We start from the raw sequence: 57,671 nt of genomic DNA on the forward strand, positions 1-57,671 counted from the left end.
GCCAGGTGCCCTGGGGATGGAGTACATATCCGTTGGCGGTGGGGTGGCTTGCTTATGGTTCCGCCCTTACGGCGGGTCACTTTTTTCAAACGCCAAAAAAGTAACCAAAAACGCTTGCCCCCACGTCCGGCCGCTCGCTGCGCTCGGGTTCCCTCGTTCCGGTACTTCTCAGGGGGCATCGCTTCCAGCGATGTCCTCGACTGCGTCGAGGGGCGCTGCGCGCCATTCCCCTGATAAGCACCTGCACTCGGCCTTCCCAGGGGGCGGGTGGGTCAAGATCACCAGCACCACGGCGCGCCCTACCGGGCGGCGCATCGCTGGGTCTTGAATCCGTTGAAGGTCCTTCGGCCCTTGTCGCAGCCTCGCCTTGGCTCGACAGCGGTTACAGGCCCCTGCTTCGTGTAGCCGCTGCCGCAGGCTGCGCACGGGCGCGCAGCGGCCGCTGGATCTTGAATCCGTCGAAGATTTAGTGACCTTTTCATAGCCTTCGACAGGCTCAAAACCCATCCAAATCTCTTTCTTTTGTAAGGGGTTTCCGAGAGACTCCGGTGCGCTTGTGCCTGAAGAATCTGCTGGCTAGTCTCCGGTCGTCACTGATCATCAGTGACCGGGTTTAGCAGCCCGACCAAACTCAGGCACGCCAAGCTCCATCTCCATCCGACCAGCATGCGAATGCTGGTCAATGCGTTATGGCAGCTGTACGCGGGGCACCTTTGGGTGCGCTGGGCTTGCCTGACTGCCTGGTCTGCTAACCCGCGTCCAGCTGCCACCCTCCGTTTAGCAGCGATGGGTGAAAGCTCCATAGTCAGGAGTGCCACCATGAAAAAGCTCGTCCCCGATCCCCCCGTTTTCTCTTCTGTTTCACGTCGCAACCCGGAGCATGACCGGGCCAGCGAGGTGATTCTCCATGCACTGGTGAACACCCGTACCGGCTCGCTGATCCGGACTCTGAAACCCACGGTCGCCGCAGCGGTGGGGCGCGATTCATTGTTCGACGTCCGCTCCGGCATCAGTGCCGAGGAGGCGCTGGTCCATGTGTCCATGCTGCTCAAGGCCGCCGAGGAGGTGTCCGATGAGATCACCGAGCAGGCCAGCGGCGTCGAGCGTGGGTTGATCTGGTCCCTGGTGCATTCGGTGGAGATGGCTCGTGGCGTGGTGGATGCGTTGCTCGATGGCCATCGCCTTTCCCCTGACTGAATACGCATCACCTGTGGCGAGGGAGCTTGCTCCCGCTGGGGCGCTTTCTCGCCTCAGTGCCCGGTGTTCGACTTCATCAGCGGGACGCCTTGGAGAGCCCGGAATCTGCCGGCCAGGATCTTCAGTTATGGGCCCGTGCGCAGCTGGCCATAACGTTTGCTTTACCTTGGCCTTGTGCCCGCAAACCCTGGCGCCAGCAGGGGCTGCTTGCTGTTTGCCGGGGTTTGGGGCGTGCCTTCATGCCCTCTATTTGAACTTCCAATACGCCATGGACGAACAATCGGACATTGCTTATAACCGCTAGCGCTCAATGGATGATGCAGCAGGCGGTTGTATTTCATGGAAGACATCAACTCCGCGACTCTAGAAACAACGCTTCATTGCAAACGCGCTCGAACTCCAGGCTTGTCGCGTCGTGTCGCGAACAAGGGCTGGCACACCGCCCAAGACATCTCGCTGCTGGCGCAGTTGGCGGCGCTGCTGCATGACTTGGGCAAGGCCAGCCGGGCCTTCCAGCAGAAGCTGCGGCGGCGCAGCCTGGAACACAACCTGTATCGCCATGAGTGGGTATCGCTGCGGCTGTTCCTGGCTTTTGTCGGGACGGATGATGACCCTGCCTGGCTCCGGCGCTTGGCCTCGCCCAGTGCCGAGGATGATCAGGCTTGGCTGTCTGCCGGGCGTTTTCAGCGGGATGGGCTCGATGCCACGACGCCGCCATTCAAGCAGCTCGCGCCCTTGGCGGCTGCCGTGGCTTGGCTGGTGGTCAGCCATCATCGCTTGCCGACGCTGCCCAGCTGGAACGAGGCCGGTGATGGCGAGCAGTCGTGGCTGGGCAAGAAGTCCGTTCGCTTCAATCCCGCGATGCTGGACAACCTGATCGAGGGCATCACCCACGAGTGGAATGAGTGCAGTCGTTCGGCGCCGCTCAACGAGGTCGAGGCGTTCTGGCAGTTCGAGCATGGTATGCCCGTGGTCTATCCCCAGTGGCGGGCCCAGGCGGCCAAGCTCGCCCAGCGGTTGTTGGTGTTGCAAGCCAAGCCCGGTCACGGCGATTGGCTGGACAATCCTTATGTGATGCACCTGGCGCGGATGAGTCTGATGCTGGGTGATCATCACTATTCCAGCTTGCCGCCGGAGTCGAGCCAACGGGTCAGGGGCGATGACCAGGACCTGGTGTTCGCCAATACCCATAGCGACGGCCAGCTCAAGCAGCCCCTGGATGAACACTTGCTCGGGGTTGCTCGCATGACCCGCAGCATCGTCCATGGCTTGCCCGATTTCGAGCGGCACCTGCCGCGTTTGGCGCGTCATGCAGGCTTGTGCAAACGCAGTGGTTCCGGGCGTTTTGCCTGGCAGGACCAGGCGGTGGATGCGGCGACCGGTTTGCGTAGTCAGTCGCAGCGACAAGGGGCCTTTATCGTCAACATGGCCTCTACCGGATGCGGCAAGACCCTGGCCAATGCACGGGTCATGCATGCCCTGGCCGACCCCCAGGCCGGCATGCGTTGCACCTTCGCCCTGGGGCTGCGCAGCCTGACCTTGCAGACCGGCAACAGCTATCGCCAGCTGCTGAACCTGGGGGACGACGACCTGGCCATCCGGGTTGGCGGCTGCGCCAGCCGGGCGTTGTTCGAGCATTACCAGGCCCGGGCCGAAGCCAGCGGTTCGGCTTCGGCCCAGGCGCTGATCGAAGAAGACGGCCATGTGCGCTACGAGGGTTCGCTGGCCGCCCACGGCCTGTTGTCCAAGGTGGTGAACCAGCCCCAGATCACCGCGTTGCTCAATGCGCCCATGCTGGTCTGCACCATCGATCACTTGATGCCCGCCACCGAGGCGCAAAGGGCCGGGCGGCAGATTGCGCCGATGTTGCGCTTGCTCAGCAGCGATCTGGTGCTCGATGAACTGGATGATTTCGACCTCGCCGACCTGCCGGCCCTGACGCGCCTGGTGTACTGGGCGGGTTTGCTGGGCACGCGGGTGCTGTTGTCGTCGGCGACCCTGCCGGCGGCCCTGGTGCAGGGGATGTTCCAGGCCTATGGCGCCGGGCGCCGGCACTATCGGCGCAATCGTGGAGAACTCGACACGCCTGATGAGATCCCTTGCCTGTGGGTCGATGAGTTCACGGCCCAGCCTTTCAACTGCCACGATGCCAAGACCTTCAGCCAACAGCATCGGACCTTCGTCGACCAGCGGGTGCAGGCGCTCGGGCGTATCGAGCCCAGGCGGCGTGGCGAACTGGTTGCCTTGAGCATTGGCGCGCAGCCAGTGGCGGACATACGCCGGGCGTTCGCCGAACAGGTGCGAGCCACGATGTTGCAGGCCCATGCCCGGCATGCCGAGGTGTGTCCGCACAGTGGCAAACGCGTCAGTTTTGGCCTGGTGCGCATGGCCAATATCGAACCGCTGTTCGATGTCGCCCTGGCCCTGTTCGCTCTCGGTGCGCCTGCCGGCCAGCGCATTCATCTGTGCGTCTACCACTCGCGGTTCCCGCTGCTGCTGCGCTCGGCCATCGAGGCGCAGTTGGACACCTGCCTGGACCGTCGCCAGCCGGGCGCGGTTTATGACCAACCACAGATCCGCCAGCTGCTCGACCAGTACCCCGAAGAGGAACATCTGTTCGTGGTGCTGGGGTCGCCGGTCACTGAAGTCGGGCGCGACCATGACTACGACTGGGCAGTGGTCGAACCCTCATCGATGCGTTCGCTGATCCAGCTGGCCGGGCGGGTACAGCGCCACCGCCAGCAGCCGTGCCGGCACGCCAATATTTTTATCTTCGATAGCAACCTGCGGCATTTCGAACAACCTGGAGCCGCAGCGTTCATCCGCCCGGGTTTCGAGCATGACAGCCGCCAAGCGGATCACCCCATGCGCCTAGCCAGCCACCGCCTTGGGCAGCTGCTGGATCCGGCCGACTACCAGGAGCTCAGCGCTCGCCCGCGCATCCAGCCCAGGGCCAGTCAGGCGTGGCGTCCACGGCACAACCTGGTGGACCTGGAGCAGGCGCGGCTCAGCGCACAGATGTTGCCCAAGGATCGCAGCCGCGCAGGCCAACCGGCCCCACGCGGGGTCAAGCCTGTGGCTTTCGATCTGGACGCGGCCTGTGCCTGGCAGTACCCCAGGGCAGCCCTGACCTGGGCCTTGCCCCAGCAACAGCCTTTTCGTGAAAACACCATCAGGGAGACAGAGTTGCTGTGGTTGCCCGATGACGATGAAGAACGCTTGGTCCTGCACCGTATTCATGAGCAGCCCGGCGCGGCGGAGCTGTACCTGCCGGCTCAGCGGTTGCTGGAGAACATCGACCTGCAAGGGGTGTCCGCCCCAGGTATCAGCCCCTGGGGCCAGCATGACCTGTTGTCATTGCTGAACGAACAGGCGGCGATCCAAGGACTGCCGTTACGGACCTGCGCCGAGCGCTTCACCACGGTCAAGCTGAGCGCCAGTCCCCAGGGTTGGCGCTTTCATCCGGTGCTGGGGTTTGCCTCAAGAGCTTGAGCCACTGCCTCTGTTCAGGGGGCATCGGCCTCTTGAAGGCACAATCGCAGGTTGCTAAAACCCTTGATGGCCAAGAGCCATCAAGGATTGTCACGGACTTGTCATCGACAAGCGCTCTACAGGGAAGGGACATGAATCAAGGAACGAACCCGGCAATACGCTCCAGGCTGTTTCGCCACACCATCAACGCTTTCATCCAGGAACGGCGAGACGCAAAACTGAAAGGCGCTGAGGCCAGTGATGCACTCAGCGCCGCAAAATATGAATACGCCACCTGGCTCGCCGACGCGGCCCGTCGAGTAGGGCAGATCCAGGCCGTCACCCATGTGCTCAAGGCCACCCATCCCGACGCTCGCGGCAGCAGCCTGCATGTCGCTCCGCAAACATTGCCGCGGCACCGGGAAGTCGGCAGCCACATGCTGGGCAGCGATTACGCGCAGGACATCGTCGGCAACGCCGCCGCGCTGGATGTCTACAAGTTCCTCAAGCTGGAGGTGGAGCAACGTCGGCTACTGGACTGGCTGCTGGAGGACGATGCCGACCTGTTGGCCGCCCTGAGCCCGGCCCCGGCCCTGGCGCAAAGTTGGGCCGAAGCCTTCAAGGGCCTGGTTCGCCCCCATCAGACCTTGAGTTCCCACGCCATGGCCAAGCAGGTGTTCTGGTGTGTGTCGGGCGAGCCTGGCGACGATGCCGGTTTCGAACTGTTGCAACCGATGTTTCCCAGCAGCCTGGTCCATGCGGTCCATGCCGATATCAACGATGCACGTTTTGGGGAGCGCAACCAGGCGGCGCGCCAGGCCCGGCGCCAGCGTCAAGCCCACGACGGAGTCTATCGCGACTATCCACAACTGGTGATACGCAAGCTCGGCGGGACCAAGCCGCAAAACATCAGCCAGCTCAACAGTGAGCGTGGCGGAGTGAATTACTTGCTGGCGTCCTTGCCCCCTAAATGGCGCCAGCAGCATCCGGGCAACCTGCTGCACCTGGAGTCGGTGTTCAGTCGCCTGCGGCGTTTCGAAGACATGGGCGAGCTGATCGAGGCCCTCTGCCTCCTGCTGCAAGCCGATCCGGCGCGCAGCCTGCGCACTCGGGCTCAACGTGAACGTATAGAGCGCGCCCTGGGCCGGGCGTTGGCGGCCTTTGGCCTGAGCTTGCGGGCCTCTTTACCTCCTGGTTGGAGTCGTGACCGGCACTGCCAGCTGCCGCTGTGCGAACAACTCTGGCTCGACCCGCAACGCGCGCAGTTGGCATCGGCTGATGACCACCAGGACGCGGACCAAGCCTTCGCTGCGGCCTTCGCCCAACGCCGTTGGCCGGACGAGATCGCCCAGCGTTTCGGCCACTGGTTGAATGCCATCCTGCTGCAACGGGGCCTGCCGGTGGGCGATACCGAACAGGCGCATTGGGCGCGGCAGGCGGTGGTCGATGCCGAGATCTCATGCGCTACCCGTGAGGTGGTGGAGCAGGAGGTGCGCCATGGCTGAGTGCCCACATTTCGAGCACCTGCTGGTCATCCCTCACCTGCAAGTACAGAACGCCAACAGCCTTTCCAGCCCGCTGACCCATGGCTTTCCGTCGATCACCGCCTTTCTCGGGCTGATGTGGGCCCTGGAACGCAAGACGGTCGATACGGGCCTGGATCTGCAATTCAACGCGGTGGGCGTGGTGGTCCACGATCACGAAGAACAGGTCACCGCTGGTGATTTCGTCAACACCCTGCGCCTGACTCGCAACCCCCTCAATCGCGATGGCAGCACCGCCGCGATTGTCGAAGAAGGGCGGGTCCATCTGCGCATCAGCCTGGTATTCGCGGTCCAGAGCCAGGCCCTTGACGACAAGGAAAGTACCGTCGCCCGCCAAGTGCGGGAGCTCTTGCTGCAGATGCGTATTGCTGGCGGCAGCCTGATTCCCTCCCGTGCCCCCCAGGGCCAGCAACAGCCCTATTCGATCCCCATGACGGGTGATGAAGAGGCACGGGACGCGTTGTTCTACCAGGCCAAGTTGCGCCTGCTGCCGGGTTTCATCCTGGTGGAGCGCCAGGATCTGCTGGAGCAGCGCCATCGTGATCTGCAAGCCAGGCAACCCGGGGCTTCGGTGTTGGACGCCTGGTTGTCGCTGGCGCGGATCAACTGGTCCAGCGCGGGCCCCGACGCAGACGGGGAGGCTTCAGGGCCGGTGCAGTGGCGCAACGACCGCGCCGACCTCGGCTGGCTGGTGCCGATCCCCGTGGGTTATGGCGCGCTCACCGCCTTGCAGGCGCCGGGCACGGTGGCCCGGGCCCGCGACTCGCAAACGGCCTTTCGCTTCGTGGAAAACCTCTATGGCATCGGGCAGTGGATCAGCCCACACCGTTTGCAATCGCCACAACAATTGCTCTGGTACGCCGACTCTCGCAGCGACCAGGGCCTGTACCGCTGCCGCAACGACTACCGCGCGCCATCGCTGGCGCACCTCGACTGACTTCAAAGGAGTTCGAACATGAGCAATGACGCCCTGAAAACCGCTTCGGTCCTGGCCTTCGAGCGCAAACTCGACCCTTCCGATGCGCTGTTCCATGCCGGCGACTGGCAGTCGCGCAGTCAGTGGGAGCCGGTGGTGGTGCGGGAAAAATCCGTACGCGGAACCATTTCCAACCGACTCAAGGCCAAGGAGCTGGACCCAGCCAAGCTGGATGCCGCCATCGAGCATCCCAATCTGCAAACCGTGGACGTGGCCACCCTGCCGCACGATGCCGACACCCTGCGGGTCAGCTTCACCCTGCGGGTGCTGGCCGGTACTGGCCAGCCTTCGGCCTGCAACGATTTCGCCTACCGGCAGAAACTGCTGGAGACTGTACAGGGGTATGTCCAGGCCAATGGCTTTGGCGAATTGGCCCGCCGTTATGCCCATAACCTGGCTAACTGTCGCTTCCTGTGGCGCAACCGCATTGGCGCCGAGCAGGTCGAGGTGGAGGTCGAGCATCTGGTGGAGGGCCAGGCGGCGACTCAATGGCGCTTCGACAGCCTGAGCCTGTCCTTGCGCCAATTCGACGCTGCCGGTGAGCAGGGCGAGGCCTTGCAGTCGTTGGCTGGCTTGATTGCCCGGGGCCTGGCCGGCGAACAGCATGTGTTATTGCGCATCACTGCCTACGCACGCATGGGCGCCGGGCAGGAAGTGTTCCCGTCCCAAGAGCTGATCCTGGACCGTGGGCGCGGAGACAAGAGCAAGACGCTGTACAGCGTGGGCAACATCGCCGGCATCCACTCGCAGAAAGTCGGCAATGCCTTGCGCAGCATCGACACCTGGTACCAGGGCGCCGACAGCAACGGGCCGATCGCCGTGGAGCCCTATGGTTCGGTGACTACCCAGGGCAAGGCCTATCGCCAGCCTCGCGGCAGCCAGGATGATTTCTACACCCTGCTGGACAGTTGGGTGCTCAAGGATCGAGTACCCGCGCTGGAACAGCAGCACTTCGTGATCGCCACCCTGATTCGCGGCGGCGTGTTCGGCGAGGCAGGTTGAGCCATGGACCATTACCTGGATTTGAAACTGCTGCCGGACCCTGAGTATCCCGAGCCGCAGTTGATGAGCGCCTTGCTCAATAAATTCCATCGGGCCCTGCACGACCTGCGGCGCAACGATATCGGCATCAGCTTTCCCGATACCCGGCGACCGATCAGGCACCTGGGGTCGCACCTGCGCATCCACGGCAATCGCCAGGCCCTGGGCCAGTTGCTGGCCATCGATTGGCTGACCGGCATGCGTGACCATGTAGAGATCGGCCAGCCCTGCTCGGTGCCGACGTCGGTGCAGCATCGCCATGTCAGCCGGGTACAGGTCGATAGCAGCCCGGCACGCCTGCGTCGCCGCCTGATCAAGCGCCATGGGCTGACCGAGGACCAAGCCCGCCAGCGCCTGCCCGACAGCGCGGCGAAACGTTGCGACCTGCCGTTCGCGGTGATGCGCAGCCATACCAGCCATCAGCTGTTCAACCTGTTCATCCGCCACGGCCCGCTGCTTGAACAACCACAGCCCGGCACGTTCAACGGCTATGGCCTGAGCTCCAGCGCGACAGTGCCCTGGTTCTGACCCTTTTTTTCGGGTGCAGTGGAGCGCTTTGTAAAATCAATGACTTACAAGGCGCTTCAAAAAAAGGGTGTACAGCAATTTTTAACAGTCTTTCTTTTGAAATTCAGGAAGTTATAGAGAAAGTGCTCTAGTTCACTGCCGTATAGGCAGCTAAGAAAATCTCAGAGTCAGTTGCCCCGAGTGCGCACAGGTTCACTGCCGTATAGGCAGCTAAGAAATTCAGCAGCGAATGGATAGAGTTTCGAATGCTGTTCACTGCCGTATAGGCAGCTAAGAAAAGGACAATGGGATCAAGCGCTCGGGTGAAGATGTTCACTGCCGTATAGGCAGCTAAGAAAAAGCCGGCGCCGGCTCCAGAGCGATCGCTTGCGTTCACTGCCGTATAGGCAGCTAAGAAACCAAAAGTCTTGTAGATGTCCAGCAGCACCGTGTTCACTGCCGTATAGGCAGCTAAGAAAAAGGTGATATGCGTTATCTGGCGCAGAACTCGGTTCACTGCCGTATAGGCAGCTAAGAAAAATGGGGATGGCTGAGCGTGAACGATATCCGGGTTCACTGCCGTATAGGCAGCTAAGAAAGTCTGCCCCAGGCAGCGCGCCGGGCTCATAAAGTTCACTGCCGTATAGGCAGCTAAGAAAGCAGATCGTCGAGCAGATCGATTACGAGCTGAGCTCACTGCCGTATAAGCAGCTAAGAAAAGGAGTACTTGCTGCTTTGGAGGTTTGGCCATGTTCACTGCCGCACAGGCAGCTAAGAAACCAGTCCTTCAGCGTCCATCGGTGCTGTTCATCTCGATTGCCGAACAGGCAGGCAACACACAATCCATCATCAATCCATCGGCACCCGTTACTGCCGTAGAGGCAGCTTGAGAGACTTGATGCACTAATCGCTGGCTGGCCTGGGGCTCCCGGGCCGGGCGCGTCTTTGTCACATCCCCTTCATCGGCGCTGGCTAAGGTGGCCTCTTTTGACCATGTCAGGGAGTCACCATGAGCGAGTTCAACCTCGGTCGTCGACGGATCATGCAAATCGCCGGGGCGGGGATGTTGCTGCCCAGCCTGGCGCCGGCGGTGATCGCCTCGGTCAAGGATCGACCCAAGCTCACCGATGGCGTGCAGTCCGGGGACTTGCAGGGCGATCGGGCGGTCATCTGGAGCCGCAGCGACCGCCCGGCGCGGATGGTGGTGGAGTGGGACACCCGCAGCATGTTCACCAACCCGCGACGCCTGGTCTCGCCGCTGGCCGATGCCCGCACCGACTTCACCGCCCGGGTGGACCTGAGCGGGCTGCCGGTCAACCAGGCGATTTTTTATCGGGTGACCTTCGAGGATGCCCGCACCGGGGTGGCCAGCGAACCCTGGTTCGGCCATTTGCGCAGTGCCCCGAGCCAGCGCCGGGATATCCGTTTCGTCTGGAGCGGCGACACCGTCGGCCAGGGTTTCGGCATCAACCCGGACATCGGCGGCATGCGCATCTACGAGGCGATGCGCCTGCGCCTGCCGGACTTTTTTATCCACAGCGGCGACACCATCTACGCCGATGGCCCGGTGCCGGCTCAATTGACCACCGAGGGTGGGCGCATCTGGCGCAATATCACCACCGAGGCCAAGAGCAAGGTGGCCGAGACCCTGAACGAGTATCGCGGCAACTACCGCTACAACTTGATGGACGAGAACCTGCGCCGGTTCAACGCCGAGGTGCCGCAGATCTGGCAGTGGGACGACCACGAGGTGGTCAACAACTGGTCGCCGAGCAAGCAGCTGGACGAGCGCTACATGGTCAAGGACATCCAGACCCTGGTGGGCCGTGCGCGCCAGGCCTGGCTGGAGTACGCGCCGATGCGCCGGCAGAGTGCAGACGGTGGCGGGCGCATCTATCGCAAGCTCAGCTACGGGCCGTTGCTGGATGTGTTCGTGCTGGACATGCGCAGCTATCGCGGGCCCAACGATGACAACCTCGGCGGCGAGAAGCCGTTCCTCGGCCGTGAGCAACTGGACTGGCTCAAGCGCGAGCTCAAGGATTCCCAGGCGCAGTGGAAGGTGGTGGCGGCGGACATGCCCATCGGCCTGGGCGTGCCCGACGGCGAGGTCAGCCCCGGCGTGGCGCGCTGGGAGGCCATCGCCAACGGCGACCCGGGCCAGGCTCAGGGCCGCGAGCTGGAGATCGCCGAGTTGCTGGCCTACCTGCGCAAGCACCGGGTGCGCAACCATGTGTGGCTGACCGCCGACGTGCATTACTGCGCGGCCCACCACTACCACCCGGACCGGGCGGCGTTCCAGGATTTCGAGCCGTTCTGGGAGTTCGTCGCCGGCCCGTTGAATGCCGGCAGCTTCGGGCCCAACGTGCTGGACAAGACCTTCGGCCCCGAGGTGGTGTTCCAGAAGGCGCCGCCGACCCAGAACGCCTCGCCGTTCGCTGGGTTCCAGTTCTTTGGCGAGGTGCAGATCGATGGCCAGACGGCGGAGATGAGCGTGATCCTGCGTGATCTCGATGGCGTGGCGGTGTTCGAGCGCAAGCTGCAACCGGCCTGATGCGCGCCTATGGCCCATGGGGTAGGAGCGCGGCTCGCCCGCGATGAATGCTAACGCAGTGTCCTAGACACACCGCATCGCGCTTATCGTGGGCGAGCCTCGCTCCTGCGGGTCAGTAGACGTCGCGGCGGCAGCGGCCTTGTTCGATCAGGCGCTCGACCTGTTCGGCGCCCAGCAGCTCGTTGAGCACCTGGTCCACCCCCGAGGCCATGCCTTGCAGGCTGCCGCAGATGTAGAGCGCGGCGCCGTCGTCGAGCCACTGTTGCAAGGTCCCGGCGGCTTCGCGCAGGCGATCCTGGACGTAGATCTTCTGTTCCTGGTCGCGGGAGAAGGCCAGGTCCAGGCGACTCAGGTCGCCCCGGGCCAGCCATTCCTGCAGCTCGTCCTTGCAGTAGAAATCATGCTCGGCATTGCGCTCGCCAAAGAGCAGCCAGTTGCGTTGCTGACCCTCGGCGATCCGCGCCTTGAGCAGGCTGCGCAGCCCAGCCAGGCCGGTGCCGTTACCCAGCAAGATCAGTGGGCAGGGCTCGGTCGGCAGGTGGAAACCGCTGTTGCGGCGCACCCGCAGGCTGATGCTCGCGCCTACTTGGACGTGCTCGGTAAGCCAGCCGGAGCCGATGCCCAGGCTGCCGTCGGCGTGGCGTTCCTGGCGCACCAGCAGTTCCAGGCAGCCGTCGGCGGCGATCGAGGCGATGGAATATTCGCGCTGGGTCAGCGGCACCAGCGCATCCACCAGGGCCTGGGCATGCAGGCCCACCAGGTGGGCGCGGTTCTCCGGTAGCTGGCGGCTGCCCAGGGCCTGCTCCAGGCTCTCTTCCAGGCCGTCGAGCTGCACCGGGCTCTCGCCGGAAAGCCCCAGACCCTCGAGGAAGTGGTCCACCAGCCACGGGCAGTTGCGCGGCATGACTTCCACCAGGTCGCCGGCCAGCCAGCTGCTGGTGCCGGGCGGTTGCAATTGCAGCAAATAGACCCCGGAGCCGCTGCTCTCGGGGTTCAGCAGGTGGCGCTGGCTCAGGGTCCAGTTGGCGAAAGCCGGGGCCTGCCACAGGTCCACCGGGGCATGCCCGGTGAGCTGGCCCAGTTGTTGTTGCCAGTGGCGCAGGGCGTAGCTGTCGCCATTGTCGACTTCCACCGGGGTGAACAGGCTGCTGGCGCCCTGGCTCGACAGCCAGGTGTGCAGGCGCCGGGCGAAACCGCAGAACTGCGGGTATTGGCGGTCGCCCAGGCCCAGCACTGCGTATTCCAGGCCGTCGAGGGCCAGCTCGCGGCCCAGCAGCTTGCGCTCGAAGCCCCGGGCGCTGTCCGGGGCCTCGCCATCGCCAAAGGTGCTGACCACGAACAACGCCCGCTGGGCACTGCGCAGGTCCTGCTCGTCCAGGCTGGCCAGCGGGCGGACCCGGGCGCCGATGCCGGCGGCCTGCAATTGCCCGGCGGTCTGCCAGGCCAGTTGTTCGGCGAAACCGCTCTGGCTGGCAAAGCCGATCAGCCAGCCGTTGGTATCGTCGGTGGCCTGTTCCAGGCCCTGACGGGCGTCCTTGATCTGGCGCTTCTTGCGCCGCCGATCCAGGTACAGCAACCAGCCGGTGATGAAGAACAGCGGCATGCACAGCGAGGCCAGGGTCAGCACGATGCGCCCCACCAGGCCGAAGTAGCTGCCCACGTGCAGGGCGTAGACGCTGGTCAGCAATTGCGCCTTGAAGCTCTTGTCGGCGTAGCGCTCATGCCGGCTGATGACGCCGGTGGCCGGGTCCAGGGTGATCTGGTTCAGGGCGCGCTCGTGGGGCGAGTCCTTGAGCAGGTAGAACACCGTCGCCGGCTGCCCGGCCACGGGCGGCATGCGCACGTTGTAGGCGCTAAGGTCCTTGCCGGCGGCGCTGTAGATGCTGCTCCACATGGCGTTGTAGTCGGCCACCGGGGCCGGGCCCTTGGCCGGCGGGCCGCCACGCCCGCCCCGGGCGCGCTCGCTGTGTGGCGAGTCGGACAGCAGGCGGGTCAGGCCCTTGCTGTACCACTCGTACGACCAGTACAGGCCGGTGAGGGCGAACAAGAGGTAGAACAACAAGCACCAGGTGCCGAACACCGCGTGCAGGTCCCAGTTGAAGGCCCGGCCTTTCTTGGCCCAGTCCAGGGTCAGCCAGGCGCGCCAGCTGGCGACCTGGCGCGGCCAGCGCAGGTACAACCCGGACAGGCAGAAGAAGATCAGGATCAGGGTGCAGGCGCCGGTGATCTGCCGGCCGCTGTCGCCCATGGCCAGGAACCGGTGCAGTTGCAGCATGAAGCCGAAGAAGCCCTGGCCCACGGCCTCGCCGGTGAACTGGCCGGTGTAGGGGTCGAAGTAGCGCATCTGCCCACGGCGTTCCCCGGGCGGCGGGGTGTAGAACACCCGCGCGGCATTGCCGCTGTCGGTCTCGACCCAGAGCATGGACACGTCCTTGCCCTCGGCCGCCTGGAGTTTGGCCACCAGCTCGGCCGGCGGCAGGGTGCCGGCGGGCAGCTTGTCGACCTGCAGCACCGAGGGGTTGAGCGCCCGCAGGATCTCGTCCTCGAACGACACCGTGGCCCCGGTGATGCCCATCAAGGCCAGGACCAGCCCGGCGCTGATGCCGAAGAACCAGTGCAGCTGGAACAGGGTTTTCTTCAACACATCGACCGCCTTGTTCGTCCGAAGAGGTGAAACACGGCGCGCATTATGCCGTGTGTGAGCGAGAAGCATTCTTCTTTACATGCAAAAGCCCCAGGCAGCGGGTGCATGGGGCTTGGGCACCTGTGGCCGGGGCCACAGGGTGTCGCGGTGGATCAGAAGTGGAAGTTGGCACTCATCAGGGCGGTACGGCCTGGGGCCTGGTTGGCGAAGTGCGCCGCGTAGGCCTTGTCGTAGTAGGTCTTGTCCGTCAGGTTCTGCACGTTCAGTTGCAGGTCGACGTTCTTGGTCAGCTTGTAGCTGGCCATGGCGTCGTAGCGGGTGTAGGACGGTACATACAGAGTGTTGTTGTTATCACCCCAGACCTTGTCGACGTAGAAGGCACCACCACCGATGGTCAGCTTCTGGGTCAGGTTGTAGGTGGTCCAGAGGCTGAAGCTGTTCTTCGGCGTGTTGGGCAGCTCGTTGCCTTTGGCCGGGTTGTTCAGGTTAGTGATCTTGCCGCTGCGATCACCAGCGGCACCTGGATCGACGATGGTGCTGTCCAGATAGCTGTAGCCGGCGAACACTTGCCATTTGTCGGTCAACTTTCCGCTGGCTGTCAGCTCGAGGCCGTCGACGCGGGTCTTGCCGGCGTTTTCGTAGGTGTAGTTGCTACTCAAGACTCGGGTGTTTTCTTTCTCGGTGCGGAAGATCGCTCCGGTCAGCGACAGCCGCTCGCTGAACAGATCCCATTTGGTACCGATTTCGTAGTTGGTGGTTTCCTCGGGCTTCATGTCGCTGACGATGCTGGTCGGCGTCCCGGAGGTGGTCGCGAAGGGGTTGGGTTCAGCCCCGTTATCCAAGGTGCTGCCCACCGGTGTTGCAGACGTGGCATAGGAAATGTAGACGCTACCGTTGTCCTGGGGCTTCCAGATCAACCCCAGCTGGCCGGTCACGAATTCACTGGTGTCCTCAGCCTTGAAGGTGGTGGTACGAGCGCCGTTCTTGGTCTTGGCTTGGGTTTCGAAATGGTCGTAGCGCAGGCCCATGTTGACCAGCCACTGCGGGGTCAGCTCCAGGGTATCTGCGAAGTAGATGGCACGAGTGGTGCCCTCGGTATCGGTACCCGCGTAGTTACGACTGATAGTGCCGGCGTAGATGTCGTCCGGCGTCGGATTCGACAGCGAGGTACAGACGCCCGATGGCTGCGGCACGTTGCACTTGATACTCGAGTTATTGGAAACGTTGTAGCCGCTCTTCTTCGAGGACTCGTCGGACAGTTCGATACCGGTGGAGAAGTTGTTCTTGAAGCCACCCAGGACGAACTCACCATAGAGATCGGTCTGGTTGGTGGTGGTCTCGGTATTCGAGACCCGGGTGTTGGCCCGGCGCCATACCGTGCCGCTGCGTACGTTGCCCTGGCTATCGTCCGGCTGGGTCAGGATGTAGTCCTGCATGCTGGTGCCGTGGCGGAAGGTGTTCTTGAGGGTCAACGAGTCGTTCAGGTCGTGCTCGAAGGCGAAGGTCGCCGTGTCCACCCGGGACTTGCGGAAGTCGCGATCGGTCAGGCCGTAGAAGTTGCTGCTATCGCCACCGTTGACTGGTTTGTCCGGATGCGCGGCGGTGTGGGCCGTGCCCATGGAGTAGCCGTAGGGAATGCCCGAATCCGGCAGGTCGTCGCTTTCCAGATGGTAGTAGTCGAGGAATACCCGGGTGTCGGTACCCAGGCCGAAGGCCAGGGACGGCGCGACGCCCCAACGGTCGTAGTTGACCTTGTCCCGTCCAGCGACATTGCTTTCATGGCTCATCAGGTTCAGGCGGCCCGCAACGGTGTCACTGAACTGATAGTTGCCGTCCAGGGTGTAGCGTTGAGTCTGGTCGGAGCCCCAGGTGAAACCACCGTCGAGGGAGTTGCCCAGGTGAGCTTTCTTGCTGACCAGGTTGATGCTGCCCCCTGCTGCGCCACGGCCACCCATGGCCGAGTTCGGGCCTTTGCTGACCTCGATATTTTCCACGGCGAAGACTTCCCGGCTTTGAGCGCCGGTATCGCGTACGCCATCCAGGTAGGTGTCGCTTTGTGCATCGAAACCACGAATGAAGGGGCGGTCACCTTGTGGGTTGCCACCTTCACCAGCGCCGAAGGTGATACCTGGAACGGTGCGCAGTGCGTCTTGCAGCGAGGTCGCCGCCGTGTCCTTGAGGACTTGCTGCGGTACTACAGTTACCGAGCGCGGGGTGTTGACCAGCGGTGCCGTGTACTTCTTCGAGGAGGAGCTGTCGACCTTGTAGGACGTCGCGTCCTGGGCCTCGCCAGTGATGCTGGTGGCTTCCAGGGCAATCGCTCCCGAGGCTTTCTTGCCGGTGTCCTCGGCGGCCTGGACCATGTGCGCGGCAGAGCCGGCGGTGATGGCGACGCCGATGGCCGATGCCAGCAAACGTGGCGAACTGACAGCGGATAATGGTTGTTGGCGTGTCATGTCTTGTCCCCTCCCCGAGGTTTTGAGGCCGCGGAATATAGGGGATGCGAGCATTCGTTATCAATTGCGAAATATTGCTATTCGCACTGAATTTACATTCTTTACAATTTATCTTTACGGTTTTTGCATTCCCATCCGTCCCGGGCGTTTTACACAGTCAATAAGAATCAATACCATTGCCGCACTTTCGGCTTCCAGGTACCTGGCCATGTTGCTGCACATCCCCGGCGTGTTCACCCGTGATGAAGTAGGGCGCATCCGCCAAGCCCTGGAGCAGGCGGACTGGGCGGACGGCAAGATCACCGCCGGCTACCAGTCGGCCAAGGCCAAGCACAACCTGCAACTGCCCGAGGGCCATCCGCTGGCCCGGGAGATCGGCGAGGCGATGCTCGAGCGGTTATGGCAGAACCCGCTGTTCATGTCCGCCGCCTTGCCGCACAAGGTGTTCCCGCCACTGTTCAACTGCTACACCGCAGGTGGCAGTTTCGACTTCCATATCGACAATGCCGTGCGCCAGCCCAAGGGCAGCGCCGAGCGGGTGCGTACCGACCTGTCCTCGACCCTGTTCTTCAGCGACCCTGAGGACTACGACGGCGGTGAGCTGGAGATCCAGGACACCTACGGCGTGCAGCGGGTCAAGCTGCCGGCCGGCGACCTGGTGCTGTATCCCGGCACCAGCTTGCACAAGGTCAATCCGGTGACCCGTGGTGCCCGCTACGCTTCGTTCTTCTGGACCCAGAGCCTGGTGCGCGAAGACAGCCAGCGGGCGCTGTTGTTCGAGATGGACGGGGCGATCCAGGAGCTGACCCGGGACATGCCCGAACACCCCTCGCTGATCCGCCTGACCGGCACCTACCACAACCTGCTGCGCCGCTGGGTCGAGGTCTAGGCCATGGCTTTTCGACTGCGCCGCGAGGAAAGCCTCGATGGCGGGCAACTGAGCGCCATGCTCGAAGAGAGCCCGGGCCGCGCCGCCCAGGCGATCCTGCTGGCCGCCGGCGAAGGCCTGGTGGACGCCCAGGCGCTGCTGGGGCAGATCCTGCTCGATGGTCGCGGCATCGAGCGGGACCAGGCCCTGGCCCTGCGCTGGTTCGGCATCGCCGCCCAGCGCGGGCACCTGATGGCGCGCAACATGCTCGGCCGTTGTCATGAACACGGCTGGGGCTGCTCGGCGGACGCCGGCGTCGCTGCCGAGCATTACCGCCAGGCCGCGGCTGCCGGCCTGGACTGGGGCCTGTACAACTACGCCAACCTGCTGGCCACCGGCCGTGGCGTGCCCCAGGACCACGGTCGGGCCCTGGCCTGCTACCAGCGCGCCGCGCAGCTGGGCCATGCCAAGTCGATGAACCTGCTGGGGCGTTACCTGGAAGAGGGGCTGGTTTGCCCGGCCGATCCCCAGGCGGCCCGGGATTGGTATCGTCGCTCGGCCGAGGGCGGTGACTTTCGCGGGCAGTTCAGCCATGGGGCGATCCTCGCCGATGCCGGGCGCATCGACGAAGCCCAGGACTGGCTGCAGCGGGCCCTGGCCGGCGGCAACCTGAATTTCCTCCGGGTCGCCCGTGGGGTGCTGCTAGAGGCCCGCCATCCCGAGATCCGCCAGTTGGCCCTGGCCTATCACCAGCGTGCGGCGCAACTGGGGGATGAGCGGGATGCCGCAAGGCTTGCCGAGTTGGCGGCCACGCTCGACCTGTTGCCTTCTGAGGGCCTGGCCGAGGTGGACGCGGACAGAGTCGTCGAGCATCAGGTGGTGCAGGCTTGGGCCGAGGACCTCTCCAAGGACGCAAAGGTGTAAACCTTATTCAGGACGGCACAGCGCTCATAAAAAAGCCCATGACACGTCATGGGCTTTTTCTTACCGCTTGCAGCTCAAGGCTTGCCGCTGCCGTCAGACGTAGTAGGCCTTCAGCGGTGGGAAGCCGTTGAACTCCACGGCGCTGTAGCTGGTGGTGTAGGCGCCGGTGGACAGCCAGTACAGGCGGTCGCCGATGGCCAGGTTCAGCGGCAGGCCGTACTTGTAGTTCTCGTACATGATGTCGGCGCTGTCGCAGGTCGGGCCGGCAATCACCACTTCTTCCACTTCGCCTTTCTTCTCGGTCCAGATCGGGAACTTGATGGACTCGTCCATGGTTTCGATCAGGCCGGAGAACTTGCCCACGTCGGTGTATACCCAGCGCTCCACGGCGGTGCGCGACTTGCGTGCCACCAGGACCACCTCGCTGACCAGGATGCCGGCGTTGGCGATCAGCGAACGGCCCGGCTCGAGGATGATTTCCGGCAGGTCGTCGCCGAAGTCTTCCTTGAGGAAACGGATGATTTCCTCGGCGTAGGTTTCCAGGCTGTTGGTGCGGGTGATGTAGTTGGCCGGGAAGCCACCGCCCATGTTGATCAGCTTCAGTTCGATGCCGTCTTCTTCTTTGAGACGCTCGAAGATCACCTTGACCTTGGCGATGGCGGCGTCCCAGACGCTGATGTCGCGCTGCTGGGAGCCGACATGGAACGACACGCCGTAAGGCACCAGGCCCAGGTCGCGGGCCAGGATCAAGAGGTCCATGGCCATGTCGGTCTGGCAGCCGAACTTGCGCGACAGCGGCCAGTCGGCGGTGGTGGAGCCTTCGGTGAGGATGCGCACGTAGACCTTGGAGCCCGGGGCGGCCTTGGCGATATTGCGCAGGTCGGCTTCGGAGTCGGTGGCATACAGGCGCACGCCCTTCTCGTAGAAGTAGCGGATGTCCTTGGACTTCTTGATGGTGTTGCCGTAGCTGATGTTGGCCGGGTTGACGCCGCGACCCAGCACCTTGTCCAGCTCGTAGATCGAGGCGATGTCGAAGCTCGAGCCTTTTTCGTGCAGCAGGTCGATGATTTCCACGGCCGGGTTGGCCTTGACCGCGTAGTAGACCTTGGCGAATTCGAACCCGGCGCGCAGGTCGTCGTAGGCCTGGGCGATCATCTGGGTATCGATCATCACGAACGGGGTTTCTTTCTGGTCGGCGAACGCCTTCATTTTCTGAAAGGTTTCGCGCGCGAAATAGTCTTCGACGTTAATCGACATGCGTGGAAGCTCCTGATGGCAAACGTTGGTAATCAATGGGTGGCAGGCAATGCCAGGGTCGACACCGCCTTGTGAACGTCCTCCGTATCCCCACTTTGGTTCGCCTACTTCCCAAGGCATGTCGCCGAAAGCAAAAAGGCCATGGGAAATCTGCCCTTGGCCTTGCTGTCTCGTCGTCAGTACTTGAGCCGGATGGATCGTTTCCAGCATGGACGTTCGGCGCGAACTTTAGGCGGTGAGGGGGCTGAGATCAACAAAAAATGTCGCGTTTTTGCACTTGTCTGACGTGCGTTATCGGCATGTCCTTTTGTAGCCGACACAGATGACCGGCAGATGTTCCCGAAGAATTTCCGAGTGTTAAAAATACCTGCACGTTCGCGGCTTTTGCGCGCCAAGTGGTGGTGAACTGCCGAAGTCGCCAACATCGGCGACGTTAGCGGCGAGAGGGTGGCCAGAGGGGGATTTTGCCTGTTGCGTCAGGTTCCGGCGGGGAGCTTTTGCCGGGGCGGCTGTTGATATTTCTTTTCGCCGCCCGGGTGGGTAAAAAAACGCTGGCGAGCAAGCGTGCTTGCTCGCCACGGGTTGGCTTTTGATTATTTATTGATCAGGCACTCACGGCCTCGGCCGGGGAGACGATGTTGGTCTTCATCCCACGGGAGCGTCCCGAGCTGAGATAGGCGGCGATGGACTCCTGGGTCACTTCGCCGAGGAACACCCTTTCGGCGTCCAGCACCGGCAGCCACGAGCGGTTGAACTCGTACATGCGCGACAGCAGGATGCGCAGGTGCTCGTCGTAGGCGGCGGTGGCGTTGAACTGGCGCAGGAACTGGCCGCAGGTGCCGCCCTGGCGGTGCAGGTCGCGGCGCCGTACATAACCCAAGGCTTTATTCTCGGCGCAGGTCACCACCACGTAGCGCCGGTCGTGCTCGTCCATCAGTTCCAGGGCCTCGGCCACCGGGGTGTCCGGGCTCACCGACGGCGCGTTGTCGGCCGCGTCCTCGGCCTTGACCAGCAGCAGGCGCTTGAGGGTGCTGTCCTGGCCGACGAAGTTGCTGACGAAATCGTCCGCCGGATGGGCCAGCAGGGTGTCCGGGTGGTCGATCTGCAGCAGTTTGCCGGCGCGGAAGATGGCGATCTTGTCTCCCAGCTTGATGGCCTCGTCGATGTCGTGGCTGACCATGATCACGGTCTTGTTGAGCGCCCGCTGCATCTCGAAGAACTCGTTCTGGATCATCTCGCGGTTGATCGGGTCCACCGCACCGAAGGGTTCGTCCATCAGCAGCAGCGGGGCCTCGGCGGCCAGGGCGCGGATCACTCCGATCCGCTGTTGCTGGCCGCCGGACAGCTCGCGCGGGTAGCGATGCAGGTAGTGCTTGGGTTCGAGCTTGATCATGCTCATCAGCTCGCGGGCGCGGTCGTGGCACTTCTGCTTGTCCCAGCCCAGCAGGCGCGGCACCACGGTGATGTTTTCCTCGATGGTCATGTTGGGAAACAGGCCGATCTGCTGGATCACGTAGCCGATGTTGCGACGCAGGGTCACTTCGTCCAGGCCGGTGGTGTCCTCGCCGTTGATCAGCACCTTGCCCGAGGTGGGCATGATCAGGCGGTTGATCATCTTCAGCGTGGTGCTCTTGCCGCAGCCGGAGGGGCCGAGGAATACGCAGATCTCGCCTTCGTTGACGGTCAGGCTGACCGAGTCGACGGCTTTGACATCCTTGCCGTTGCTGCGAAAGGTCTTGCTCAGGTTCTGTAGTTCGATCATTTCAGGGCTCCTATTGGGCTCAATCCTTTTGGCGTCAGCGAACGTTGCAGCCATTGCAGAAGCAGGTCGGCAAAGATGGCCAGCAGGCTGACCAGCACGGCGCCGACGATCAACATCGACATGTCGCTGCGGCTGATGGAGGCCAGGATCAGCACCCCCAGGCCGCCGGCGCCGATGGTGGCGGCGATGGTCATGACGCCGATGTTCATCACCACCGCGGTGCGTACTCCGGCGAGGATCACCGGCACCGCGATCGGCAGCTCGACCATGCGCAGGCGCTGGCCGAAGGTCATGCCGATGCCCCGGGCGGCCTCGCGGATGCCCGGTTCGACGCCGGTCAGCGCCAGGTAGGTGTTGCGCATGATCGGCAACAGGGAATAAAGGAACACGGCGGTGATCGCCGGCAGCGGCCCCAGGCCCTGGCCGAACTTGGAGTAGAACGGCAGCAGCAGGCCGAACAGGGCGATGGAGGGGATGGTCAGCAGCACCGTGGCGCTGGCCTGCAATGGCCCGGCGAGGCTGGGGAAGCGGGTCATCAGCACGCCCAGGGGTACGCCAAAGACGATGGCCAGGGTGACGGCGATGCCCACCAGGGTGATGTGTTGCCAGGTCAGGTGCAGGACCTGGGCCCAATCGAGATGGGAAAAGGCGTTCAAGAATTCCATGTCTTCTCCTCTTTAGTTGATCGGGTGCTGGCGCAGGAAATCTGCGGCCACGGCGGAGGGGCTTTCATGGTCGACGTCGACCCGCGCGTTCAGCTGGCGCATGGTTTCGTCGTCGAACAGCGCCGCCAGCGGCTCGAGTTCGGCGGCCAGTTGCGGGTGAGCGTCGAGGTAGGCCTGGCGCACCACGGGAGCGGCGGTGTAGTCCGGGAAGTAGTGCTTGTCGTCTTCCAGCAATTTGAGCTTGAAGGCGCTGAGGCGTCCGTCGGTGGTGTAGACCAGGCCGGCAAACACCTGGCCATTGCGCAGGGCGGTATAGACCAGGCCGGCGTCCATCTGCCGAGTGTTCTTGCGGGTCAGGGCCATGTCATACAGCTTGACCATCCCGGCCATGCCGTCGGAACGGTTGGCGAACTCGGTGTCCAGGGCCACCAGGCGGTTTTCTCGGGTGTTTTCGTCCAGGGCCCGGGTCAGGTCGCTGATGCTGTTGATCCGTGGATGTTCCTTGGCCACGTTTTCCGGCAGCGCCAGGGCATAGGTGTTGCTGAACTTGGACGGCGACAACCAGACCAGGCCTTTTTTCGCGTCGAGTTCTTTCACCCGGGCGTAGGACTGCTGCTTGTCGAGCTTCTCGTCGATGTGGTTGTAGGCCACCAGCGACACCCCGGTGTATTCCCAGATCAGGTCCAGTTGGCCGCTTTCCTGGGCGCTGCGCGCCAGGTTGCTGCCCAGGCCGCCGGTGACCCGGGTGTCGTAGCCCTTGCTGCGCAGGTACTGGGAGGTGATTTCCGCCAGCAGGGTCTGCTCGGTGAAGACCCGGGCGCCGATGCGGATCAGCGGTTTTTCCGCGGCGTGGGCCAGTGCGCTGAAAAGCAGGACGCAGCCGAGTATCAGGCTCAATTTCTTCATGTCGGTTCCTTGTCTCTGACGGGCTTAGGACGGGCGCAGGCCACGTTCCAGCCAGAGGCGGCTGGCCAGGGTCACCAGGCCGTCCAGAAGCAGCGCCAGCAGGGCGGTGCAGGCGGCGCCGAGCAGCAGTTGCGGCTGATTGTTCAGGGCGATGCCGGGGAAGATCAGGCTGCCCAGGCTGTTGGCGCCGATCAGGAAGGCCAGGGGCGCGGTGCCGACGTTGATCGCAAGGGCCACCCGCACGCCGCCGACGATGATCGGCACGGCATTGGGTAATTCGACTTTCCACAACACCTGGCGCGGGGTCATGCCGATGCCGGTGGCGGCTTCCTTGAGCGAGCCCTGGACGTTCTTCAGGCCTTCATAGGTATTGCGCACGATGGGCAGCAGGGAGGCCAGGAACAGGGCGAAGATCGCCGGCCCGCTGCCGATGCCGAGGACCCCGAGGGCAATGGCCAGGACGGCCAGGGGAGGAATGGTGTTACCGATGTTGAACACTTGCATGAAGCGTTCGGCGCGCCTGGCCATGGCGGGGCGGCTGAGGAGGATGCCGGCGGGAATGCCGACCAGCAGGGCGGCGCACATGGACGCCAGGACCAGGAACAGATGAGCTTGCAGGTAGAACAGTAGATCGTCGCGGTAGTGTTCGATCGTCTTGATGCCGATCCAGTGGACCAGCAGGGCCAGGAGGGCAATGACCGCAGCCCCTCCTATCAGCCCTTTGCCATAGCGAATAGCCACGGGCGGACTCCTTTTTTCTTATCGGTCGGCGGGCGCTTTCCCCTGTGGCAGGGCCGTGGCCGACTGCCGGGAAAGTCCCCGCGAAAAGCAGTTCGTCGAGTGCCGGCAGGGCGGCGGTGAACGAACCATGAGCGCAGCTTCGTCAAGCTAACTTGCTGAAATTCCAGGCATCTGATGAGCGCCTGGCAGGGAAGTGGACGTCTCCACCTTTTAAAAGGTTCCATAGTCGGCGGCGTTTGGCCACCCTTGTGGCCGCGACTTCGTGGCGCGAGGCGGTGATCGAGGCGGGGAATCCAACGGGTTCCAGGGCGATGTCCGGGTTGCGGATGCTGCGCGCCCGGTCGCAGCCGTCGCTGGCGCTCGACAGCGGCTACAGGGGGATGGCGGGGCCGGACGGTGGTCCGGGAAGGCAGCTTTGCGCTATACTCGCCGCCCTTTTTTGATCACCGCCAGGCGATTTCCCATGACCCAACAGGCCGCCGAAGTCGCGAAACGCCGCACCTTCGCCATCATTTCCCACCCGGATGCCGGTAAGACCACCATCACCGAGAAGCTGTTGCTGATGGGCAAGGCCATTGCGGTGGCGGGTACCGTCAAGTCGCGTAAGTCCGACCGCCATGCCACCTCCGACTGGATGGAGATGGAGAAGCAGCGCGGTATCTCCATCACCACCTCGGTGATGCAGTTCCCCTATCGCGAGCACATGATCAACCTGCTCGACACCCCCGGCCACGAAGACTTCTCGGAAGATACCTACCGCACCCTGACCGCGGTGGACTCGGCGCTGATGGTGCTCGACGGCGGTAAGGGCGTAGAGCCGCGGACCATCGCCCTGATGGACGTCTGCCGCCTGCGGGATACGCCGATCGTCAGCTTCATCAACAAGCTGGACCGCGACATCCGCGACCCGATCGAGCTGCTGGACGAAATCGAGGCGGTACTGAAGATCAAGGCCGCGCCGATCACCTGGCCGATCGGTTGCTACCGCGATTTCAAGGGCGTGTACCACCTGGCGGGTGACTACATCATCGTCTACACCCCGGGCCATGGCCACGAGCGTACCGAGACCAAGATCATCGAGAAGCTCGACTCCGCCGAAGCCCGTGCCCACCTGGGCGACGAGTACGAGCGTTTCCTCGAGCAGCTGGAGCTGGTGCAGGGCGCCTGCCATGAGTTCGACCAGCAGGAGTTCCTCGACGGCCACCTGACCCCGGTGTTCTTCGGCACCGCCCTGGGCAACTTCGGTGTCGACCACGTGCTCGACGCCGTGGTCGACTGGGCGCCGCTGCCGCTGCCACGGGCGGCCAACGAGCGCAGCGTGGCGCCCCAGGAAGAGAAGTTCTCGGGCTTCGTGTTCAAGATCCAGGCGAACATGGACCCCAAGCACCGCGACCGCATCGCCTTCATGCGCATCTGCTCGGGCAAGTACGAGAAGGGCATGAAGATGCGCCACGTGCGCACCGGCAAGGACGTGCGCATCGGCGACGCCCTGACCTTCTTCTCCTCTGAGCGTGAGCAACTGGAAGAAGCCTATGCCGGCGACATCATCGGCCTGCACAACCACGGCACCATCCAGATCGGCGACACCTTCACCGAAGGCGAGGCCCTGGGCTTCACCGGTATCCCGCACTTCGCCCCGGAACTGTTCCGTCGCGTGCGCCTCAAGGACCCGCTGAAGTCCAAGCAACTGCGCCAGGGCCTGCAACAGCTGGCCGAAGAGGGCGCGACCCAGGTGTTCTTCCCCGAGCGCAGCAACGACATCATCCTCGGCGCCGTCGGTGTGCTGCAGTTCGATGTGGTGGCCAGCCGCCTGAAGGAAGAATACAAGGTCGAATGCGCCTACGAGCCGATCACCGTGTGGTCCGCGCGCTGGATCAGCTGCGACGACAAGAAGAAGCTGGAGGAGTTTTCCAACAAGGCGGTGGAGAACCTGGCACTGGACGGCGGCGGTCACCTGACCTACCTGGCGCCGACCCGGGTCAACCTGGCGTTGATGGAAGAGCGCTGGCCGGACGTGAAATTCCGCGCGACCCGCGAACACCACTAAGTTCGCCGGCAACATCCCAAGCCCCGCGGTGCAGGCCGCGGGGCTTTTTTGTGCCTGCTGGCAAGCCCAGGGTGGCACGCACCGTTAGTCGGACGGGGGCTCCTGGCATGGGGATCGATAGCTGGCTATCTGGAAAGTCCCGGGTATCGCGACTAGGTTTCAGGTGGTGCTGTGGCCGCTGCACGTCAGGGTTTGCAGCCATCGATGATTCACCTATGAAGGGATGGAATCGGCTATGAGAATTTTTCAACGCGTGGTGCTGCTGATCAAGGTGCTGGTGCTGCTGAGCCTGGGAACCTCCGGGGCCTGGGCCCACAACCTGTTGCAGGTCAAGGAGCCGGGTTACTCGTCGGAGCAGAGCACGCCGGTGCAGATGCTGGCCAAGTCCGAGTCGGAGCCGGGGGATGAGGGGCAGGGCGGCAGTTCGGGGGATGACGACCAGACCACCGACGATGGCGGGGAGCCCGATCAGGGGTGAAAAAAACCCCTCGCGGCGGATCGATGCGCAATCCGTCGCAAGGGGCCGGTGCAACAAGGTCAAGGCGTCTGCGGTGGTCCCGCAGGCGCCTTTTTCATGCTCGTCTACAAGAACTGCTCGGCGTAGTGGCAAGCCACTTGGCGTGTGTCGAGCTGGCGCAGGGCCGGCTCTTCAGTGCTGCAACGCTCGGTGGCGTACGGGCAGCGCTTGTGGAAGGCGCAGCCGGGCGGCGGGTTCAGCGGGTTGGGCAGTTCGCCGGCGATCTTGATCTTCGGTTTGTCCGGGTCCGGGTGGATGGCCGGGGTCGCCGAGAGCAGGGCCTGGGTGTAAGGGTGCAGGGGACGGTTGTAGATGTCCTCCTTGGGGCCCATTTCCACCGGCCGGCCCAGGTACATCACCAGTACCTGGTCGGCGACGTGGCGCACCACCGCCAGGTTGTGCGAGATGAAGACGTAGGCGGTGTTGAATTCCTGCTGCAGGTCCATGAACAGGTTCAGCACCTGGGCCTGGATCGACACGTCCAGGGCCGAGGTCGGTTCGTCCGCCACCAGTACCTTGGGTTGCAGCATCATCGCCCGAGCCAGGGCAATGCGCTGGCGCTGGCCGCCGGAGAACATGTGTGGATAGCGCTGGTAATGCTCGGGGCGCAGGCCCACCTGCTTCATCATCGCCTGGACTTTCTCGCGGCGCTCGGTGGCCGACAGCTTGGTGTTGATCAGCAGCGGCTCGGCCAGCTGGTCACCGATCTTCTGCCGTGGGTTGAGCGAGGCATAGGGGCTCTGGAACACCATCTGCACGTCGCGGCGCAGTTGCTTGCGCTGCTCCTTGGTGGCGCCCTTGACCTCATGGCCGGCGATCTGCAGCGAGCCCGAGGATGGCTCTTCGATCAGGGTCAGGGCCCGGGCCAGGGTGGACTTGCCACACCCGGATTCGCCCACCACGGCCAGGGTCTTGCCGGCCTCCAGTTCGAAGGACACGCCATTGAGCGCGCGGACGGTGGCGTGGCCCTTGAACAGGCCCCGGGACACTTCGTAGTGACGGGTCAGGTCGCGGGCGGTTAGAACGACGGCCATCACGCCACCTCCTGGTTGAGCGGGTAGAAGCAGCGCACCAGGCTGGCGGCTTGCGGATCGAGGCCGGGGCGTTGCTGGCGGCAGTTTTCCTGGACGTAGGGGCAGCGTGGCGATAGCAGGCAGCCCTGGGGCCGGTCATAACGACCGGGAACGATGCCCGGCAGGGTGGAGAGCCGCGAGGCACCGAGGCTGTGCTCGGGAATCGCCGCCAGCAGGGCTTCGCTGTAGGGGTGTGCGGGGATGTCGAACAGCTCCGGCACCTTGCCTACTTCCACGGCCTGGCCGGCGTACATCACGCAGACGCGCTGGGCGGTCTCGGCCACCACGGCCAGGTCGTGGGTGATCAGCACCAGGCCCATGTTCTGCTCTTTCTGCAAGCTCAGCAGCAGGTCCATGATCTGTGCCTGGATGGTCACGTCCAGGGCGGTGGTCGGTTCGTCGGCGATCAGCAGCTTGGGTTCGCCGGCGATGGCCATGGCGATCGCCACGCGCTGGCTCATGCCACCGGACAGCTGGTGCGGGTAGGCGTCCATGCGGCTGGCGGCGCCCGGGATCTCGACCTTCTCCAGCAGTTCGATGGCGCGCTTGCGGGCGGCCTTGCCGGACATCTTCAGGTGCAGGCGCAGCACTTCCTCGATCTGGAAGCCCACGGTGTAGCTGGGGTTCAGCGCGGTCATCGGGTCCTGGAAGACCATGGCCAGGTCCTTGCCGACGATCTGCCGGCGCTGGCGGGCGCTGAGCTTGAGCATGTCCTTGCCGTCGAAGGTCAGGGCGTCGGCGGTGACGATGCCGGGATGCTCGATCAGGCCCATCAGGGCCATCATGGTCACCGATTTGCCGGAGCCGGACTCGCCGACGATGGCCAGTACTTCGCCCTTGTCGACCTTGAGGTCCAGGCCGTCCACCACGGGAACTGCCTTGGCGTCGCCGAAACGGACATTGAGATTCTTGATTTCTAACAGTGACATGGGAATCTCCTCAGGCGGCATTCTTGAGCTTCGGATCCAGCGCATCGCGCAGGCCGTCGCCCATCAGGTTGATTGCCAGCACGCTGAGCAAAATGGTCAGGCCAGGCAGGCTCACTACCCACCAGGCGCGTTCGATGTAGTCGCGGGCCGAGGCCAGCATGGTGCCCCACTCGGGGGTAGGCGGCTGGACGCCGAGGCCGAGGAAGCCCAGGGCGGCGGCGTCGAGGATCGCCGAGGAGAAGCTCAGGGTGGCCTGGACGATCAGCGGCGCCATGCAGTTGGGCAGCACGGTGATGAACATCAGGCGCGGCAGGCCGGCACCGGCCAGGCGTGCGGCGGTCACGTAGTCGCGGTTGAGCTCGCCCATGACGGCGGCTCGGGTCAGGCGCACGTAGGACGGCAGCGAGACCACGGCGATGGCGATCACGGTGTTGATCAGGCCTGGGCCGAGGATGGCGACGATGGCCACGGCCAGCAGCAGCGAAGGCAGGGCCAGCATGATGTCCATCAGGCGCATGATGCTCGGGCCCAGCAGGCGCGGGAAGAAGCCGGCGAACAGGCCCAGCAGGATCCCCGGGATCAGCGACATCACCACCGACGACAGGCCGATCAGCAGCGACAGGCGCGAACCCTGGATCAGCCGCGAGAGCAGGTCGCGGCCCAGTTCGTCGGTACCCAGCAGGAACTGCATCTGCCCGCCTTCGAGCCAGGCGGGTGGGGTCAGCAGGAAGTCGCGGTACTGCTCGCTGGGGTTATGCGGGGCTACCCAGGGGGCGAACAGTGCGCAGAACACCACCAGCAGCATGAACAGCAAACCGGCCACGGCGCCCTTGTTGCGGGAGAAGTGCTGCCAGAATTCTTTGTAGACGGACGGGTAAAGCAGGCTTTGATCGACTGCTACCGAGGAAGTTGGAGTGCTCATGAGTCTTGGCCTCAGCGCTGATGACGGATGCGTGGGTTGGCAAAGCCGTAGAGGATGTCCACCACGAAGTTGACCATGATCACCAGGCAGGCGATCAACAGGATGCCGTTCTGCACCACGGGATAGTCCCGGGCGCCGATGGCTTCGATCAGCCATTTACCGATGCCGGGCCAGGAAAAGATGGTTTCGGTCAGGACCGCGCCGGCCAGCAGGGTGCCGACTTGCAGGCCGACCACGGTCAGTACCGGGATCAGCGCGTTGCGCAGGCCGTGGACGAAGACCACCCGGTTGGGCGACAGGCCCTTGGCCTTGGCGGTACGGATGTAGTCCTCACGCAGCACTTCGAGCATCGAGGAGCGGGTCATCCGCGCGATCACCGCCAAGGGAATGGTGCCCAGCACGATGGCGGGCAGGATCAGGTGTTCCAGGGCATCGACGAAGGCGCCGGTGTCGCCGGCCAGCAAGGTATCGATCAGCATGAAGCCGGTCTTGGGCTCGATGTCGTAGAGCAGGTCGATACGTCCGGAAACCGGGGTCCAGCCCAGGCTCACCGAGAAGAACATGATCAGGATCAGGCCCCACCAGAAGATCGGCATCGAGTAGCCGGCGAGGGAAATCCCCATCACCCCGTGGTCGAACAGCGAGCCGCGCCTGAGGGCGGCGATCACCCCGGCCAGCAGGCCGATGACGCCGGCGAAGAGCAGGGCGGCCATGGCCAGTTCCAGGGTCGCGGGGAACAGCGAGGAAAACTCGCTCCAAACGCTGGTGCGGGTGCGCAGGGACTCGCCCAGATCGCCATGGGCAAGCTTGCCGATGTAGTCCAGGTACTGGGCATACAGCGGTTTGTTCAATCCAAGGCGTTCCATTGCCTGGGCATGCATCTCGGGGTCGACCCGGCGCTCGCCCATCATGACTTCCACGGGATCGCCGGGAATCATGCGGATCAAGGCGAAGGTCAACAAGGTGATGCCGAAGAATGTGGGAATCAACAACCCCACACGGCGGGCAATAAAACTAAACATCTTCTGAAGTACCTCAATCAGCCGGTTAGGCGTGTCCGCCGCTCCCGGGTCGGGAGCAGCGGGCGTTTCTTATTACTTCACCTGGGTGGTAGCGAAGTTGTTGGTGGTCAGGGGGCTCTGGTGATACCCCTCGACGTTCTTGCGCATGGCGGTGAACATTTTCGGATAGGCCATGGGAATCCAGGGTTGATCCTGCTCAAAGATCAGCTGGGCCTTTTCATAGAGTTCGGCACGCTTGGCAGGTTCAGCCTCGGCGCGGGCCTGGTCGATCAGGTCCTGGAAGGTCTTGTTGCACCAGCGGGCGTAGTTTTCGCCGTTTTTCGCTGCGTCACAACTCAGGTTCGGGGTCAGGAAGTTGTCCGGGTCACCGTTATCCCCGGCCCAGCCAGCGGACACCATGTCGTGCTCGCCGTTCTTCGCGCGCTTGAGCATTTCGCCCCATTCCATCACGCGGATATCCAGCTTGAGGCCGATCTTGGCCAGGTCGGCCTGCATCATCTGTGCGCCCAGCAGCGGGTTGGGGTTGGTCGGGCCGCCGCCGTTGCGGGTGAACAGGGTGATCGAGGTGCCTTCGGGCACGCCGGCTTCCTTGAGCAGGGCGCGGGCCTTGTCCAGGTCCCGGGGCGGGTTCTTCAGGCTGGTGTTGAAGCCCAGCAGGGTCGGTGGGTACGGGCCGGTGCCGACCAGGGCATTGCCCGGGCCATACAGGCTGTTGACGTAGGCTTCCTTGTCGAAGGCGATGTCGATCGCCTTGCGGACCCGCACGTCGCTCATGTACTTGCGGGTGGTGTTCATGGCGATATAGCCGGTGGTCATGGCCGCCAGTTCATGTACCTGCAGGTTCGGGTCGGCCTTGATGCTGGGAATGTCATCGGGCTTGGGATACAGGGCGACCTGGCACTCGTTGGCCTTGAGCTTCTGTAGCCGTACGTTGTTGTCGGTGGTGATCGCCAGGATCAGTGCTTCGGCCGGTGGCTTGCCACGGAAATAGTCCGGGTTGGCCTTGAATCGCACCTGGGCGTCCTTGGCATAGCGGATGAAGATGAACGGTCCGGTGCCGATCGGCTTGCTATTGAGCTCGGCGGTCTTGCCTTCCTTGAGCAGCTTGTCGGCGTATTCGGCCGGGAAGATCGAGGAGAAGGCCATGGCCACGTCGGCCAGGAACGGAGCTTCGCGGCGGGTCAGTGTGAAGACCACGGTGTGGTCGTCGACTTTCTCTACGCTCTTGAGCAGTTCCTTGAAGCCCATGCTTTCGAAATAGGGGAAACCCACGCTGGACTTGTCATGCCAGGGGTGTTTCGGGTCCAACTGGCGCTGGAAGCTCCAGAGCACGTCGTCGGCGTTCATGTCGCGGGTCGGGGTGAAGTAGTCGGTGCTGTGGAACTTGACGCCCTTGCGCAGGTGGAAGGTGTATTGCAGGCCGTCAGGGCTGATCTCCCAGGACTCGGCCAGGGCCGGCTCGATGTCCGTGGTGCCCGGCTTGAAGTCCACCAGCCGGTTGAAAATGGTTTCCGCCACTGCGTCGGCAGTCACCGCGGTCGTGTACTGGACCATATCGAAGCCTTCCGGGCTGGCTTCGGTACAGACCACCAAGGGTTTGGCCGCGGCGCCCAGGGCGACGCTCAGCAATGCGGCGCTCAAGGCCGCTTTCATGGGTAGCATTTTCATCGAGAACCCCTTTCGAACGATGGAACCAGCGTAGCTTGAAGGGCGGACTCGTCATGAGTCCGCCGTTCAACTGGTGGGTTATAGGATATTGAATGGAACCGTGGTGACCAGGCGGAACTCGTTGATGTTGCCGTCGGCCTGGTACTTGCTGGCGCGGTGGGTGGTGTAGGTCGCGCGGATCGCGGTGGCCTTGAGCGGGCCGCTCTGCACCGCGTAGCTGGCGCCGATGCCGTATTCGTAGTGGGTTTCGCCGTCCATCTTCTTCACATCGTAGGCGGTACCGGTGTAGTGGGTACCGTCGATGCCCCAGCCGCGGGCCTGGTAGAGGTTGAACTTGAGGCCGGGCACGCCGTACTCGGCCATGTTCAGGCCGTAGGCGATCTGGAACGACTTCTCGTTCGGGCCGTTGAAGTCCGAGAGCAGGGAGTTGGCCAGGTAGATGCCGTTGGTTTCGTGCAGGTAGTCGAAGTACTCGTTACCGTTCACCGCCTGGTAGGAGAAGGTCAGGCTGTGGGCCTGGTGGGCCAGGCCCAGGGACAGCGAGTAGGTATCGTTGTCGATCTCGCCCATCTCTTTCTTGCCGGCATCGACGGTCTTGTAGTAGTTCAGGCCGGTGGTCAGGCCCAGCACCGAGCTGTCACCCAGTTCGTGGGTGAAGCCGAAGTAGTACTGGTTCCAGAAGTCTTCCACCTTGGAGGCGTAGAGGCTGGTCTTCAGGCTCTTGAGCGGCTGGTAGTTGGCGCCGATCACGCTGACGCGGTCGGTCTCGGCGCTGTTGTTGGTGTATTCGGAGCGGAATTTCGACAGGCTCTGTTCGGTCCGTGGCGATACCCGGTCATAGCTACCGGCGTCGAACGACAGGTTGTTGAATTCTTCGCTGTGGATACTGGCCCCTTCGAAGCTCGAAGGCAGCGGACGGTTGCCGATGACATCGACGATCGGCGTGCTGACGTTCTGCCGGCCGACGGTCAGGGTGGTGTTGGATACGCGGAACTTGACGTTGGCCAGGCCCAGCTTGCTCCACTGGCCCACGGCGTCGCCGTCGGAGTGGGTCAGGGTACGGTTGTTCTTGCCGGCGATGTCCTTGCGGTCACGATCCAGGGCAATGGCGTTGTAGGCGGCGACTTCGGTGCTGACCCCAACGGTGCCTTCGGTGAAGCCGGAGGTGTAGTTGAGGATGGTGCCCTGCACCCAGTTGATACGGCGCGGGGTGGAGGTAGGCTGGCCGTTGTGGTTGTAGGAGAAGCGGTCGTTACGACGCTTCAACTCGTTGGCGTACCAGTTACGGGTGCTCCCGGACAGGCTCTGGCCTTCGATGAACCCCTTGGACTCGGCCTGGGCATTCTTGCTGTTCAGTTCAGTCGGGACGAAGTCCTGGCTGACGCTCTCTGCATAGGCCGTAGCAGTGATGCTACTGATGGCCAGGGCTAACAATGCGCTGCTGCTCAGTTTCATGGGTGATGCTCCTTTGTTTTGTTTTTTTACTTGCCGGTTTTTTTCGGCCGGCTGGCTTTTTGGAACTCATTCAAGGCATCGCAAACGTTTGCAGAGGGCTCATTCTCTGAATCCAGGCAATACGCCTGCATGAGGGCGAGCAACGCCCTCAGGGTTCTAGGCTCATCGGTTATGGGGTCAGGCCGACCCCGGAAAAGGAGTTGCGGCCAAAGGGGCTGACCTTGAAGCCCTCGACTTTCGCGCTCAACGGCTGGTTGATCGTCGAATGGGCGATAGGGGTGATCGGCACCTGTTGCTTGAGCAGTTGCTGGGCCTGCTTGTACAACAAGGTGCGCTGGTCGCGGTCGGTGACGATCTTGGCCTGCTTGATCAGCTTGTCGTACTGCGGGTCGCACCACATCGAATAGTTGTTGCCGCCAATGGCATCGCAGCTGTACAGGGTGCCCAGCCAGTTGTCCGGGTCACCGTTGTCGCCGGTCCAGCCGATCAGGCTGACGTCGTGCTCGCCGTTCTTGGTGCGCTTGATGTACTCGCCCCATTCGTAGCTGACGATCTTCACCTTGAGGCCGATCTTCGCCCAGTCCGCTTGCAGCATCTCGGCCATCAGCTTGGCGTTGGGGTTGTAAGGGCGCTGCACGGGCATGGCCCACAGGTTGATCTCCGTGCCTTCCTTGACTCCGGCGGCCTTGAGCAGCTCGCGGGCCTTGTCCGGGTTGTAGGCGGCATCCTTGATGCTGTCGTCGTAGGACCACTGGGTCGGCGGCATGGCGTTGACCGCCAGCTGGCCGGCACCCTGGTACACGGCATTGAGGATGGCCGGCTTGTTCACCGCCATGTCCAGCGCCTGGCGCACTTCCAGGCGGTCGAACGGCTTGTGCTGCACGTTGTAGGCGATGTAGCCGAGGTTGAATCCGGGCTTCTCGATCACTTGCAGTTTCGGATCGCTCTTCAGGGCGTCGACATCCGCCGGGCGCGGGTGCAGGGTGACCTGGCATTCGCCGGCGCGCAGCTTCTGCACCCGCACCGAGGCATCGGTGTTGATGGCAAAGATCAGGCGGTCGAGCTTGACCCGGCTCGGGTCCCAGTAGTGCGGGTTGGCGGTGTAGCGGATCTGCGAATCCTTCTGGTAGCGCTGGAAGACGAAGGGACCGGTGCCGATGGGTTTCTGGTTGATCTGGCTCGGGGTGCCGGCCTTGAGCAGGTGCTCGGCGTATTCGGCGGAAAGGATCGAGGCGAAGCTCATGGCCAGGTTCTGGATGAACGCCGCATCCACGGTATTCAGGGTGATGACCACGGTCAGCGGGTCGGTTTTCTCGACCTTGGCGATGTTCTTGTTCAGGCTCATGCCGTTGAAGTAGGGGAACTCCGTCGGGTAGGCACGGCGGAACGGATGGTCGGCGTCGAGCATGCGGTTGAAGGTGAACAGCACGTCGTCGGCATTGAAGTCACGGGTCGGCTTGAAGTACGAGGTGCTGTGGAACTTCACGCCCTCGCGCAGGTGGAAGCTGTACTTCAGGCCATCCTCGGAGATGTCCCAGCGGGTGGCCAGGGCGGGCAAGACGTTGGTCGCGCCTCTCTCGAACTCCACCAGGCGGTTGTACAACGGCTCGGCGGCATCGTTGTCGGTGGCGGTGGTGTATTGCGCGGTGTCGAAGCCGGCCGGGCTGCCTTCGGAGCAGAACACCAGGCTGCGATCGGCAGCCTGGCCCAACGAACTGGCGACCAACAAGCTGCTGCCCAGCAATGCCGGGATGATCAAGGAGTGACGCATGACGATCCATCTCCATTTTTTGTTGTGATGATCAAGGGACCATGGCTCCTTCCTGGAGCCTGTACAGGCCATTGATGCCAAACCATGGTTGCAAAAATGCCCACCGTCGCCCTTGCAAGTTGAAGGCCAGGGCCGTATCCGGCGCGGGCTCTGCAAGTCTTTTCGGGTACGGCTCCGGGATCGCGCGGCTGCGAGATAGCGCAGTTGCGTCGATGCCGGGGCGGACTCTTTCGGGGGGGCAAGGCGACGGTGGCGTCAGGACGCCACCGTCGTCGCAAGTTACTTGCTGATGCTCACGCCGTAGAAGGAGTTCAAGCCGAACGGGCTGATCTTGAAGTCCTGCACGTTGGCGCGCATGGGTTGGAACACCGTCGAGTGTGCGATAGGTGTCATCGGGACTGCGTCTTTGAGGATGTGCTGCGCCTGCTTGTACAGCTCGGTGCGTTTAGCGACATCCGATGTGGCCTTGGCTTGCTTGATCAAAGCGTCGTAAGGCTTGTCACACCATTTCGAGAAGTTGTTGCCGTTCATGGAGTCGCAGCCGAACAGGGTGCCCAGCCAGTTGTCGGGGTCACCGTTGTCACCGCTCCAGCCGATGATCATCGCCTGGTTCTCGCCGCCCTTGGAACGCTTGATGTACTCGCCCCACTCATAGCTGACGATGTTCACCTTCAGGCCGATCTTCGCCCAGTCGGACTGCAGCATTTCTGCCATCAGCTTGGCGTTGGGGTTGTAGGGACGCTGTACCGGCATGGCCCACAGGGTGATCTGGGTGCCTTCCTTGACGCCGGCTTCCTTGAGCAGTTGGCGGGCTTTCTCGGGATCGTACTTGGCGTCCTTGATGGTGGTGTCGTAGGACCACTCGGTCGGCGGCATGGCGTTGACCGCCAGTTGGCCGGCGCCCTGGTACACCGAATCGATGATCTGCGGCTTGTTCACCGCCATGTCCAGGGCCTGGCGTACCTTGAGGTCGGCCAGTGGGTTGGCGTCGGTGCGGCCCTTGAGGACCGGCATCACGTTGTAGGCGACATAACCCAGGTTGAAGCCGGCCTGTTCAGGCATCTTCAGGTCCTTGTCTTCCTTGAGGGCCTTGAGGTCGGCCGGGCGTGGGAAGAGGGTGACCTGGCATTCGTTCTTCTTCAGCTTCTGGATACGCACCGATGGGTCGGTGGTGATGGCGAAGATCAGGTTGTCGATCTTCACGTCTTCAGGTTTCCAGTAGTCCTTGTTGCCGGTGTAGCGGATGTTCGAGTCCTTCTGGTAGCTCTTGAACACGAACGGGCCGGTACCGATCGGCTTCTGGTTGATGTCGCTGGTCTTGCCTTCCTTGAGCAGCTTGTCGGCGTATTCGGCGGACTGGATGGAGGCGAAGCTCATGGCCAGGTTCTGGATGAACGCGGCGTCGACGCTCTTCAGCGAGAAACGCACGGTCTTGTCGTCGAGTTTCTCGATCTTGGTGATGTTGGTGTCCATCCCCATGTCGGTGAAGTACGGGAATTCGGTCGGGTATGCCTTACGGAACGGCATGTCCTTGTCGATCATCCGGGTGAAGGTGAACACCACGTCGTCGGCATTGAAGTTGCGGGTCGGGGTGAAGTACGGCGTGGTATGGAACTTGACGCCTTCACGCAGGTGGAAGGTGTAGGTCAGGCCGTCTTCGGAGATGTCCCAGCTGGTGGCCAGGCCCGGGATGACCGCGGTGCCGCCACGTTCGAACTGGCTGAGACGGTTGAACAGGGTCTCGGCCGAGGCGTCGAAGTCGGTTCCGGTGGTGTACTGGCCCGGGTCGAAACCGGCAGGGCTGCCCTCGGAGCAGAACACCAGATTAGTCGCCGCCTGGGCGATGGGGGCGCTGGCCAGCAGACCGGCGCTGACTAAAAACGGAATGACTGCTTGTTTGAACATGGTGGCCTCATGATTTGTTGTCATTGTTTGTGTTGAGGGCGACCTTGTGAGTCGACCCGCCGATACTTATGCAGGCCCCATACCCAATGCAAGATGTGGGGCCGGCGCAGGTATCAAAGAGTGGAACGAACGTACAGGAATGACGCATTTGTATAAAACTTGACGCATTTGATCGTTTGCGTCGGTTCTTTATGGTGCATCTGCCGCCTTTTTTGTGGGCATGCATGGGCGATTGCGCCCCGTAATGGTGCATGCTCTGGGCGGGCGGCGAGCGATTTGCGCAGCGGATTTCCCGGCGCACGGGCGGTCCTGCAGGAGAACTGCAACGCCATGGCGGCCGGAAGGGAAGACGCGGGGTAATGGTTGCCAACGGCGTGGGGCAGCGGGGAGCCGAGGCTCAGACCGGCGGCTTGCCAAACCTGGAATGGGTGGAACTTACACATGCAAACCTCATTTTTTCTTTTTCTAGGGCTTACCTGAGGGTGGCCTTGTGGGCCGTGGCAACTCGCCTTGCCATGGGAAATGGATGAACCCATGGAGCCTTTGCGGCGATGGCGAGTGCCTGTCATGTGTTTGCGTGGTCACTCGCCGATGCCGAAATTAAGTCATGCTGAAATTGCGGTCAACGAAAATTAAGCATGACTAACTTTTCTCCTGCGCAAAGCCTCGTCCTTGAGGCTCGGCAGGCATGGCGGGAATGGGTTTCAGGAGGCGGGGAGGTCGTCGAACAGGCCCATGGTGGTGACGGTCAGGACTTCCGCCGGACCGTCGCCGACATTGGCCAGGAAGTGGGCCTTGGTAGCGTCGAAGTGCACCGAGTCGCCGGGGCCCAGGGGGTATTGCCGGCCTTCGATGGTGTACACGATCTGTCCAGAGAGAACGTAGGAAAACTCCGAGCCATCATGGGAGATGAGTTCCGATTGATATCCCACGGAGATGTTCATCTTCACCGCGTTGATCATGTTTCCGGGAAATGAACTGGACAGGCGTTCATAGGCCAGCGGCTGGCCCTCGATGGTATAGCGCACCCGTTCACCGTCGTGGGAGTCGGGCTGGGCCTGGATTGGCTGGTCGAACAGGGCGTTCAGTGGAACATTCAGGGACTTGGCGATGTTGACCAGGGATGAAATGGACACGCCGGTGAGATTGCGTTCTGCCTGGGAGAGGAAGCTGGCAGTCAGACCGGACTCGCTGGCAATCTGACGCAGGGTTTTCTTGGCGGCGCGGCGATAGCGGCGCAGGCGTTCGCCGATGCGATCTGCGGTCATTGAAGAGACTCTTATTGGAAAGCTGCAGTAAAAATACCCGGCGTGTATCTGACGGACGTCAGCAACGTATGACAGATACATGACGGGGCCGTCACTGTAACATCACCTTGCTGGTTGGATTCATACACAACGACGCGAGTTTTCCTAATTCGCCAGACGACAGGTAGAAACGCAAAACGGCGACCACGTTTGCACGGGGCCGCCGTTTTGCGTGGTTGATGCGTGGCTTATTGCATCAGCACTTCGATGGCGCCGTCGGCGGTCATGTTGACCTTGCTGGTTCCGGCTTCGACTTCCGGGGTGACGGAAGAGGAAGCGAAGTCCGCACCGGCGGCCTTCATCATCGGTGCGCGCAGGTAGGGCTGTGGATAGCCGTTGCTGTTGAGGTTCAGGTTGACGATCTTGTAGCCCTTGCCACCCAGGGCCTCGGTCGCCAGCTGGGCCCGGGCCTTGAATGCCTGGACCGCGTCCTTGAGCAGGGCATCCTCGCTGGCTTTGCGGGTCGCAGGGGCGATGGCGAAGTCCATGCCGTCCATCTTCAGGTCGGTCAAGAGTTCGCCGGTCAGCTTGGACAGGGCGGCGAAGTTGGAGCTTTCCAGGCGCAGTTCCGCGCGCTCGCGCCAGCCGGTGATCTTCTGGCCCTTGCTGTCGTAGATCGGGTAGCTGTTGCGGCTACCCTGGCTCAGGGTCACTTCCTTGACCTGGCGCGCCTGTTCCAGGGCCTTGTTCATGGTGGTGCTGATTTCTGCCGCCAGCTTGGCTGGATCGGAGTTCTGCGACTCGCTATAGAGGGTCACGATCATCAGGTCCCGGGCCACTTCCTGGCTGGCTTCGGCGCGCAGGGAAACCTGGTTGTAATGCAATTCATCGGCGGCCAGGGCAGGCAGGCTGGTGAGGGTGCCGGCGCCAAGGGCCAGAAGGGCGACGCTGCGAGTGAAAGGCTGCATGGGATCTCCTTGAGTGCAGTCCGCAAGCCGAAAGTTCGCGCCTGCGTGAGCGATATGACTCTAGCTTTTATTCCCAGTTGCACCCATTACAACTTTGATACACCTTGGCCTCCCTTATTCCGGGACTTGTGCTTGTAGCTCAAAGCTTGCCGCTTGCCGCTGCTTTTCCTGTGGCGCTTTGCCGCAGTTTGCCTGCGTTGGGGGCTGCTTGGTTATACTCCCGCCGATTGCCCTGGAGCGCTCATCAGGAGAGCTCATGCTCGCCCCCGTAAAATTGCTGTCTGCAACTCGCCAGAACCTCTGGCGCCTGACCTTCATCCGCACCCTGGTTCTGGCCGCTCAGGCCGGTTCGGTGGGGCTTGCCTACTGGCTCGACCTGCTGCCGCTGCCCTGGTTGCAACTGGGCATCACCCTGGTGTTCTCCATGGTGCTGTGTGCCTTCACCGCCATCCGTTTGCGCACCTCATGGCCGGTGACGGAGCTGGAATATGCCCTGCAACTGGCTTGCGATCTATTTATCCACAGCGTGCTGCTGTATTTCTCCGGCGGCTCCACCAATCCTTTCGTCTCCTATTACCTGGTGCCCCTGACCATCGCCGCGGTGACCCTGCCCTGGCGCTATTCGGTGGCACTCTCCGGGATTGCCCTGGCCCTCTATACCCTGTTGCTAGCGTGGTTCTATCCCTTGCAGACCCTGCCCATCGCCCGCGAGAACCTGCAGGTCTACGGCATGTGGCTGAGCTTTGCCCTGGCCGCGGCGGTGATCACCTTCTTTGCCGCACGGATGGCCGAGGAGCTGCGGCGCCAGGAAGAACTGCGGGCGATCCGCCGCGAGGAAGGGCTGCGCGACCAGCAGTTGCTGGCCGTGGCCACCCAGGCCGCCGGCGCCGCCCATGAGTTGGGTACGCCGCTGGCGACCATGAGCGTGTTGCTCAAGGAAATGCGCCAGGACCATCCCGATCCGTTGTTGCAGGATGACCTCAGCGTGCTCCAGGACCAGGTCAAGCTGTGCAAGGAAACCTTGCAGCAACTGGTACGTGCCGCCGAAGCCAATCGGCGGATGGCGGTAGAGATGCAGGATGTGACCCAGTGGCTCGACGAAGCCCTGAACCGTTGGCACCTGATGCGTCCTGAGGCCAGCTATCGTTTCCACCTGCTGGGCCAGGGCCCGATGCCACGCCTGGCACCGCCGCCGGACCTGACCCAGGCGCTGCTGAACTTGCTCAACAATGCCGCCGATGCCTGCCCCGAAGGCCTGGAGGTACGCCTGGACTGGAATGCGGAAGACCTGACCATCAGTATCCGCGACCACGGCGCCGGAGTACCCTTGGCCATCGCCGAGCAGATTGGCAAACCGTTTTTTACCACCAAGGGCAAAGGTTTCGGCCTGGGCCTGTTCTTGAGCAAGGCCAGCGTGACCCGCGCTGGTGGCTCAGTAAAACTCTACAGTCATGAGGAAGGCGGTACGCTCACCGAGCTGCGCCTGCCCCGTGCCGCCCGAGGAGACGACCATGAGTGAAGAGAACCAAGTCGAAGGCGAGGAACTGCCGCACCTGTTGCTGGTGGATGATGACGCTACCTTTACCCGCGTGATGGCGCGAGCCATGAGCCGTCGAGGCTTTCGCGTCAGCACCGCGGGTTCCGCCGAAGAGGGCCTGGCGCTGGCCCAGCAGGACCTGCCGGACTATGCCGCGCTGGACCTGAAGATGGACGGCGATTCCGGCCTGGTGCTGCTGCCCAAGCTGCTGGAACTGGACCCGGAGATGCGAGTGCTGATCCTCACCGGCTACTCGAGCATCGCCACCGCGGTGGAGGCGATCAAGCGCGGCGCCTGCAATTACCTGTGCAAGCCGGCGGACGCCGACGATGTACTGGCGGCGCTGCTGTCCGAGCATGCCGACCTCGACACCCTGGTGCCGGAAAACCCGATGTCGGTGGACCGCCTGCAGTGGGAGCACATCCAGCGGGTGCTGACCGAGCACGAAGGCAACATCTCCGCCACTGCCCGGGCCCTGGGCATGCACCGCCGTACCTTGCAGCGCAAGCTGCAGAAGCGCCCCGTCCGCCGCTGATCCGCGCCGGGCGCCGTGTCCTCCAGGACAGGTGAAAAAGCGAGCCGATCGACTATGATCGGCTCGATGCTTTCCCCCCTCTCAATCGAGCTCCAATGATGAATCAGAACGCTGAATACTCTGCGGTCAACGATGCCGTGCGCGGGCAATTCTTCCGTCGGGTGTGGGCCATGACCGTGCCCTACTGGCGCAGCGAGGAAAAGGGCAAGGCCTGGCTGCTGCTGATCGCGGTGATCGGCTTGTCGCTGTTCAGCGTAGCCATCTCGGTGTGGATCAACAGCTGGTACAAGGATTTCTACAACGCCTTGCAGAAGAAGGACGAAGCGGCATTCTGGCACCTGATCCTGTATTTCTGCGGCATTGCCGCGGTGGCGATCCTGGGCGCGGTGTACCGCCTGTACCTGACCCAGATGCTGACCATCCGCTGGCGGGCCTGGCTCACCGAGAAGCACTTCGCCCGTTGGCTGGACAACAAGAACTACTACCAGCTGGAGCAGGGCGGTTATACCGACAACCCCGACCAGCGGATTTCCGAGGACCTCAACAGCTTCACCACCAACACCCTGGCGCTGGGCCTGGGGCTGATCCGCAACCTGGTCAGCCTGGTGTCCTTTTCCATCATCCTCTGGGGCGTGTCCGGCAGCATCGAGGTGCTGGGCTATACCATTCCCGGCTACATGTTCTGGTGCGCCCTGGTGTACGCCCTGGTCGGCAGCTGGCTGACCCACCTGATCGGGCGCCGGTTGATCGGCCTGAACAACCAGCAGCAACGTTTCGAGGCCGACCTGCGTTTCTCCATGGTGCGGGTCCGGGAAAACGCCGAGAGCATTGCCCTGTATGACGGCGAGAAGAATGAGAACCAGCGCCTGAGCAGTCGTTTCGGCAAGGTCTGGCACAACTTCTGGGACATCATGAAGGTATCCAAGCGCCTGACCTTCTTCACGGCCGGTTATGGCCAGATCGCGATCATCTTCCCGTTCATCGTCGCGGCCCCACGTTACTTCGCCGGCAAGATCGAGCTGGGCGAGCTGATGCAGATCAACTCGGCCTTCGGCAACGTCCAGGAGAACTTCAGCTGGTTCATCACGGCCTATTCCGACCTCGCAGCCTGGCGCGCCACCTGCGACCGTCTGCTGAGTTTCCGCCAGGCCATGAGCGACAACGAGGAACGCCCCCCGGCCATCGACGTGCAAACCGAGGGCAAGCAGCTGCAAGTGCATGACCTGGGCCTGGACCTGGCCGATGGCCGGCACCTGCTGGCCGGTGCGCAGATGACCGTGAGCCCGGGCGAGCGGCTGATGCTCAGCGGTCGCTCCGGCAGTGGCAAGAGCACCCTGCTGCGGGCCATGGGACGCCTGTGGCCGGCGGGCCACGGCAATATCCGCTTGCCGGACCAGCGTGCGCTGTTCCTGCCGCAAAAACCCTACCTGCCCATTGGCAGCCTGCGTGAGGCCCTGAGTTATCCACAAGCGGGCGACAGCTATGCCCAGGAGCGCTACGAGCAAGTGCTGGATACTTGCCGTTTGGCGCATCTGGTACCGCGCCTGGATGAGCCCAATCACTGGCAGCGCATGCTTTCTCCGGGCGAACAGCAGCGCCTGGCCTTTGCCCGGGCGCTGTTGTATGCACCGCAGTGGCTGTACATGGACGAGGCCACCTCGGCCATGGATGAAGAAGACGAAGCAGCGTTGTACCAGGCGTTGATCGACCAGCTGCCGGGGTTGAGCATCGTCAGTGTCGGCCACCGCAGCAGCCTCAAGCGTTTCCATCCGCGGCATGTTCGCATCGACCAGGGCCAGCTGGTGGAGCAGCCCCTGAGCGCCTGATCACCGTCCGGATGTAAGAAGGCCCGCCCGGCAGTAGCTGCCGGGCGGGCCTTTTTTTCGCGGGTGTCAGCCGTTCTTGAGGATAGTGCGGTCGACTCGCACCGCCAGCTGGCCGCTGCCCGGCTTGGCGTTGAAGGCCACGTTGCCGCGTTCGTCGACGCTGGCCCGGGCGATGGGCGCGCCGTTGAGCAGCAGCTCCAGCGGAGCGCCCTTGAGGGATTGGCCGGAGGCCAGTTGCAGGTTCAGATTGATAGCCATGGTGATGTCCTTGTCAGGCGTTGCGGTCGATGAAGCGGGTGGCGTTCTTGTCGATGGAGCCGATCAGCTCCGGTGAGCCGCCACGGAACTGGCGGAACACATTGCGCCCGCTGGCGCCGCTGTTGCTGGTGCCGGCCGGGATCGCCAGGGTCGGCTGGAAGCTGTCGCCGAGCTCGACATAGGCCGACCAGGGGCCGATGTACGACTCGTTCAAGCCATTGGTTTCGCTGACGGCGTAGCGCACCGCGTGGCCTGGCAGCCAGTTCGGTTCGCTGGGGGTGTGGCTCTGCCAGCCATCGGCGACGATCGAAGGCATCGCACCGGGGGTTTCCAGGTAGCCCGCCGGCTTGTTGGGGCTGTAGTTCTTGAGCAGCAGGTAGGTGCTCCAGCCCCACCAGTTGTCGATGGTCTTGCTGTCGTTGAGGTTGTTGACGTCGCTGCGACGCAGCACCTGGTCGCCCTTGGTGACGAACAGTGGCGAGAAGTTGCCGCTCTTGGCGGCGTTCAGGTCCGGCGCCACTTTCAGCGCCGCATAGCTGGCCGGGGCCGGCAGGCTGCCGCTGAGGTAGCTGGCGAAGATCTCGTCGGCCGAGCGTTGGACCGCCAGTTTCACCAGCTGGCGATTGCGGTGGTCGACGCTGTCGAAATAGCGCTTGTCGCCGTAGGAGTGCCAGCGATCGCCCTGGGCGTTGCTGACATTGAGGCCGAACTTGCTGTCCTCGTCATGCATGAAACGGGTGATCAACGAACCCAGGTCGCTGGGAGTGACCACAGCCGCTACTTGCTTGCGCGGCACTCGTACATGGCCGGCGGAGAACAGGTCGGTGAGGAAGTGGTCGGCGAAGGCGCTCATCGCATAGGCCAGTTCCAGTTGCTTGTCATCCGCGGTCTTGCCTGCCTGCACCGCTTGTTGCAGGGCGGCGGTATGGCCGGCGGTGTAGGCCGCCAGGGCCCATTCGCCGAAATGGTCGGCGTTGTTGGCGGCCAGCTTCAGGTAGCGGCCCAGGGGGAACAGCGCGGATACCGCGCTGCCACCGCCGGTGATCTTGTTCCATTCCTCGGACAGGCTGTCGCCGAGGGCGTCATAGGCCTCGTGGGGTTGCTTGCCGTCACGGATGGCCTGGTTGGCGGCGGCGATTTCCTTCTGCATCACGGCCAGGATCTGCCGGGCCTCGTCCTTGGAAGCGGGGAGCACAGCCAGGGAGTTGAACGCGGCGATGAAGCGTTGCACCCGTTCGGCCGGGGTCGCGCCATCGCAGATCGGCTGGTCGGGAATACCGTAGAAGTCACCGCCCAGGGCGACGACCTGGCCGTAGGTCAGGGCCAGGCCGTTGGGCAGGTGCAGTTCGACTTGCCAGGCAGGAATGGCGGGGGCGTCCTTGGCGAAACGCAGCAGGGTGCTGTCGCCGATGGCGGTGTGTTCGCCGCCTTCGAAACGCAGCGATGGCTTGCCCGGCGCTACGGGCTTTGGCTCACGGGGCAGGTGTTCCGGGCGGTGGTACTTGATGGTGTGGTGGCCGTCGGCGACCAGTACCAGGTTGTCGCCATCGCCGTTGATGGCGATGCCTTGTTCGGTGAACAGGCGGTCCAGGTCGGCGATGATCTTGCCGGCATGTTGCGGTTGCTGCTTCTGTGCAGAGATTCCTGACATTTCTAGCTCCTTGATATGTCATGGGTTATTTGAATTTAACTGTATGTATATACAGTTGAAATCGAGAATAAACGAAAACCATTTCCCGTCAAGATGGCAAGCATTCGAAGCAGGATGTTTTTTCGCGTCGGCCGGAGTGATGGTTTGGCGAGGCCTCTGGCCCAAGGGTTGGCGGCTCGCTCCTCGAGCGGCCGCGGAATGATTGGATTACCATTGGCCGCCTTACGACAGGCTCAAGGTCCACCCGCCCATGCTGGCCATCTTTTTCGAAACGCTGACGATCACCGCGCCCGTCTTCGCCATGCTGTTGCTGGGTCTGTTGCTCAAGCGGGTGGGCTGGATCAACGACAACTTCATCCATACCGCCTCGGCCCTGGTGTTCAACGTCACCATGCCGGCGTTGCTGTTCCTGGGTATCGTCCACGCCGACCTGCGTTCGTCGCTCAAGCCCGGGGTGCTGGTGTATTTTTCCCTGGCCACCCTGGCGTGCTTCGCCCTGGCCTGGCTCTGGGCGATCTGGCGTTGTCCGCGGGAGGATCGCGGCATCTATACCCAGGGCGCGTTTCGCGGCAACAACGCGATCATCGGCCTGGCCCTGGCGGCCAGCATGTATGGCAGCTACGGCATTTCCCTGGGGGCGGTGCTGGCGGCGCTGGTGATCCTTTTCTACAACACCCTGTCGACCATCGTCCTGGCGGTCTACAGCCCGGTGATCAAGTCCGACCCCTGGAGCATCTTCAAGAACGTGATCAGCAATCCGCTGATCGTCAGCGTGCTGGTGGCCGGGTCATTCGCCTACTGGCAGATCGGCCTGCCTGGCTGGTTGCAGACCTCGGGCCAGTACCTGGCGCAGATGACCCTGCCGCTGGCGCTGATCTGCATCGGCGGCACCCTGTCCATGGCGGCCTTGCGCAACAGCGGGCGGATGGCTATCAGTTCCAGCTTGATGAAGATGATCAGCCTGCCGGCGCTGGCGACTTTCGGCGCCTGGCTTTGCGGCTTTCGCGGGGCCGAACTGGGAATCCTGTTCCTGTACTTCGGCAGCCCCACCGCGGCGGCAAGCTTCGTCATGGCCCGGGCGGCCAACGGCAATCATGAACTGGCAGCGGCAATCATCGTCATCACCACGGTGATGGCGGCAGTGACCACCAATATCGGGATCTTCCTGCTGCAGTGGGGAGGCTGGATCTAGGGGGGGGCACGCCGGCGCGCAGGGGCGACCGGCGACGAGATATCACTGGTCTTGCTGGTAGGCGTCTATCACTTCCTGGGCGGCGCGAAAGGCATCGACGGCCGCCGGCACCCCGGCATACACCGCGCAGTGCAGCAGCGCTTCGCGAATCTCTTCGACAGTGCAGCCGTTGTTCAGCGCGCCGCGTACGTGGCCCTTGAGTTCCTGCGGGCACTTGAGGGCGGTCAGGGCCGCCAGGGTGATCAGGCTGCGGGTCTTGAGCGGCAGGCCTTCGCGGTTCCACACGCCTCCCCAGGCATGTTCGTTGACGAAGTCCTGCAAGGGTTGGCTGAACTCGGTGGCGTTGCCCAGGGCTCGGTCGACGAAGGCATCGCCCATCACCTGGCGACGCATCTGCAGACCGCTTTTATTGTTCTCGCTCATGGCGTTTCCCTCTTGTGTTGGCGGCGCCAGGCCCGTAGCGAACTGAACAGCAGGAACGCCACCAGCGCCGGCAGGATGAAAAACAGCATCAGGCGCTCCAGCTTGCCCGCCAGGGGCATGCCGGTCGTGAAGGACATCACGTGCAGCCCGTAGGCCAGGTACAGGCCGAGCAGCAGCAGGCCCTCGGCCCGAGTCACACGGTAGCCGGAATAGAACACCGGCAGGCACAGGGTCGCGACACCGAGCAGCACCGGCAGGTCGAAGTCCAGGGCATTGGGCGAGACCGACAGCGGCGTGGGCGCCACCAGGGCGGTGAACCCCAGGACCCCCAGCAGGTTGAACAGATTGCCGCCGATCACGTTGCCCACGGCGATATCGCGCTGGCCGCGCAGGGCGGCCAGCAGCGAGGTGGCCAGCTGGGGCAGCGAGGCGCTGACGGCGATCACCGTCAGGCCCATGACCCGCTCCGACAGGCCCAGGTCGTCGGCCACGGTGATCGCGGCGCCCAGCAACAAGTGCCCGGCGAATACCAGCAGGCCCAGGCCAAGGAGGATCAGCAGCAGGCTACTGAGCCAGGGCGCCGGGTGCTTGCGCGCGGGTGGCGCGGGGGAGTGCAGGCGCGTGGCGTGGCGTGACTGGCGCGACAGCAGGGCCAGGTACAGCACCAGCGCCGCCAGCAGGATCGCGCCGTCGAGCGGGCCCAGGTGCTCGTTGTAGGCCAGGGCGAATACCAGCAGGCTGGCGCCGATCATCAACGGGATGTCCAGGCGCACCAGTTGCCGGGAAACCCGTAGCGGAATGATCAGCGCCGAGAGGCCCAGGGTCACCAGGATGTTGAAGATGCTGCTGCCGATCACGCTACCCACGGCGATATCGGTGCTGCCGCCCAGCGTCGCTTGCAGGCTGATGGCCAGCTGCGGGGCACTGCTGCCGAAGGCGACGATGGTCAGGCCGATGATCAGCGGCCGCACATGCAGGCGGACCACCAGGCGCACGGCCGCGCGGACCAGCAGCTCGGCACCGGCGACCAGCATCAGCAGGCCGCTGATGAGCTGGATCAGGCTGAGCAGGGGCAGTTCGGCGAAGGCGGTAATGATGAACTCCGGGAATCAGTCGCTGAGGGCTTGGACACGTACTTTCGCGGTTCCGCTGCGCAGCATGTCCAACTGCTGGGCGGCACCGCGGGATAGGTCGATCAGGCGGCCACGGGTGTGCGGGCCTCGATCGGTGATACGGACCACGACGCGCTTGTCGTTGGCCAGGTTGGTGACTTGCACCCGGGTGCCGAAGGGCAGTTGGCGATGGGCGGCGGTAAGGCCGTTCTGGTCGAAGGCTTCGCCGCTGGCAGTGCGCTTGCCGTGATGCCGGGCACCATAGTAGGAGGCGGTTCCGGTCTCGTCATAACCCCGGGGGTCGACCAGTTGGCTACTGGCGCAGCCGCTGAGCAGTGCCAGCAGGGCGCAGGCGCCGAGCCAGGATTGCAGGGGCGAACGCATGGGGAAAAGGGGAGCGGGCATCGATGGGGAAGGAGGGCTTGCCAGCGAGAACGGCGGTACGCGGACCACGTTTCGACTGGCAAGCCACGGCTTCATGTCCCGGTCAGCCTTCGAGCTTGCTTTTCAGCAACTCGTTGACCTGTTGCGGGTTGGCCTTGCCCTTGGAGGCCTTCATCGCCTGGCCGACGAAGAAGCCGAACATCTTGCCGCGCTTGGCTTCGTCAGCGGCGCGATATTGTTCGACCTGCTCGGCGTTGGCCGCGAGCATTTCGTCCAGTACCGCCGAGATCGCGCCGGTGTCGGTGACCTGCTTGAGGCCGCGCTTGTCGATGATCTCGTCGGCGTTGCCTTCGCCGTTGGCCATGGCTTCGAACACGGTCTTGGCGATCTTGCCGGAGATGGTGTTGTCCTTGATGCGCAGGAGCATGCCGCCCAGTTGCTCGGCCGATACCGGGGCTTGGTCGATCTCCAGGCCCTGCTTGTTCAGCAGGCTGCCCAGCTCGACCATGACCCAGTTGGCCGCCAGCTTGGCGTCGCCGGCGATGTTGGCGACCTTCTCGAAGTAGTCCGCCTGCTCACGGCTGGAGGCCAGCACGCTGGCATCGTAGACCGACAGGCCGAACTGTTCCTGGAAGCGCTCGCGTTTCTGCGGTGGCAGCTCCGGCAGGGTCGCGCGCACCTGGGCGAGGAAGGCGTCCTCGATGACCACCGGCAGCAGGTCCGGATCGGGGAAGTAACGATAGTCGTTGGCTTCTTCCTTGCTGCGCATCGGACGGGTCTCGTCCTTGTTCGGATCGTACAGGCGAGTCTGCTGGATCACCTTGCCGCCGTCCTCGATCAGGTCGATCTGGCGCTGGATCTCGGAGTTGATCGCCTTCTCGATAAAGCGGAACGAGTTGACGTTCTTGATCTCGCAGCGGGTGCCGAACTCGGCCTGGCCCTTGGGCCGGATCGAGACGTTGCAGTCGCAGCGCAGGGAACCTTCGGCCATGTTGCCGTCGCAGATCCCCAGGTAGCGCACCAGGGCGTGGATCGACTTGACGTAGGCCACGGCTTCCTTGGCGCTGCGCAGGTCAGGCTCGGAAACGATTTCCAGCAGCGGCGTGCCGGCGCGGTTCAGGTCGATGCCGGTGGCGCCGTTGAACTCTTCGTGCAGGCTCTTGCCGGCATCTTCCTCCAGATGCGCACGGGTGATGCCGATGCGCTTGACGGTGCCGTCTTCCAGGGGGATGTCCAGGTGACCCTTGCCGACAATCGGCAGGTCCATCTGGCTGATCTGGTAGCCCTTGGGCAGGTCCGGGTAGAAGTAGTTCTTGCGGGCGAACACGTTGTGCTGGCCGATCTGGGCGTCTACCGCCAGGCCGAACATCACCGCCATGCGCACCGCTTCCTGGTTCAGCACCGGCAGCACGCCGGGCATGCCCAGGTCCACCAGGCTGGCCTGGGTGTTGGGCTCGGCGCCGAAGGCAGTGGAGCTACCGGAGAAAATCTTCGATTGAGTGGTGAGCTGGGTATGGATCTCCAGCCCGATCACGACTTCCCATTGCATGTGTGTCTCCTCAGAAGCCGGTTGGGGTGCGGGTGTGCCAGTCGGTGTGCAACTGGTACTGGTGCGCAACGTTGAGCAAGCGGCCTTCCTGGAAATACGGGGCAAGCAGTTGCACGCCCACCGGCAGGCCATCGACGAAACCTGCCGGCATGGACAGGCCCGGCAGACCGGCGAGGTTGGCGGTGATGGTGTAGACGTCTTCCAGGTACGCAGCGACCGGGTCGCTGTTCTTGGCGCCGAGTTTCCAGGCCGGGTTCGGCGTGGTCGGGCCGAGGATGACGTCGACTTCGTTGAAGGCGTTCATGAAGTCGTTCTTCACCAGGCGCCGGATCTTCTGCGCCTTGAGGTAGTAGGCGTCGTAGTAGCCGGCGGACAGCGCGTAGGCGCCGACCATGATCCGGCGCTGCACTTCGCTGCCGAAGCCTTCGCCACGGGAACGGGTGTACAGGTCTTCCAGATCCTTGGGGTTCTCGCACCGGTAGCCGAAGCGCACGCCATCGAAACGCGACAGGTTGGAGGAGGCTTCCGCCGGGGCGATCACGTAGTACGCCGGGATCGCGTGCTGCATGTTCGGCAGGCTGATTTCCTTGATCACCGCACCGAGCTTCTCCAGCTCCTTGATGCTGGCGTGGATCAGGTCGGCGATGCGCGGGTCGAGGCCGGCGCTGAAGTACTCCTTCGGCACGCCGATGCGCAGGCCCTGCAGCGAGCCGTTGAGGCTGGCGCTGTAGTCGGGCACGGGTTCATCGATGCTGGTGGAGTCGTTCGGATCGAAGCCGGCCATGCCTTGCAGCAGGAGCGCGCAGTCTTCGGCTGTGCGTGCCAGCGGGCCGCCCTGGTCGAGGCTGGAGGCGTAGGCGATCATGCCCCAGCGGGACACGCGACCATAGGTCGGCTTCAGGCCGGTGAGGTTGGTGAAGGCCGCAGGCTGGCGAATCGAGCCACCGGTATCGGTGGCCGTTGCGGCCGGCAGCAGGCGTGCGGCCACGGCTGCGGCGGAACCGCCGGACGAACCGCCCGGCACGTGCTCGAGGTTCCACGGGTTCTTCACCGCGCCATACCAGCTCGACTCGTTGGCCGAGCCCATGGCGAATTCGTCCATGTTGGTCTTGCCCAGGGTCACGGTACCGGCGGCGGCCAGCTTGGAGACCACGGTGGCGTCGTAGGGCGCCTTGAAGTTGTCGAGCATCTTCGAGCCACAGCTGGTGCGGATGCCCTGGGTACAGAACAGGTCCTTGTGGGCGATCGGCGCGCCCAGCAGGGCACCGCTCTCGCCATTTGCGCGACGGGCATCGGCGGCCTTGGCCTGGGTCAGCGCGAGGTCTTCGGTGAGGCTGATGAAGCTGTTGATCTGCGGGTCGAGCTGGGCGATGCGCGCCAGCAGGGTCCGGGTCAGTTCTTCGGAGGAGAATTTCTTGTCGGCGAGTCCGCGGGCGATCTCGGCCAGGGTCATGTGGTGCATTGCAGGCTCTTTCCCTTTAGTCGATGACTTTCGGAACCAGGTACAGGCCGTTTTCGACCGCTGGCGCGATGGACTGGTAGGCCTCGCGATGATTGGACTCGGTCACAACGTCTGCGCGCAGGCGCTGGCTGGCTTCCAGGGGGTGGGCCAGCGGCTCGATACCGTCGGTATCGACTGCCTGCATTTCATCTACCAGCCCCAGAATGCTGTTCAGGGCGGAGGTGATGTGTGGAAGATCGCCTTCATTGAGCTTGATGCTGGCCAAATGAGCGATTTTTTCCACATCGGAGCGTTCAAGCGCCATGGGATTCTCCAGTGGAAAACAAAAGCGGAAATCGTCCGCGTGTCAGATTGTCGGAACACTACCGTATTTCTACGGTCTTACGGCCGCGATTGTGGGGGTTGGTGCACAGAAAAGGCGCCAATTTAACATATTGGCGCCTTGCCCAAAATCCCTGTCGTTGTTAGAGTTTGCCGCACTTTTTTACCCACGCGTTGCCTAGGGTCCCTTTCCCATGTTCAAGAAACTGCGTGGCATGTTTTCCAGCGATCTTTCCATTGACCTGGGCACTGCCAACACCCTTATTTACGTGCGCGAGCGCGGTATTGTCCTGAATGAACCATCTGTCGTAGCCATCCGGACCCACGGTAATCAGAAAAGTGTTGTGGCGGTTGGTACCGAAGCCAAGCGCATGCTCGGTCGTACTCCGGGCAACATTGCTGCCATTCGTCCGATGAAAGATGGCGTGATCGCCGATTTCAGCGTCTGCGAAAAGATGCTGCAGTACTTCATCAACAAGGTTCATGAAAACAGCTTCCTGCAGCCCAGCCCTCGTGTGCTGATCTGCGTTCCATGCAAGTCCACCCAGGTTGAGCGTCGTGCCATCCGTGAATCGGCCCTTGGCGCCGGTGCCCGTGAAGTGTTCCTGATCGAAGAACCGATGTCCGCCGCTATCGGCGCCGGCCTGCCGGTCGAGGAAGCCCGTGGCTCGATGGTCGTGGATATCGGTGGCGGTACCACCGAGATCGCCCTGATCTCCCTGAACGGCGTGGTCTATGCCGAGTCCGTCCGTGTCGGCGGCGACCGCTTCGACGAAGCCATCGTCACCTACGTGCGCCGCAACTACGGCAGCCTGATCGGCGAATCCACCGCCGAGCGCATCAAGCAGGAAATCGGTACCGCCTACCCGGGCGGTGAAGTGCGCGAAGTCGACGTGCGCGGCCGTAACCTGGCCGAGGGCGTGCCACGTGCCTTCACCCTGAACTCCAATGAAGTGCTGGAGGCTCTGCAAGAGTCCCTGGCCGCCATCGTTCAGGCAGTGAAGAGCGCCCTGGAGCAGTCGCCTCCGGAGCTGGCTTCGGATATCGCCGAGCGTGGCCTGGTGCTGACCGGTGGTGGCGCGCTGCTGCGTGACCTGGACAAGCTGCTGGCCCAGGAAACCGGCCTGCCGGTGATCGTCGCCGAGGACCCGCTGACCTGTGTCGCCCGCGGCGGTGGCCGTGCATTGGAAATGATGGACAAACACACCATGGACCTGCTCTCCAGCGAATAACTTCGCTGTCGGCATCTATGCTGTTGCGCTCACAGGCAGCACTTTGCAGTGCTGCCTGTCGCGTTTATCTTCTGTCAATCTGCACCCAGGCCGGTTCGACGCCTTATGAATAGACACAACATTTGCCCGGGAGGAGCGGCTTATTAAACCGCTTTTCGCCAAAGGCCCCTCATTGGGCGTGCGCCTCCTCGTGCTGGTCGTGCTGTCGATCACGCTGATGGTGGTCGACGCGCGCTTCACACTGCTCAAGCCGGTGCGTAGCCAGATGTCGCTGGTGCTGATGCAGTCCTACTGGATCACCGATCTGCCGCAACGGCTATGGCAAGGCGTGGCCAGCCAATTCGGCAGTCGCACCGAACTGGCCGCTGAAAACGAAAAACTCAAGACCGAGAACCTGCTGTTGCAGGGGCGCCTGCAGAAGCTTGCTGCCCTGACCGAGCAGAACGTACGTCTGCGCGAGCTGCTCAATTCCTCGGCACTGGTCAACGAAAAGGTCGAAGTGGCCGAGTTGATCGGCATGGACCCCAATCCCTTCACCCACCGCATCCTGATCAACAAGGGTGAGCGCGACGGCGTGTTCCTCGGCCAACCGGTGCTCGATGCCCGGGGCCTGATGGGCCAGGTAGTGGAGCTGATGCCCTATACCTCGCGCGTCCTGTTGCTCACCGACACCACCCACAGCATTCCCGTGCAGGTCAATCGCAACGGCTTGCGCGCCATCGCCAGCGGCACCGGCAATCCGGAGCGCCTGGAACTGCGCCATGTGGCCGATACCGCAGACATCAAGGAAGGCGACCTGCTGGTCAGCTCCGGCCTGGGGCAGCGTTTCCCCGCCGGCTACCCGGTGGCCACCGTCAAGGAAGTGATCCACGACTCCGGCCAGCCGTTCGCTATCGTTCGCGCGGTGCCCACCGCGGCGTTGAACCGCAGTCGCTACCTGCTGCTGGTGTTCAGCGATTCGCGTACCGCCGAAGAGCGCGCCAATGATGCGGCCCAGGCCCAGGAGGCCCAGGACCAGCAAGGTGGCGTCGTTGTGCCGGCCACGGTCGCCAAGCCCGCGGCAGCGCCTGCACCTGCAGCGGCCGCACCGGCCAACGCTCCTGCGGCAACTCCGGCGACCCCGGTCAAGCCCGCGGCCCATGCTCCGGCCAAGCCGGTCCACAAACCCGTGGTGAAACCGGCAGCCGCCAAGCCGCCAGCCGCAGCGCCGGCCACCACCGGAGGAAGAGAATAATGGCGGGCACTACCTATTCGAATAACGGCTGGATCGTCTGGCTGACATTCCTGGTGGGCATGTTGCTCAGCGTGTCGCCGATGCCGCAGTTCATGGAGATCCTGCGGCCCCTGTGGCTGGCCTTGCTGCTGGCATTCTGGAGCCTGGCCCTGCCGCACAAGGTGGGCATGGTCACTGCCTGGTGCCTGGGGCTGGCCATGGATGTGCTGTATGGCACGTTGCTGGGACAGAACGCGTTGATCCTGACCCTGATCACCTTCCTGGTGCTGTCCTTGCAGCAGCGCCTGCGGATTTTCCCGATGTGGCAGCAGAGCCTGGTGATCCTGGTGATCTTCGGCCTGGCGCAGCTGGTGCAACTCTGGCTCAGTGCCCTGACCGGCAACCGCCAGCCGACCCTGGCGGTGGTCCTGCCAGCCCTGGTCAGCGCCCTGTTGTGGCCTTGGGTCAGCTTCGGCCTGCGCGGTTTGCGCCGGCGTTTCAAGATCAACTGAGCCGGTCAGGCATTGGCCCGCACCTCGACAGGGAGATGTCTTGATGAATCCGCTCTACCTCGCTTCTGGTTCACCGCGTCGGCGTGAACTGCTCACCCAGATCGGCGTGCCGTTCACTGTCATCGGCGCGGACATCGATGAAACCCCGCTGGCCGCCGAAGCCCCTGCCGCCTATGTCGAACGCCTGGCCCGTGGCAAGGCGGCGGCCGGTCGCGCGGCACTGGCCAGCGATTCCACGGCCTGTGTCCTGGGCGCCGATACCGCAGTGGTGCTCGATGGCCGCATCCTCGGCAAACCGCGGGACCAGGCCGACGCCCTGGAGATGCTCATGGCGCTTTCCGGGCGCGAGCACGAGGTACTGACGGCAGTCGCCCTGCTCGACGGTCAGCGCAGTCAGGCGCGGGTGGTGCGCAGCCTGGTGCGGTTGCGCTCGATCAGCGAACAGGAGGCGACGCGCTACTGGGCCAGCGGCGAACCCCGGGACAAAGCCGGCGGTTATGCGATCCAGGGGCTTGCAGCGGTGTTTGTGGCAGGGCTCAATGGCAGCTATTCCGCCGTGGTCGGCTTGCCAGTGTGCGAAACCGCAGAGCTGCTCGGTGATTTCGGCATTTCCTGCTGGCAAGACGTTCCAGCGCAATAAGGCATTCAATCCGACCCATGCGGCCCTCCATGAACACGTCCGAACGAGACCTTGCCATGAGTGAAGAGATCCTGATCAACATCACACCGATGGAGTCGCGGGTGGCGGTGGTCGAAAACGGCGTGCTGCAGGAGGTCCACGTCGAGCGTACCCAGCGTCGCGGAATCGTCGGCAATATCTACAAGGGCAAGGTGGTGCGGGTCCTGCCCGGCATGCAGGCGGCCTTCGTCGACATCGGCCTGGACCGCGCGGCCTTCATCCATGCCTCGGAAATCTCCAGCCGCGAGGGCACGGCGGTGGAGAGCATCAGCGCCCTGGTCCATGAGGGGCAGAGCCTGGTGGTACAGGTCACCAAGGACCCCATCGGCACCAAGGGCGCGCGCCTGACCACCCAGCTGTCAATCCCGTCGCGCTACCTGGTGTACATGCCGCGTACCGCCCATGTCGGCATTTCGCTGAAGATCGAGGACGAGGCCGAGCGCGAGCGCCTCAAGCAGGTGGTCAGCGATTGCGTGGCCCAGGAGGGAATCCAGGAGGCCGGCGGCTTCATCCTGCGCACCGCCGCCGAAGGCGCCGGCGCCGACGAGATCATGATGGACATCCGCTACCTGCGCAGGCTCTGGGACCAGATTGGCGCACAGATCAAGACCATCGGTGCACCCAACGTGATCTACGAGGACCTGGGCCTGGCCCTGCGTACCTTGCGTGACCTGGTGAGCCCGAAGATCGAGAAGATCCGTATCGACTCCCGGGAAACCTTCCAGAAGACCACGCAGTTCGTTGCCGAGTTGATGCCGGAAATCGCCGACCGCCTGGAGCACTATCCGGGCGAACGGCCGATCTTCGACCTGTACGGGGTCGAGGACGAAATCCAGAAGGCCCTGGAGCGCAAGGTACCGCTCAAGTCCGGCGGCTACCTGGTGGTGGACCCGGCCGAGGCCATGACCACCATCGACGTCAACACCGGTGCGTTCGTCGGCCATCGCAATCTGGAAGAGACCATCTTCAAGACCAACCTGGAGGCGGCGACAGCCATCGCCCGCCAGCTGCGCCTGCGCAACCTGGGTGGGATCATCATCATCGACTTCATCGACATGGAAGACGAAGAGCACCAGCGCCAGGTGTTGCGGACCCTGGAGAAACAGCTGGAGCGCGATCACGCCAAGACCAACATCATCGGCATCACCGAGCTGGGACTGGTGCAGATGACCCGCAAGCGCACTCGGGAAAGTCTGGAACAGGTACTCTGCGAGCCCTGCAGCAGCTGTCAGGGGCGGGGTAAGTTGAAAACCCCGGAAACCGTCTGTTACGAGATATTCCGCGAAATCCTCCGTGAGGCCCGGGCCTACCAGGCCGAAGGTTATCGGGTACTGGCCAACCAGAAGGTGGTCGACCGCCTGCTCGATGAAGAGTCGGGCAATGTCGCGGAGCTGGAAGGTTTCATCGGTCGCACCATCAGGTTCCAGGTCGAAACCATGTATTCCCAGGAACAATACGACGTGGTGCTGCTCTGATTCCGCGTGTTCTACATGATTGGAAACGGCTGGCTTCAGCTTTTTGCATGACATTTGCCATGGGAGCCAACTGACATGGAGCGGCTGATCCGCTTGTTCACCACACTGGTCCGCTGGGGACTGGGCCTCTGTACGCTGGCACTGGTGGCGACCGCCCTGTACGTCAGCCTGGGCCGGGAACTGACGCCGCTGGTAGCCGAGTACCAGGCCGAGGTCGAGGCCAAGGTCCAGGACGCCGTCGGCCTGCCGGTGCATATCGGCAGCCTGGAGGGGCGCTGGAGCGGCCTGTCGCCGATCCTCCTGGCCCATGACGTGATGGTGGGCGAGGGCGCCAATGCCCTGCGCCTGGATCGGGTCAGCGTCGCCCCGGACATGCTCGGTAGCCTCTTGGCCCGCGACTTGCGGATCGGCCACCTGGAGCTCAGCGGCCTGAGCCTGAGCTTCAAGGAAGGCGCGGACGGCCAATGGCAGCTCGAAGGCCTGCCGGTGCAGCAAGACCAGCCCATGGAGCCGGAGCAACTGTTGTCGCGCCTGCAGCAACTGGCGGAACTCTCGGTGCTGGACAGTCAGGTCACCCTGTTGCCCCGTGACCACCAGCCCATCGCCTTGTCGTATGTCGGCCTCAATTTGCGCAGCGGATCCAGCCGCCAACGCCTGGACCTGCGCCTGAACCTGCCGGACGGCCAGCCCCTGGCCCTGAGCTTGCGCACGCGGATCCGCGCCGAGGCCTGGCGCGATGCCCAGGCCGACCTGTACCTGAGCCTGCCGCAGAGCGACTGGGCGCGTTGGCTGCCACCGCGCCTGACCCAGCAATGGAAGTTCTCGGAGCTCAAGGCCGGCGGCGAGCTATGGCTCAGCTGGGGCCAGCGCACCGTGCAGAGCGCAGCGCTGCGCCTCAATGCACCGCAACTGACCGGTGCCTACGCCGCGCGTACCCCGGTGACCCTGAAGAACCTGGCGCTCAACGCCAATCTGCAGCGCAATGCCCAGGGCCTCGAGGTGCAGTTGGACTCCCTGGCCTTGAACCTGGGCCAGACCCGCTGGGAGTCGCGCCTGCAATTGCAACAGCGCAATACCGGCGAGCAGAACGAAGAACTCTGGCACCTGCAGGCCGACCGCCTGGACCTGGCGCCCATCACCCCGATCCTCGATGCGCTGGCACCTTTGCCCGAGGGCGTAGCCACGGCTGTCGACCACCTGAAGGTCACGGGCGGGCTGCGCAATGTACTGCTGGACTACCGGCCCCAGGCCACGGGCGATGAGCGCCTGAGTTTCG

46 protein-coding genes and 1 CRISPR repeat array (1 of these 47 only partly in view) are annotated in these 57,671 nt (G+C 63.3%); of the genes, 21 read left to right on the forward strand and 25 right to left on the reverse strand.

Annotated features, from left to right (window positions below; all coding sequences use genetic code 11):
* Positions 1 to 819 precede the first annotated feature (819 nt).
* The 7 genes from GDH07_RS02635 to GDH07_RS02665 all read left to right on the forward strand — a co-directional run bounded on the left by GDH07_RS02635 (position 820) and on the right by GDH07_RS02665 (position 11,287).
* Positions 820 to 1,197 (forward strand): DUF6124 family protein, encoded by a 378-nt coding sequence (locus GDH07_RS02635; RefSeq protein ID WP_152896622.1) that lies wholly within the window; start codon positions 820 to 822, stop codon positions 1,195 to 1,197.
* Between the two features lie 405 nt (positions 1,198 to 1,602).
* Complete coding sequence (cas3f, locus tag GDH07_RS02640) at positions 1,603 to 4,689, forward strand: type I-F CRISPR-associated helicase Cas3f (RefSeq protein ID WP_178124004.1); 3,087 nt, start codon at positions 1,603 to 1,605, stop codon at positions 4,687 to 4,689.
* Positions 4,690 to 4,820: 131 nt separating this feature from the next.
* Positions 4,821 to 6,173: a type I-F CRISPR-associated protein Csy1 gene (gene csy1, locus GDH07_RS02645; RefSeq protein ID WP_152896624.1), complete on the forward strand. Its 1,353-nt coding sequence runs from the start codon at positions 4,821 to 4,823 to the stop codon at positions 6,171 to 6,173.
* Positions 6,166 to 7,149 carry a type I-F CRISPR-associated protein Csy2 gene (gene csy2 / locus GDH07_RS02650; RefSeq protein WP_152896625.1) on the forward strand — a complete coding sequence of 328 codons (984 nt, stop codon included), beginning with the start codon at positions 6,166 to 6,168 and terminating at the stop codon, positions 7,147 to 7,149. The genes csy1 and csy2 overlap by 8 nt, the downstream gene beginning before the upstream one ends.
* An 18-nt stretch (positions 7,150 to 7,167) precedes the next feature.
* Positions 7,168 to 8,190, forward strand: coding sequence for a type I-F CRISPR-associated protein Csy3 (csy3, locus tag GDH07_RS02655; RefSeq protein ID WP_152896626.1), 1,023 nt, complete (start codon positions 7,168 to 7,170; stop codon positions 8,188 to 8,190).
* Between the two features lie 3 nt (positions 8,191 to 8,193).
* Positions 8,194 to 8,757 carry a type I-F CRISPR-associated endoribonuclease Cas6/Csy4 gene (gene cas6f / locus GDH07_RS02660; RefSeq protein ID WP_152896627.1) on the forward strand — a complete coding sequence of 188 codons (564 nt, stop codon included), beginning with the start codon at positions 8,194 to 8,196 and terminating at the stop codon, positions 8,755 to 8,757.
* Positions 8,758 to 8,887: 130 nt separating this feature from the next.
* Positions 8,888 to 9,515: direct repeats of the CRISPR family, unit length 28 nt; unit sequence GTTCACTGCCGTATAGGCAGCTAAGAAA.
* 230 nt (positions 9,516 to 9,745) lie between these two features.
* The gene (locus tag GDH07_RS02665; RefSeq protein ID WP_152896628.1) at positions 9,746 to 11,287 is read left to right on the forward strand and encodes an alkaline phosphatase D family protein; all 1,542 of its coding nucleotides are present in this window, start codon (positions 9,746 to 9,748) and stop codon (positions 11,285 to 11,287) included.
* Positions 11,288 to 11,399: 112 nt separating this feature from the next.
* Here the strand turns inward: GDH07_RS02665 and GDH07_RS02670 are convergent, their stop codons facing one another.
* Both GDH07_RS02670 and GDH07_RS02675 read right to left on the reverse strand, forming a co-directional pair.
* On the reverse strand, positions 11,400 to 13,931 hold the full coding sequence (locus tag GDH07_RS02670; protein WP_343038106.1) for a PepSY domain-containing protein: 2,532 nt from the start codon (positions 13,929 to 13,931) through the stop codon (positions 11,400 to 11,402).
* Between the two features lie 152 nt (positions 13,932 to 14,083).
* Entirely contained in the window at positions 14,084 to 16,387 is a 2,304-nt protein-coding gene (locus tag GDH07_RS02675; protein WP_152896630.1) for a TonB-dependent receptor, read from the reverse strand.
* A gap of 208 nt (positions 16,388 to 16,595) precedes the next feature.
* On the opposite strand from GDH07_RS02675, the gene GDH07_RS02680 reads away from it, so the two are divergent.
* Together GDH07_RS02680 and GDH07_RS02685 are read left to right on the forward strand one after the other, a co-directional pair.
* Positions 16,596 to 17,276: a Fe2+-dependent dioxygenase gene (locus GDH07_RS02680; RefSeq protein ID WP_053138545.1), complete on the forward strand. Its 681-nt coding sequence runs from the start codon at positions 16,596 to 16,598 to the stop codon at positions 17,274 to 17,276.
* Positions 17,277 to 17,279: 3 nt separating this feature from the next.
* Positions 17,280 to 18,179, forward strand: a complete 900-nt coding sequence (locus GDH07_RS02685; RefSeq protein ID WP_152896631.1) for a tetratricopeptide repeat protein — start codon at positions 17,280 to 17,282, stop codon at positions 18,177 to 18,179.
* A 93-nt stretch (positions 18,180 to 18,272) separates the two neighbouring features.
* Here the strand turns inward: GDH07_RS02685 and GDH07_RS02690 are convergent, their stop codons facing one another.
* The 5 genes from GDH07_RS02690 to GDH07_RS02710 all read right to left on the reverse strand — a co-directional run bounded on the left by GDH07_RS02690 (position 18,273) and on the right by GDH07_RS02710 (position 23,510).
* Positions 18,273 to 19,436: a type III PLP-dependent enzyme gene (locus tag GDH07_RS02690; protein ID WP_053138548.1), complete on the reverse strand. Its 1,164-nt coding sequence runs from the start codon at positions 19,434 to 19,436 to the stop codon at positions 18,273 to 18,275.
* Between the two features lie 604 nt (positions 19,437 to 20,040).
* Positions 20,041 to 21,198, reverse strand: a complete 1,158-nt coding sequence (locus GDH07_RS02695) for an osmoprotectant ABC transporter ATP-binding protein OsmV (RefSeq protein ID WP_053138550.1) — start codon at positions 21,196 to 21,198, stop codon at positions 20,041 to 20,043.
* Positions 21,195 to 21,863, reverse strand: a complete 669-nt coding sequence (locus tag GDH07_RS02700; RefSeq protein ID WP_022642285.1) for an ABC transporter permease — start codon at positions 21,861 to 21,863, stop codon at positions 21,195 to 21,197. The genes GDH07_RS02695 and GDH07_RS02700 overlap by 4 nt, the downstream gene beginning before the upstream one ends.
* Before the next feature lie 12 nt (positions 21,864 to 21,875).
* On the reverse strand, positions 21,876 to 22,769 hold the full coding sequence (locus tag GDH07_RS02705) for a glycine betaine ABC transporter substrate-binding protein (protein ID WP_022642286.1): 894 nt from the start codon (positions 22,767 to 22,769) through the stop codon (positions 21,876 to 21,878).
* Positions 22,770 to 22,793: 24 nt separating this feature from the next.
* Entirely contained in the window at positions 22,794 to 23,510 is a 717-nt protein-coding gene (locus GDH07_RS02710; RefSeq protein WP_053138556.1) for an ABC transporter permease, read from the reverse strand.
* 463 nt (positions 23,511 to 23,973) lie between these two features.
* Here GDH07_RS02710 and GDH07_RS02715 point away from each other — a divergent pair, with 463 nt between their 5' ends.
* Both GDH07_RS02715 and GDH07_RS02720 read left to right on the forward strand, forming a co-directional pair.
* Positions 23,974 to 25,557 (forward strand): peptide chain release factor 3, encoded by a 1,584-nt coding sequence (locus GDH07_RS02715; RefSeq protein WP_022642288.1) that lies wholly within the window; start codon positions 23,974 to 23,976, stop codon positions 25,555 to 25,557.
* Positions 25,558 to 25,792: 235 nt separating this feature from the next.
* Positions 25,793 to 26,035 carry a hypothetical protein gene (locus GDH07_RS02720; protein WP_022642289.1) on the forward strand — a complete coding sequence of 81 codons (243 nt, stop codon included), beginning with the start codon at positions 25,793 to 25,795 and terminating at the stop codon, positions 26,033 to 26,035.
* Between the two features lie 104 nt (positions 26,036 to 26,139).
* Here the strand turns inward: GDH07_RS02720 and GDH07_RS02725 are convergent, their stop codons facing one another.
* From GDH07_RS02725 to GDH07_RS02775, 10 genes are all read right to left on the reverse strand, one after another.
* On the reverse strand, positions 26,140 to 27,108 hold the full coding sequence (locus GDH07_RS02725; protein WP_022642290.1) for a peptide ABC transporter ATP-binding protein: 969 nt from the start codon (positions 27,106 to 27,108) through the stop codon (positions 26,140 to 26,142).
* Positions 27,108 to 28,076: an ABC transporter ATP-binding protein gene (locus GDH07_RS02730; RefSeq protein WP_085596336.1), complete on the reverse strand. Its 969-nt coding sequence runs from the start codon at positions 28,074 to 28,076 to the stop codon at positions 27,108 to 27,110. Before GDH07_RS02730 ends, GDH07_RS02725 begins: the two co-directional genes overlap by 1 nt.
* Before the next feature lie 10 nt (positions 28,077 to 28,086).
* Positions 28,087 to 28,998, reverse strand: coding sequence for an ABC transporter permease subunit (locus GDH07_RS02735; protein WP_022642292.1), 912 nt, complete (start codon positions 28,996 to 28,998; stop codon positions 28,087 to 28,089).
* Between the two features lie 11 nt (positions 28,999 to 29,009).
* Positions 29,010 to 30,020 carry an ABC transporter permease subunit gene (locus tag GDH07_RS02740; RefSeq protein ID WP_053138564.1) on the reverse strand — a complete coding sequence of 337 codons (1,011 nt, stop codon included), beginning with the start codon at positions 30,018 to 30,020 and terminating at the stop codon, positions 29,010 to 29,012.
* Positions 30,021 to 30,092: 72 nt separating this feature from the next.
* Positions 30,093 to 31,688, reverse strand: a complete 1,596-nt coding sequence (locus GDH07_RS02745) for an ABC transporter substrate-binding protein (RefSeq protein ID WP_152896632.1) — start codon at positions 31,686 to 31,688, stop codon at positions 30,093 to 30,095.
* 78 nt (positions 31,689 to 31,766) lie between these two features.
* Positions 31,767 to 33,143 (reverse strand): OprD family porin, encoded by a 1,377-nt coding sequence (locus GDH07_RS02750; RefSeq protein ID WP_152896633.1) that lies wholly within the window; start codon positions 33,141 to 33,143, stop codon positions 31,767 to 31,769.
* 169 nt (positions 33,144 to 33,312) lie between these two features.
* Entirely contained in the window at positions 33,313 to 34,914 is a 1,602-nt protein-coding gene (locus GDH07_RS02755; protein ID WP_022642295.1) for an ABC transporter substrate-binding protein, read from the reverse strand.
* Between the two features lie 279 nt (positions 34,915 to 35,193).
* Positions 35,194 to 36,819 carry an ABC transporter substrate-binding protein gene (locus GDH07_RS02760; RefSeq protein WP_053138570.1) on the reverse strand — a complete coding sequence of 542 codons (1,626 nt, stop codon included), beginning with the start codon at positions 36,817 to 36,819 and terminating at the stop codon, positions 35,194 to 35,196.
* Between the two features lie 704 nt (positions 36,820 to 37,523).
* A complete protein-coding gene (locus GDH07_RS02770; RefSeq protein WP_022642296.1) occupies positions 37,524 to 38,087 on the reverse strand; it encodes a helix-turn-helix domain-containing protein in 564 nt (187 codons plus the stop codon).
* A gap of 227 nt (positions 38,088 to 38,314) precedes the next feature.
* Positions 38,315 to 39,034 carry an SIMPL domain-containing protein gene (locus tag GDH07_RS02775; protein ID WP_022642297.1) on the reverse strand — a complete coding sequence of 240 codons (720 nt, stop codon included), beginning with the start codon at positions 39,032 to 39,034 and terminating at the stop codon, positions 38,315 to 38,317.
* Between the two features lie 256 nt (positions 39,035 to 39,290).
* On the opposite strand from GDH07_RS02775, the gene GDH07_RS02780 reads away from it, so the two are divergent.
* The 3 genes from GDH07_RS02780 (at position 39,291) to GDH07_RS02790 (ending at position 42,932) form a co-directional block, all read left to right on the forward strand.
* The gene (locus tag GDH07_RS02780) at positions 39,291 to 40,553 is read left to right on the forward strand and encodes an ATP-binding protein (protein ID WP_022642298.1); all 1,263 of its coding nucleotides are present in this window, start codon (positions 39,291 to 39,293) and stop codon (positions 40,551 to 40,553) included.
* The gene (locus GDH07_RS02785) at positions 40,546 to 41,106 is read left to right on the forward strand and encodes a response regulator transcription factor (protein WP_053138573.1); all 561 of its coding nucleotides are present in this window, start codon (positions 40,546 to 40,548) and stop codon (positions 41,104 to 41,106) included. The genes GDH07_RS02780 and GDH07_RS02785 overlap by 8 nt, the downstream gene beginning before the upstream one ends.
* Positions 41,107 to 41,204: 98 nt before the next feature.
* On the forward strand, positions 41,205 to 42,932 hold the full coding sequence (locus GDH07_RS02790; RefSeq protein ID WP_152896635.1) for an ABC transporter ATP-binding protein/permease: 1,728 nt from the start codon (positions 41,205 to 41,207) through the stop codon (positions 42,930 to 42,932).
* A gap of 66 nt (positions 42,933 to 42,998) precedes the next feature.
* On the opposite strand, the gene GDH07_RS02795 is transcribed toward GDH07_RS02790, so the two are convergent.
* Positions 42,999 to 43,190, reverse strand: coding sequence for a hypothetical protein (locus tag GDH07_RS02795; RefSeq protein ID WP_022642299.1), 192 nt, complete (start codon positions 43,188 to 43,190; stop codon positions 42,999 to 43,001).
* 13 nt (positions 43,191 to 43,203) lie between these two features.
* On the reverse strand, positions 43,204 to 44,841 hold the full coding sequence (locus tag GDH07_RS02800; protein ID WP_152896636.1) for a phospholipase: 1,638 nt from the start codon (positions 44,839 to 44,841) through the stop codon (positions 43,204 to 43,206).
* 250 nt (positions 44,842 to 45,091) lie between these two features.
* Between GDH07_RS02800 and GDH07_RS02805 the strand changes: the two genes are divergently transcribed.
* Positions 45,092 to 46,033, forward strand: coding sequence for an AEC family transporter (locus GDH07_RS02805; RefSeq protein ID WP_152896637.1), 942 nt, complete (start codon positions 45,092 to 45,094; stop codon positions 46,031 to 46,033).
* A 42-nt stretch (positions 46,034 to 46,075) separates the two neighbouring features.
* Here the strand turns inward: GDH07_RS02805 and GDH07_RS02810 are convergent, their stop codons facing one another.
* The 6 genes from GDH07_RS02810 to gatC form a co-directional block, all read right to left on the reverse strand.
* Positions 46,076 to 46,456, reverse strand: coding sequence for a carboxymuconolactone decarboxylase family protein (locus GDH07_RS02810; protein ID WP_022642302.1), 381 nt, complete (start codon positions 46,454 to 46,456; stop codon positions 46,076 to 46,078).
* Complete coding sequence (locus GDH07_RS02815) at positions 46,453 to 47,517, reverse strand: calcium/sodium antiporter (protein ID WP_152896638.1); 1,065 nt, start codon at positions 47,515 to 47,517, stop codon at positions 46,453 to 46,455. Before GDH07_RS02815 ends, GDH07_RS02810 begins: the two co-directional genes overlap by 4 nt.
* Positions 47,518 to 47,565: 48 nt before the next feature.
* Positions 47,566 to 47,940, reverse strand: a complete 375-nt coding sequence (locus tag GDH07_RS02820) for a septal ring lytic transglycosylase RlpA family protein (RefSeq protein WP_031320891.1) — start codon at positions 47,938 to 47,940, stop codon at positions 47,566 to 47,568.
* 115 nt (positions 47,941 to 48,055) lie between these two features.
* Entirely contained in the window at positions 48,056 to 49,501 is a 1,446-nt protein-coding gene (gatB, locus tag GDH07_RS02825) for an Asp-tRNA(Asn)/Glu-tRNA(Gln) amidotransferase subunit GatB (RefSeq protein WP_053134116.1), read from the reverse strand.
* A 10-nt stretch (positions 49,502 to 49,511) separates the two neighbouring features.
* The gene (gene gatA / locus GDH07_RS02830) at positions 49,512 to 50,963 is read right to left on the reverse strand and encodes an Asp-tRNA(Asn)/Glu-tRNA(Gln) amidotransferase subunit GatA (RefSeq protein ID WP_085596324.1); all 1,452 of its coding nucleotides are present in this window, start codon (positions 50,961 to 50,963) and stop codon (positions 49,512 to 49,514) included.
* Between the two features lie 16 nt (positions 50,964 to 50,979).
* Positions 50,980 to 51,267, reverse strand: a complete 288-nt coding sequence (gatC, locus tag GDH07_RS02835; RefSeq protein ID WP_022642307.1) for an Asp-tRNA(Asn)/Glu-tRNA(Gln) amidotransferase subunit GatC — start codon at positions 51,265 to 51,267, stop codon at positions 50,980 to 50,982.
* 211 nt (positions 51,268 to 51,478) lie between these two features.
* Here gatC and mreB point away from each other — a divergent pair, with 211 nt between their 5' ends.
* The 6 genes from mreB to GDH07_RS02865 all read left to right on the forward strand — a co-directional run.
* Positions 51,479 to 52,516, forward strand: a complete 1,038-nt coding sequence (gene mreB / locus GDH07_RS02840; protein ID WP_022642308.1) for a rod shape-determining protein MreB — start codon at positions 51,479 to 51,481, stop codon at positions 52,514 to 52,516.
* A 142-nt stretch (positions 52,517 to 52,658) separates the two neighbouring features.
* On the forward strand, positions 52,659 to 53,750 hold the full coding sequence (gene mreC, locus GDH07_RS02845; protein ID WP_343038209.1) for a rod shape-determining protein MreC: 1,092 nt from the start codon (positions 52,659 to 52,661) through the stop codon (positions 53,748 to 53,750).
* Positions 53,750 to 54,241, forward strand: coding sequence for a rod shape-determining protein MreD (gene mreD / locus GDH07_RS02850; protein ID WP_022642310.1), 492 nt, complete (start codon positions 53,750 to 53,752; stop codon positions 54,239 to 54,241). The genes mreC and mreD overlap by 1 nt, the downstream gene beginning before the upstream one ends.
* 43 nt (positions 54,242 to 54,284) lie before the next feature.
* Positions 54,285 to 54,881: a Maf family protein gene (locus GDH07_RS02855; protein ID WP_152896640.1), complete on the forward strand. Its 597-nt coding sequence runs from the start codon at positions 54,285 to 54,287 to the stop codon at positions 54,879 to 54,881.
* A 56-nt stretch (positions 54,882 to 54,937) separates the two neighbouring features.
* Positions 54,938 to 56,395 (forward strand): ribonuclease G, encoded by a 1,458-nt coding sequence (rng, locus tag GDH07_RS02860; RefSeq protein ID WP_022642312.1) that lies wholly within the window; start codon positions 54,938 to 54,940, stop codon positions 56,393 to 56,395.
* Between the two features lie 75 nt (positions 56,396 to 56,470).
* Positions 56,471 to 57,671 carry the beginning of a YhdP family protein gene (locus tag GDH07_RS02865; protein ID WP_152896641.1) on the forward strand. 2,603 nt of this gene lie beyond the right edge of the window, so 1,201 of the gene's 3,804 nt are visible here — the first part of the coding sequence; its start codon is at positions 56,471 to 56,473; its stop codon lies off the right edge, out of view.

It is taken from the genome of Pseudomonas piscis, assembly GCF_009380155.1.
GTDB lineage: Bacteria > Pseudomonadota > Gammaproteobacteria > Pseudomonadales > Pseudomonadaceae > Aquipseudomonas > Aquipseudomonas piscis.

Coding starts and splice junctions, on each gene's coding strand:
- GDH07_RS02635 (WP_152896622.1), top strand. CDS start 820: ATGAAAAAGCTCGTCCCCGATCCCCCCGTTTTCTCTTCTGTTTCACGT.
- csy1 (WP_152896624.1), top strand. CDS start 4,821: ATGAATCAAGGAACGAACCCGGCAATACGCTCCAGGCTGTTTCGCCAC.
- csy2 (WP_152896625.1), top strand. CDS start 6,166: ATGGCTGAGTGCCCACATTTCGAGCACCTGCTGGTCATCCCTCACCTG.
- csy3 (WP_152896626.1), top strand. CDS start 7,168: ATGAGCAATGACGCCCTGAAAACCGCTTCGGTCCTGGCCTTCGAGCGC.
- cas6f (WP_152896627.1), top strand. CDS start 8,194: ATGGACCATTACCTGGATTTGAAACTGCTGCCGGACCCTGAGTATCCC.
- GDH07_RS02665 (WP_152896628.1), top strand. CDS start 9,746: ATGAGCGAGTTCAACCTCGGTCGTCGACGGATCATGCAAATCGCCGGG.
- GDH07_RS02675 (WP_152896630.1), bottom strand. CDS start 16,387: ATGACACGCCAACAACCATTATCCGCTGTCAGTTCGCCACGTTTGCTG.
- GDH07_RS02680 (WP_053138545.1), top strand. CDS start 16,596: ATGTTGCTGCACATCCCCGGCGTGTTCACCCGTGATGAAGTAGGGCGC.
- GDH07_RS02685 (WP_152896631.1), top strand. CDS start 17,280: ATGGCTTTTCGACTGCGCCGCGAGGAAAGCCTCGATGGCGGGCAACTG.
- GDH07_RS02690 (WP_053138548.1), bottom strand. CDS start 19,436: ATGTCGATTAACGTCGAAGACTATTTCGCGCGCGAAACCTTTCAGAAA.
- GDH07_RS02695 (WP_053138550.1), bottom strand. CDS start 21,198: ATGATCGAACTACAGAACCTGAGCAAGACCTTTCGCAGCAACGGCAAG.
- GDH07_RS02700 (WP_022642285.1), bottom strand. CDS start 21,863: ATGGAATTCTTGAACGCCTTTTCCCATCTCGATTGGGCCCAGGTCCTG.
- GDH07_RS02705 (WP_022642286.1), bottom strand. CDS start 22,769: ATGAAGAAATTGAGCCTGATACTCGGCTGCGTCCTGCTTTTCAGCGCA.
- GDH07_RS02715 (WP_022642288.1), top strand. CDS start 23,974: ATGACCCAACAGGCCGCCGAAGTCGCGAAACGCCGCACCTTCGCCATC.
- GDH07_RS02720 (WP_022642289.1), top strand. CDS start 25,793: ATGAGAATTTTTCAACGCGTGGTGCTGCTGATCAAGGTGCTGGTGCTG.
- GDH07_RS02725 (WP_022642290.1), bottom strand. CDS start 27,108: ATGGCCGTCGTTCTAACCGCCCGCGACCTGACCCGTCACTACGAAGTG.
- GDH07_RS02730 (WP_085596336.1), bottom strand. CDS start 28,076: ATGTCACTGTTAGAAATCAAGAATCTCAATGTCCGTTTCGGCGACGCC.
- GDH07_RS02735 (WP_022642292.1), bottom strand. CDS start 28,998: ATGAGCACTCCAACTTCCTCGGTAGCAGTCGATCAAAGCCTGCTTTAC.
- GDH07_RS02740 (WP_053138564.1), bottom strand. CDS start 30,020: ATGTTTAGTTTTATTGCCCGCCGTGTGGGGTTGTTGATTCCCACATTC.
- GDH07_RS02745 (WP_152896632.1), bottom strand. CDS start 31,688: ATGAAAATGCTACCCATGAAAGCGGCCTTGAGCGCCGCATTGCTGAGC.
- GDH07_RS02750 (WP_152896633.1), bottom strand. CDS start 33,143: ATGAAACTGAGCAGCAGCGCATTGTTAGCCCTGGCCATCAGTAGCATC.
- GDH07_RS02755 (WP_022642295.1), bottom strand. CDS start 34,914: ATGCGTCACTCCTTGATCATCCCGGCATTGCTGGGCAGCAGCTTGTTG.
- GDH07_RS02760 (WP_053138570.1), bottom strand. CDS start 36,819: ATGTTCAAACAAGCAGTCATTCCGTTTTTAGTCAGCGCCGGTCTGCTG.
- GDH07_RS02770 (WP_022642296.1), bottom strand. CDS start 38,087: ATGACCGCAGATCGCATCGGCGAACGCCTGCGCCGCTATCGCCGCGCC.
- GDH07_RS02775 (WP_022642297.1), bottom strand. CDS start 39,034: ATGCAGCCTTTCACTCGCAGCGTCGCCCTTCTGGCCCTTGGCGCCGGC.
- GDH07_RS02780 (WP_022642298.1), top strand. CDS start 39,291: ATGCTCGCCCCCGTAAAATTGCTGTCTGCAACTCGCCAGAACCTCTGG.
- GDH07_RS02785 (WP_053138573.1), top strand. CDS start 40,546: ATGAGTGAAGAGAACCAAGTCGAAGGCGAGGAACTGCCGCACCTGTTG.
- GDH07_RS02790 (WP_152896635.1), top strand. CDS start 41,205: ATGAATCAGAACGCTGAATACTCTGCGGTCAACGATGCCGTGCGCGGG.
- GDH07_RS02795 (WP_022642299.1), bottom strand. CDS start 43,190: ATGGCTATCAATCTGAACCTGCAACTGGCCTCCGGCCAATCCCTCAAG.
- GDH07_RS02800 (WP_152896636.1), bottom strand. CDS start 44,841: ATGTCAGGAATCTCTGCACAGAAGCAGCAACCGCAACATGCCGGCAAG.
- GDH07_RS02805 (WP_152896637.1), top strand. CDS start 45,092: ATGCTGGCCATCTTTTTCGAAACGCTGACGATCACCGCGCCCGTCTTC.
- GDH07_RS02810 (WP_022642302.1), bottom strand. CDS start 46,456: ATGAGCGAGAACAATAAAAGCGGTCTGCAGATGCGTCGCCAGGTGATG.
- gatB (WP_053134116.1), bottom strand. CDS start 49,501: ATGCAATGGGAAGTCGTGATCGGGCTGGAGATCCATACCCAGCTCACC.
- gatA (WP_085596324.1), bottom strand. CDS start 50,963: ATGCACCACATGACCCTGGCCGAGATCGCCCGCGGACTCGCCGACAAG.
- gatC (WP_022642307.1), bottom strand. CDS start 51,267: ATGGCGCTTGAACGCTCCGATGTGGAAAAAATCGCTCATTTGGCCAGC.
- mreB (WP_022642308.1), top strand. CDS start 51,479: ATGTTCAAGAAACTGCGTGGCATGTTTTCCAGCGATCTTTCCATTGAC.
- mreD (WP_022642310.1), top strand. CDS start 53,750: ATGGCGGGCACTACCTATTCGAATAACGGCTGGATCGTCTGGCTGACA.
- GDH07_RS02855 (WP_152896640.1), top strand. CDS start 54,285: ATGAATCCGCTCTACCTCGCTTCTGGTTCACCGCGTCGGCGTGAACTG.
- rng (WP_022642312.1), top strand. CDS start 54,938: ATGAGTGAAGAGATCCTGATCAACATCACACCGATGGAGTCGCGGGTG.